Here is a 56,225-nt window from a genome sequence, read left to right as displayed (position 1 = left end):
TAGAGGAAGAAGTCGTACCACTCGATGGTGGTGCCGATGAGGCTCGCGACGACGATGCGGGCGATGCCGGGAGAACCGCCGGTGGCGCCGGGACCGGTGGCCGGTGAGTCGGTCATGTGTCACCAGTTTCGTAGGTGTGGGCAGGGCCGTGCGAGGCGAGGAAAGGGAGGGCCGAGGGCTCAATTCGCTCCCCAGCCGCCGTCCAGGGGAAGGGAGGCGCCGGTGATGTAACTGGTGTGCGGTCCGCACAGCCACAGGACGGCGGCGGCGACCTCCTCGGCTTCGAGGAGCCGTTTGACCGGGGCGCGGGAGAGCAGGACGTGGGAGAGGACGTCGTCGGCGCTGATGCCGTGCGCCGCGGCCTGATCATGGATCTGGCTCTCGACCAGAGGGGTACGGACATAGCCGGGATTCACGCAGTTGCTGGTCACCCCGTGCGGAGCGCCCTCGATGGCGGTGACCTTGCTCAAGCCCTCCAGGGCGTGCTTGGCCGTGACGTAGGCGGACTTGTACGCGCTGGCGCGCAGTCCGTGGACGCTGGACATATTGATCACCCGGCCCCACCCGCCGGTATACATGTGCGGCAACACCCGGCGGATCAGCAGGAACGGGGCGGTGACCATCACCCGCTGCATGAGGGCGAAGCGCTCCGGCGGGAACTCGGGGAGCGGAGCGATGTGCTGCAGACCGGCGTTGTTGACGAGGATGTCGACGGCCTCGGGCAGTGTGTCGATCACGGCAGGGTCGGCCAAGTCGGCGGCGTACGCCCTTCCCCCGATGGCGGCGGCGACCGATGCGGCCTTCTCGGCGTCCAGGTCGACCACGTGGACCTCGGCACCGGCCGCCGCGAGGGCGGCGGCGCATGCCAGGCCGATGCCGCTGCCGCCGCCGGTCACCAGTGCGGCGCGGCCCGACAGGTCCGCGCCGTGCGCGGCCGAGAGCGACGAGGCGGCCGCGCACGGCGCGTGCGGGACGGTGAATTCGCTGGTCATGGCCGGAAACGGTAGGGGCACCGGGCCGGCTCTCCTATGGGGGCGACCACCACAATGACCTGTATGAGGGTGGCGGAACCCCCTACGGAGGTGCCCGGGGTGGTGCGTTCGCCGCTCGCGCCACCGACGGTCCGGGGAGTCCGGGCGGTCACGGCAGCCCGACCGGTCTGTCCGGCCGGCTCGCCGCGCGGTCGCCCGCCCGAGCCCCTAGCATCCACCAGGCGACTGACACAACCCCGCGGCGTCCACCAGGAGTTGTGCCGACTGTGGCGATCCCCGCCATGTCGCGGACCCCTCACCGCCACCTACGGTTCCGGGACCCCAAGACACCGAGGGAGCCGCCATGTCGTCCCATCCCATCGCCTCCGCGGCGGGGCCCGCGAACGGGCCCGCCCGCCGAGCCGTCGGCCCGTCGCGGCCCGGAGCCCGACGCCGACCGGCCGCGGCACGCGCCGCGGGAGTGGCCGCCGCGCTGCTCGCCGCGCTGTTCGTCACCGCCGTGCCCGCACCGGCCCGCGCGGCGGCAACACCCCAAGAAGTGACGGGATTCGGCTCCAACCTGGGCAACCTGCGCATGTTCCGTTACGTGCCTCCGGGACTGGCCGATGGACGCCCCGTCGTCGTGGCCCTGCACGGCTGCACCCAGAACGCCGCCACCTATGCGGCCGGCACCGGCTGGACGCGGCTGGCCGACACGTACGGGTTCACCCTCGTCCTCCCGCAGCAGCAGACGACGAACAACATGAAGTCGTGCTTCAACTGGTTCGAAGCCGGTGACACCCGGCGGGACTCCGGAGAGGCACTGTCGATCAAGCAGATGGTCGACCGCGCGCGACGGGACAACGGCTCGACGGGCGCCTACGTCAGCGGCCTGTCGGCCGGGGGAGGGATGACCTCCGTCATGCTGGCGGCCTACCCCGACGTCTTCTCGGGCGGGGGAATCATCGCCGGGCTGCCCTACGGCTGCGCCACCTCGGTGGCCTCCGCCTTCACCTGCATGAGCCCCGGCGTCGGGAAGAGCCCCCAGGAGTGGGGAGACAAGGTCAGGGCGGCCTTCCCGGCGTACTCCGGGCCGCGCCCGAAGGTCTCGATCTGGCACGGCACCACGGACTCGACCGTGAAGCCCCTGAACGGCACCGAACTCATGGAGCAGTTCACCAACGCCAACGGCACCGATCAGACACCGGACACCACGGACACGGTCGGAGGTTACCCCCACCGGGTCTACGGCGGCACCGTGGAGACCTACCAGATCACCGGCATGGGGCACGGCCAGCCCGTCGACCCCGGCACCGGCCCGGCCCAGTGCGGGACCGCGGCCGCCTACATCCTGGACGTGAACATCTGCTCCGCGTACCACCTCGTCCACTTCTGGGGCATCGACGACACCGCCTCGCCCACGCCGGACCCGAACTAACCGGAAGCGCTGCCCGACCGTGCCGCCCGCCCGGCACGGCGGGCGCGCCACTCGGGCACGCGCGCGTACGTCCAGGCCGAAGCGGCCACCAGGGCCGTGCCCAGCAGTACCCCGCCCACCACGTCCGACAGCCAGTGCACCCCGAGATAGACACGAGTGAAGCCCACGCCGAGCACCGACAGCACGCTCACCGCCAGCGCGGCACGCACCTGGCGCCATGCCGCGCCGTGCAGCCACAGCAGCCACACCAGCAGCCCGCAGGTCACCGTCGCGGTCAGCGCGTGGCCGGACGGAAAGGCCTGGAAGTGGGCGGTGGCCACCGGGTCCGGCCAGTGCGGGCGGTCCCGTCCCACCGCCGCCTTGAGGCTCTGCTGCAGAGCCGTTCCCAGCGCCGAGGTGGCGACGATCCAGAGCGCGAGCAGCCGTCGGCGCCGCCACAGGAGCCAGAGCGTGGTCACGGCGAGCGCCGTGCGCATCGTCCACGGGTCCCACAGCCAGTCCGACAGCAGCCGGACGACGTGCGTCCACCCGTCGTGCGTCACCGCCACCGGATGCAGGGACTGCGCGACCCGCCGGTCCAGCGAGTCCAAGGGCTGCCACCCACTGCCGACCAGCACCAGGAGGACGACGAACAGGGCACAGAGCACGGCCGCGGAGCGGAGCCACACGGAGCGCGTGGGCCGGGCCGGGGCGGCGCGCGGAGCGGAGGGGCGCGTGGGAACCTGCATGATCAGATCGTCGCCCGTCCCGGCGTCACCAAACCAGAACCGGAACACCGGACACCCCGACGGTGGGACGCCCCACGGGAACGCGACCTCAGCCCGGTGTGCCGAGCCCCAGCGCCCTGAGCCCCGGCGCGAAGGTCACCAGCAGCGGCACGGCCGGCACCAGCGCCGCCGCGGCCGTGAGCCGCAGCCGCCGCGCCGCCGTCAGCCGGGGGGCGGGCTCCAGCAGCCGGTGGACCCGGCCGGGCACCTGCGAGAGGGGGGACGGGCAGGGGCCGAACACACCGCTTTCCTCATTGAGTTCGACGAGTGCCAGAGCGGTCGTCAGCCGTCCGAACCGGCGCGAGGCGGCGTCGTCCGCGGCCAGCTCGACCAGGTGATGGACCTGGTCGCGGAAGGCCGCGAACACCGGCACCTGCGGAAAGCCGTTCGCCAGCGCCGACGAGCAGTGCAGCAGCCAGTCGTGCCGGGCGCGCGCGTGTCCCTGCTCATGGGCCAGGACCGCGTCCAGCCGTGATCCCTTGAGCCGCCGCAGTGCCCCTGTCGTGATCACCAGATGCGGTGCGGCACGGCCTCGTAGCCACCAGGCGTCGGGCCGGTCGCCCTCCAGCACCGTCAACCGTCCCGCGCCGGGCTCCTCGCCGGGCAGCAGGGGCGAGCGCACGAGCAGCTCCGCCTGGCGCCGCCGGTGCCGCAGACGCGCCCAGTGGACCTCGCGGGTGAGCATCGCCGCCGTCCAGACCGCGCCGCACGCCAGCGTCACGGCCATGGGTGCCGCCCACGACCCGTAGGCGGTCAGGGCGTAGGCCTCGATGACACCGCGCGGGGCCAGGGCGAAGACGTGGCCGCGTACGGCCTGCCAGGCCGCGGCGGCGCTCAGCGCCATGGCGAGCACACAACAGAGCAGTACGGCCGCGACGACGCATTGCCACACCCACAGCGCCACGACGGGTTCACGGTCGGGCCAGCCGGCGCGGGTCAGCAGGCGCGGCGCCATGACCGCGGTCAGAGCGGCGAGGACCAGCAGCGCGAGCGGGACCATCATGGCGGTCAGCCTATGAGCGCGCGACCGCCCCGGGTACGCTCCCGCGAACGAAGTGACGCACGCCACGCGCACGACGACGACGCGGACCGCCGCCGTGCCACCGGCACCCCGCCGACCCGGCCGCCAACCCGGCCGCCGACCCGTCCGGCGGCCCCCGGCGGCCCGTCACAGGGTGAGCAGCATCGCCAGCATGCCCATGCCCATGGTCAGCCGGCAGGCGTTGGTCACCTCGGGCCGCCACTGCCAGCCCGGCCGCAGCCGGCCATCGGCCCACGCGGCCTCACCGGACGGCTCGGCCATCACCGGAACCAGCCCGGCCACCGTCCGCACGACGTACACGGCGAAATACACGAGCAGCAACCCGGTCAGCAGGGGAGTCCCCGCCGGTTCGTGCGAGGTCCCCGCGTGCCCGTCGATGGGGGCGCCCGTCATCGCGAGCGCCATATAGACCATCGCGAACGCGCCGACGGCGTGGTGCAGATGGTGGGCCTCCGCACGCTCCCGGGCCAGCAGCAGCGCGCGCAACCCGCCGGTCGCGAACACCACGGCGAACAGCGGCGCCCCCCACGGCCTGGTGTCCAGCGCCGCGGCCGGCACCGCCATCGCCGCCATGCCCAGACCCATCAGCGCGTCCCCGTGTGCGGCCCGGCGCTCCCCCGCCGCGCCGGCCCGCACACTCAGGAGGCAGTACGCGCCCGTCGCGGCGCACAGCGCCACCAACAACCACCCGACCAGCGGCGGTCCGTGCACGGCACACCTCCATGGACGCGCACACTTACCTCCGGAGGATGCCCACCGGAGCAGCGTCACACGGGAGCGCACAGGCGCAAAAAGGGGAGCACGGACCGATACGGCCATGCGCCCGCGCTGCGCCGGAGCGCCCGCGCACAGCCGGCGCACGGATCCCGGCCCCGCGGACGCCCCCCGACCTCCCCCGCCGCCCTAGATCCCCGGGCGATACCGCATGGGGTGGTCCTCCGGGACCTCCACCACGGCGATGCGCACCCCGTCCGGATCGGCGATCCACATCTCCACCAGCCCCCACGGCTTGCGCTCCGGGGGCTCCAGCACCACGACCCCCTGCCGCCGGAACTCCTCGTGCGCCGCCTTCGCGTCCGCGACCTGCAACCACAGCTCCAGGCCGGGGGCGGGCGGATCGGTGGCGCGGCCCGAGACCTCCAGGAATCCGCCGCCCAGGAAGTAGACGATGCCGCGCTCGGGGCCGGTGCCGAACTCGCGGTAGACCGCGAGCCCCAGCGTCCGCCCGTAGAAGTCCCGCGAACGCTCCGGGTCGGTCGGCCTCAGTAGCACCCTGCTGCTCAGTACGTGCACCATGCTCGCGACTGTACGCACACCTCACCGGGTTAGGGTCATAAGGGCAGACAACCGTACGGAGAGGACCCCGGGAACATGATGGAAACCGCCGGCAGCCGCACCGCCGAGCCCACCTTCCGGGCGGCCACCGTCGCGGACGTGCCCGCCCTGGTCGAGCTGGTCGAGTCGGCCTACCGCGGTGACGACAGCCGGGCGGGCTGGACGACCGAGGCCGATCTGCTGGACGGCCGGCGGACCGACCCCGACGGGGTCCTGGCCGTGGTGACCGACGAATCCAGCATCCTGCTCGCGGTGGAGCGGGACGGCGAGATCGTCGCCTGCTGCCAGCTCGAACACCGTGGTACCCACGCCTACTTCGGGATGTTCGCGGTCCGCCCCTCGCTGCAGGGCTCCGGGCTCGGCAAGGTGATCATGGCGGAGGCCGAGCGGACCGTCCGGGCCGAGTGGGGCGCCCGGGAGATGCACATGACGGTCATCCGGCAGCGCGACGAACTCATCGCCTGGTACGAGCGCCGCGGCTACCGGCGCACCGGCCGGATGTCCCCCTTCCCCTACGGCGACGAGCGCTTCGGCATCCCCCGGCGCGACGACCTCGAGTTCGAGCTGCTGGTCAAGGAACTGCCGTAAGGGTCCTGCCGTGTATGGGGCCCGCATGAGGCCCGTATAAAGCCGTAGGACGGCGGGCGGCCGGCCCGAGGGGGGACACCCACCCGGGCCGGCCGCCGTCTCCTCACAGCCGGCCGGCCTCCACGAGCCGCCGCAGGAAGCGCCGGGTGCGCTCCTCGCGCGGCTCGCCGAAGACCTCCGCGGGGGTCCCGCGCTCCAGCACCACCCCGCCGTCCAGGAAGCACACCTGATCGGCGACGTCCCGCGCGAACCCCATCTCGTGGGTGGCCAGGACCATGGTCATGCCCTCCTCCTTGAGGTCGCGCACGACGCTCAGCACCTCGCCCACCAGCTCCGGGTCGAGCGCCGCGGTGATCTCGTCGAGCAGCAGCAGCCGGGGCCGGCCGGCCAGGGCCCGCACGATCGCCACGCGCTGCTGCTGACCGCCGCTGAGCCGGTCCGGGTACTCGCCCGCCTTGCCGTCGAGCCCCAGCCTCCCCAGCAGCTCCCGCGCCCGCTCCTGGGCCTCGGCGCGCGGCACGCCGTGCACCCGGCGCGGGGCGAGGGTGACGTTCTCCAGCACGGTCATGTGCGGGAAGAGGTTGTAGGCCTGGAAGACGACACCGATCCGGCGGCGTACCGTGTCGGGGTCCACCCGGGGATCCGTGATGTCCTCGCCGTCGAGGAAGATCGCGCCGTCGTCGATCTCCTCCAGGAGGTTCGCGCACCGCAGCAGGGTCGACTTGCCCGAGCCGGACGCCCCGATGAGCGCGGTCACGGTATGCGGGGGCACCTCCAGGTCCACGTCCCGCAGCACGACGGACCGGCCGAACGTCTTGCGGACGGACTCCAGCCGCAGCACGGCGTCCGTGCCCGGGCCGGTGCCGGCGGTGGCATCCGCGGTGGTCATACGATCCCTCCCTGCGCCCGGCGGCGGTCCATCCGCGCGGTGATCCAGTCGGTGAAGCGGGTCATGGGAATGGTGAGGGCCACGAAGATCAGGCCGGCGAGCACGTACGGCGTGTAGTTGAAGCTCTTGCTGGAAATGATCTGCGCCGCGTAGACCGCGTCGACGGCACCGGCGATCGAGACGAGCCCGGTGTCCTTCTGGAGCGAGACCAGGTCGTTGAGGAGCGGCGGTACGACCCGGCGTACGGCCTGCGGGAAGATGACGAACCGCAGGGTCTGGCGCCCCGTCAGGCCCAGCGAGCGGGCCGCGGCACGCTGGCTGGGGTGCACGGACTCGATACCGGCACGGAAGACTTCGGCGACGTACGCGGAGTAGGTCAGCACCAGCGCCGTGCCGCCCAGGAGGACGGGGTCGGTCGTCACCCCGCGCAGTCGCAGCGCCGGCACGCCGAAGACGACCAGCAGCAGGCAGATGATGAGCGGCAGCCCGCGGAAGAAGTCCGTATAGGCGGTGGCGAGCGCGCGGAGCGGGAAGAACACCGGGCCGCGCAGGGTGCGGGCGACGGCGATCAGCAGACCGAGGACGAGGACCGCCGCGCCGCAGACGAGCAGCAGCCGGAGGTTGAGCAGCAGCCCGTCGAGGATCTTCGGCAGCGCCTCGCGGGCGTAATGGGCGCTGAAGAACGTCTGGCGGGTGCGGGGCCAGCCGGGGGAGTTGACGACGAGGAGGACGAGCGCGATGCCCGTGACCAGGGTGCTCCCGGCCGCGATGGCCGTGGCCCGGCGGGCCCGGGCCCGTTTGAACCGCTCCCGCTCGACGCGCCGCGCCGACGGCACGTATCCCTCGCCCCCGCCCGCGTCGGAGGCACCGGCGCCCGCTCGCTCGACGAGCGACGGGGACGTGCCGGGGGACTCGTCGCACGCCTTGCCCGCCGGATCCTCCGGCGCCGTGTTCTCGACCGTCACTTGAGCACCGGGGCGTCCGCGGCCTCGGAGAGCCACTTCTTCTCCAGACGGTTCAGGGTGCCGTCCTTGCGCAGCGAGTCGACGGCGTCGCCGACGCAGGGCGTGAGCGCACTGCCCTTGTCGAGGACGAGGCCGAACCGCTCTCCCTCGCCGCCCTTGGCCGCCTTGGCGTCGAACTGGCCGACGATCTTCGCTTCCCGCACCTCCGCGGAGGTGATGTAGAAGGCCGTGGGCAGGTCGACGACGATCGCGTCGACCTGGCCGTTCTTGAGCGCGGTCTTGGCGAAGTCGTTCTTCTGGAAGACGGCGGCCGGCCGGTCGGGCTTGATGACGTCGTTGAGGACGTCCAGGCTCGTGCTGCCCACCTGGGCGCCGAGTTTGGCGCCTTTGAGGCCGGCGACGGTCGTGGCCTTCGCCGCGGGGGAGTCCTTGAGCGCGATGACGGCCTGGCGCACGTCGTAGTAGCCGGGGGAGAAGTCCACGGCCCGGCGGCGTTCGTCGCTGATGGAGATCTGGTTGAGGTCGAAGTCGAACTTCTTCTTCCCCGGGGCGAAGGAGTTCTGGAAGGGAACGGTCTGCCAGATCACCTCGGACCGGTCGTAGCCGAGCCGCTCGGCGACGGCGTACGCGACGGCCGACTCGAAGCCCTTGCCGGACGAGGGGTCGTCGTCCTGGAACCAGGGGGCGTACGCGGGCTTGTCCGTGCCCACGGTCAGCTTCCCCGCGGTCTCGGTGGCCAGCTTCCCCTTCACACAGGAACCTTTGGCGGGTGCGGCGCCGGACGCCGCCTCGGAGGTCTTCGCGTCGGAGTCGTCCTGAGGGGCGCAGCCGGCGGCCGCCGCGCACAGCAGGGCGGCGGTGACGGCCAGGAGCCGGGGGCTGCGGACATATCGGTGCTGAGGGGCGACGGGCATGGCGGGAGACTGGCAGCGCGCCGGGTGATCTGTCCAGGTCATGCCACGAACGGTCCGAATAGCGGAAGACTGTTGCCGGTTCATGAACACTCATGAACACGCCCCGGCCGGGGTAGACATCCGGGAGACGGGGTGACCATGGCCGAAAATGACCGCTCAACCACCGGGGCTGATGTGCCAGAAGTGACAGGATCCCGCGTCTGAGACATGCCGGTCGCGGGGCGGCAGGAAAAATAGCGGCTCAACCGGGGGGTTCGCAGGATAATTTATCGCCACTCCCCTTGAGGCGAAGAACCTGGCACGGATACGGTGTCTTAACACCAGGTTCTCCTGAGGAGGGGTAGCCATGACGGAAATCCTTGCGCCGATAGCGGCAGAGGCCAACATTTTGTCCGCGGAGCGGGTGGTGGGCCACCCGGCCTGGGCCACGCTCAAGGACGCCGTGGAGGCTATTCGGCCTTGGCAGTCCGCGGACGGTTCCATCGACCTCACGGCCGAGGGCGCACCACCGGGCGAGATCGTCCGGGCCGAGGTCGACCGCGTCATAGCGGCCGTCGGGGAGCTCTCCCCCCTCGTGCCCCACGACGCCGAGTACCACGCCGCTCTCGCCGCGGACCTGCGCCGCTGGGCCGACACGGGCTTCGGCGTGCCGGACTTCCTCGACTCCCTGCTGGCCTTCCGGCCCGCCGCGCACCGCGCCGACGGCCTCCAGCACCTCGTGGTCTTCCCCATGTACACGCAGAACGGCAACCCCGACCGGAACCTGGAGGCCGTCGCGCTGCGCGTCGTATGGCCGGAGTGGCTCTCCGAGCTGGAGCGCACCCGCTACGACAATCCGCTCTTCCTCGGCATCACCTTCGAGGACTTCACCTCCGGCTACGACACCCACTCCGCGGTCCTCTTCCCGGAGACCATCGCCGTCCGCGAGGCCCCCGAGCGCTTCACCTGGGGCGGGATCTTCTGTGACCGCGAGGCGGCCCGCTTCCGCGCCGTCACCGAGGCGGCCGTCGACACCCTCGGCCTGGAGCTGCCCGCCGACATCCGGGACATGGTCGGCGACCAGCACCGCTGCGAAGAGGCGTTCGTCCTGTGGGACATGGTCCACGACCGCACCCACAGCCACGGCGACCTGCCCTTCGACCCCTTCATGATCAAGCAGCGGCAGCCGTTCTGGATGTACGGGCTGGAGGAGCTGCGCTGCGACCTCACCGCCTTCAAGGAGGCCGTGAAGCTGGAGGCCGACGGCTACTCCCAGGGCCGCGACGTGCAGTACGCCGTGCTCTTCGACCGGATGTTCCGTTTCCCCCTCTCCGGTGACCGCGTCCGCAACTACGACGGTCTCGGGGGCCAGCTGCTCTTCGCCTACCTGCACAAGCACGACGTCGTACGCTGGACGGACAACACCCTCCACATCGACTGGCAGCGTGCCCCGCAGGTCACCAACCAGCTGTGCGCCGAGATCGAGAAGCTCTACCGCGACGGGATCGACCGCCCCAAGCTCGTCCACTGGTTCGCCGCCTACGACCTGGTCTCGACCTACCTCTCCCCGCACCCCGGCTCCGTGTGGGCCAAGGGCCCCGACGCCCTGGACCTCTCCCAGCCGCCGCGCAAGCTCGTGGACGACGTGCTTCCCGACGAGTTCCCGCTCAGCATGTTCTATGAGGCCCTTGCCAAGAAGCTGCGCGGCGTGATCGCCTCGACCAAGGGGATCACCGCGACGCGCGAGCAGGTGGCCGCGTGAGCACGTCCGAGAGTGAGGCGACGACCATGAGCACTGCGACGAACGGCAATGGCCGGCTGGACGGGGCCGTCGTGGCGGTGGCGGGAGCCGCCGGTCCGGCGGGCCGCGCCGCCCTGCTGCGCCTGGCCGAGGCCGGGGCGACCGTCGTCGCCTCCGACGCGGACGCCGCACGTCTGGCGGAGGCCGTCGACGCCGCCCGTTACGCCCATGGCGGCGCCACCGTCACCGGCGACACCGTGGATCTGCTCGACCTCGAGGCGACCCGCGCCTGGGCGGACCGCACGGAGAAGGAGTTCGGCCGCATCGACGGGCTCGTGCACCTGGTGGGCGGCTGGCGCGGCTCCGCCACCTTCGCCGAGACCGACATCGCCGACTGGGACCTCCTGGAGAAGCTGCTCATCCGCACGGTGCAGCACACCTCCCTGGCCTTCGAAGGCCCCTTGGCACGCAGTGGCAACGGCCGCTACCTGCTCATCAGCGCCGCGGGCGCCAGCCGGCCCACCGCGGGCAACGCCGCCTACTCCGCCTCCAAGGCCGCCGCCGAGGCCTGGACGCTCGCCCTCGGCGACGCCTTCCGCAAGGCGGGGGGCGAAGAGGGCCCGTCGGCCGCGGCTGCCATCCTGGTGGTCAAGGCACTGGTGCACGACGCGATGCGCGCCGAGCGCCCCAACGCGAAGTTCGCGGGCTTCACGGACGTCACCGACCTGGCCGAGGCCATCGTCGACGTCTGGTCCAAGCCCGCCCAGGAAGTGAACGGAACCCGTCTGTGGCTGACTCCGCAATCGTGACCCCGGCGACCGACGCCATACGCCGGCACGACCCCGAACTGCGCGGCTTCGCCAGTGACAACTACGCGGGCGCGCACCCCGAGGTCCTGGCGGCGCTCGCCCTCGCCAACGGCGGCCACCAGGTCGCCTACGGCGAGGACGACTACACCACCCACCTCCAGGACGTGATGCGCGCCCACTTCGGGCCGACCGCCGAGACCTTCCCGGTCTTCAACGGAACGGGTGCCAACGTCGTCGCCCTCCAGGCGGCCACCGAGCGGTGGGGCGCGGTCATCTGTGCCCAGAGCGCGCACATCAACGTCGACGAGTGCGGCGCCCCCGAGCGGGTGGGCGGCCTCAAGCTGCTCACTGTGCCCACCGAGGACGGCAAGCTCACCCCCGCGCTGATCGACCGCGAGGCGTTCGGCTGGGACGACGAGCACCGGGCCCAGCCCCAGATCGTCGCGATCACCCAGACCACCGAGCTGGGCACCTGCTACACCCCCGAAGAGATCCGGGAGATCTGCGACCACGCCCACGAGCGCGGCATGAAGGTCTTCCTCGACGGCTCGCGGATATCCCACGCGGCGGCCACGCTGGGCCTTCCGCTGCGGGCCTTCACCACCGACGCCGGAGTGGACCTCTTCTCCTTCGGCGGCACCAAGAACGGCCTGCTCTTCGGCGAGTGCGTCGTCGTCCTCAACCCGGACGCGGTGCGGGCGATGAAGCACCTGCGCAAGATGTCGATGCAGCTCGCCTCCAAGATGCGCTTCGTCTCGGCCCAGTTCGAGGCCCTGCTCACGGGCGACCTGTGGCTGCGCAGCGCCTCGCACGCCAACGCCATGGCCACGCGCCTGGCCGAGGGCGTACGGGACGTCGACGGCGTCGAAATCCTGTATCCGGTGCAGGCCAACGGCGTCTTCGCCCGGCTGCCGCACGATGTGGCCGTGCGCCTGCAGAAGCGTTACCGCTTCTACTTCTGGGACGAGCCGGCCGGCGTCGTCCGCTGGATGTGCGCCTTCGACACCACCGAGGCCGACGTGGACGCCTTCACCGCGGCGGTCGCGGAGGAGATGGCCAAGTAGCCCCTCGCGTCCCGCGTGCCCGGACCAAGGCCCCCGGCCGTCGCACAGACGGCCGGAGGCCCTTCGTGGGCCTGTTGTCCGCACCACCGCTGCGCGGCGGTTGTCCTCAATCGCCGGACGGGCTTGATATGGCTGACCTCAGCCAAAACCAGCCCGTCCGGCGATTGAGGACGCGCCCGCAGGGCGCCCGCCGCCGCGCGCGGCAGGATGGCCCGCCGTCAACGCGCCCCGGACGCGACTAGCGCTGACGGTCGAGCGCCGCGGCCTCCGCCGGGGTCGGGGCCGTGCCGCCGAGGTGGGACGGTATCCACCAGGTGTCGTCCGGCCCCTTGGGGCGTACGGGATAGGCGCGCTGGGCCGCCTCCAGCAGGTCCTGGACCCGGGCCCGGACGCGCTCGGTGACGGTGTCCGCGTGCTCGGCGGGGTCGGCCGGGATCGGCTCGCCCACCCGCATCGTGATCGGGATGTGATGGCGCCCCAGATCACGCTTGTGACCCTTGGTCCACAGCCGCTGCGTGCCCCACAGGGCCATCGGCAGCACCGGAACCCCGGCCTCCTGGGCCAGCCGGGCCGCCCCCGACTTGAAGTTCTTCAGCGTGAACGACTGGGAGATCGTCGCCTCCGGGAAGACTCCGATGATCTCACCCGAACGCAGCGCCTTCAGAGCGTGCTTGTACGCGTCCATGCCCGCCGCGCGGTCCACGGGGATGTGCTTCATCGCCCGCATCAGCGGGCCCGACACCTTGTGCCGGAAGACGGACTCCTTGGCCATGAAGCGCACCAGACGCTTGGCCGGGCGGGCGGCCAGCCCGCAGAAGACGAAGTCGAGGTATCCGATGTGGTTGCTCACCAAGACCGCCCCACCGCGCTGCGGAATGTGTTCGCTGCCCTGGATGTCGAAGCGCAGATCGAGCGCCTTGAACATGGTGCGGGCGGCGCCGATCACCGGGGGGTAGACGAGTTCTGCCATATCGGGGAATCCTTCTGGGCCTGGGGAGGGGTGTCCCGGCTGAAGTTACGCGGCCGTAGGTTTCTCGGCTTCCGGCAGATCGTGCCTGAATGCCCGGCCTGTCGGCCAGCGAGGACGCCCCGCAGAACGGGAGATTCTCATCACGTCGGCCGGAATCCGGTATAGCCGAAGGTACACCGGGGATCCGGCGCGGACACCGCCCGTACCGAACCGGGCTGCCCGTGCCCCGGCGCCGGGGCGCCCGGCCCCGGGGCACGGGCGGCCCGGGCGGGAAATTTCTCCGGGCCCCGCGGCGCTGCACACGGGAGATCGGACACAGGTCCGGACGGTGAGCCGACGATGAGCTGACGGCGACGACGGAGGGACGCGGGTGCGCGGGCGGGGCCTTGAGAACGGGCGGGAGCGGCTGAGCGCCGCCGACATCGGCGCGCGGGAGCTGGGGGAGCGGGCCACGCTCGTGCAGTTCTCCAGCGCCTTCTGCCAGCCGTGCCGGGCGACCCGGCGCACCCTGGCCGAGGTCGCCGCCATGGTCGACGGGGTGGCGCACGTGGAGATCGACGCGGAGGCGCGGCTGGAACTCGTACGCGCCCTGGGGATCACCGGTACGCCGACCGTCCTCGTCCTCGACGCGGACGGCGTCGTCGTGCGCCGCGCCGCCGGTCAGCCGCGCCGGGCCGATGTCATCGCGGCCCTCGGCGAAGCCGTGTGACCCGTGATCCGCCTCCCATCTGCCCGGCCGCCCTTGACGCTCCGTCCCCCGAATCGTCACTGTGACGCTATGTGGCCCGGAACCCGCCTTCACCGACGAGCGCACGTGGATCCCTCGCGGACTCCGAGCGCGTGCTGTCCGAGCCCGTGAGCGGCATCGACCGCACGCTCCCGGCTCGCACCCCCAGCAAGAAGGACAGCTCCATGACGGCCTCATCCCCACCGGGCACCACCCACCTCGCCACCCCCGAACTGCTGCGCTCCGTCTTCCGGCGGCACGCGGCCGGTGTCGCCGTGATCACCGCGCCCGGCCCCCGCCCGGTCGGCTTCACCGCCACCTCCCTGACGTCCGTGGCCGCCGAACCCCCGCTCGTCTCCTTCGGGATCGGCACGGGCTCCTCCAGCTGGCCCGTGGTCGCCGAGGCCGATCATGTCGGGGTGCACATACTCGGCGAGCACCAGCGCGAGCTGGCCGGCACCTTCGCCCGCAGCGGCGCCGACCGCTTCGCCCCGCCCACCCGGTGGCGCACCGGCCCCGAGGGCGTGCCGCTGCTCGACGGCGTACTGGCCTGGCTGGTCTGCCGCGTCGTGGCCAGGGTGCCCGCCGGTGACCACCGGATCGTGCTCGCCGAGGCGGTCGCCGGCGACCCCGCCGGGGCGGGCCGCCCGCTCCTCTACCACCAGGGACGCTTCAACGGTCTGCGGGACTGAGACGTCCCGTATTTCCCGCGTTGGACAGATCACAGTTCACCGGCCTTGCGCTCGGGGAACACGCTGGATGTACTGGCGAGTAACATTCTGGTCGGAGCGGAGTCCGATCCAACCGGAATCCGCCCCACAAGGCGCCTATGCTGCCTGCACAAGGCAGCTACGAAGAGACGATGCAGTAGGAGAGCCGGCGTGAGCTTGAGGATCGTTGTCTGTGTGAAGTACGTGCCCGACGCCACCGGCGACCGGCACTTCGCCGAGGACCTGACCGTCGACCGCGACGACGTGGACGGCCTGCTCTCGGAGCTCGACGAGTACGCGGTCGAGCAGGCGCTGCAGATCGCCGACGAGGCGGACGACGCGGAGATCACCGTGCTGACCGTGGGCCCCGAGGACGCCAAGGACGCGCTGCGCAAGGCGCTGTCGATGGGCGCCGACAAGGCCGTCCACGTCGAGGACGACGATCTGCACGGCACCGACGCGCTCGGCACCTCGCTGGTGCTCGCCAAGGCCATCGAGCACGTCGGCTACGACCTGGTCATCTCCGGCATGGCCTCCACCGACGGCGGCATGGGCGTCGTCCCGGCGATGCTCGCCGAGCGCCTCGGCGTCCCGCAGGTGACCCTGCTCTCCGAGGTCGCCGTCGCCGACGGCAAGGTGACCGGCCGCCGTGACGGCGACGCCGCCAGCGAGCAGCTGGAGGCCTCCCTCCCGGCCGTCGTCTCCGTGACCGACCAGTCCGGCGAGGCCCGTTACCCGTCCTTCAAGGGCATCATGGCCGCCAAGAAGAAGCCGGTGGAGTCGCTGGACCTCTCCGACCTCGGCCTCGAGGCGGACCAGGTCGGTCTCGACGGCGCCTGGAGCAAGGTCGACGAGGCCACGGAGCGCCCGGCCCGCACGGCCGGCACGATCGTCAAGGACGAGGGCGAGGGCGGCAAGCAGCTCGCCGAGTTCCTCGCGGGCCAGAAGTTCATCTGACCGCCTTCGGGCCCGGGGCCGCGGTGTCGCCTTTCGACGCCACCACCCCCGGGGCCGCGGCGGATCCGAGCTTCCCCCGGTCCGTACGAACCGTCACCCGCCCCTCTTTTTCTCGCAGGAGAACACCCCATGGCTGAAGTCCTCGTTTACGTCGACCACGTGGACGGTGCCGTCCGCAAGCCCACCCTCGAGCTGCTGACCCTCGCCCGCCGCATCGGCGAGCCCGTCGCCGTGCACCTCGGTGCCGGTGCCGACGCCGCCGCGCAGGTGCTCGGCGAGTACGGCGCGGTCAAGGTCCTCACCGCCGACGCCCCCGAGTTCGCCGACTACCTCGTCGTCCCGAAGGTCGACGCGCTGGCCGCCGCCTACGAGGCCGTCTCCCCGGCCGCCGTGCTCGTGCCGTCCTCCGCGGAGGGCAAGGAGATCGCGGCCCGCCTCGCGGTCCGTATCGGCTCCGGCATCATCACCGACGCCGTCGACCTGGAGGCCGGCGACGAGGGCCCGGTGGCCACGCAGTCCGTCTTCGCGGCCTCGTACTCCACCAAGTCCCGCGTCACCACGGGCACCCCGGTCATCACCGTCAAGCCCAACTCCGCCGCCCCCGAGGCCGCCCCGGCCGCGGGCACCGTCGAGCAGCTGTCCGTCTCCTTCGGCGAGCTGTCGACCGGCACCAAGGTCGTCTCCCGCACGCCGCGCGAGTCGACGGGCCGCCCCGAGCTGACCGAGGCCGCGATCGTGGTCTCCGGTGGCCGTGGCGTCAACGGTGCCGAGAACTTCCCCGTCATCGAGGCGCTGGCCGACTCGCTCGGCGCGGCCGTCGGCGCCTCGCGTGCCGCCGTCGACGCCGGCTGGTACCCGCACACCAACCAGGTCGGCCAGACCGGCAAGTCGGTCTCCCCGCAGCTGTACGTCGCGGCGGGCATCTCCGGTGCGATCCAGCACCGGGCCGGCATGCAGACCTCGAAGACGATCGTCGCCATCAACAAGGACGCCGAGGCCCCGATCTTCGAACTGGTCGACTACGGCGTGGTCGGCGACCTCTTCGAGGTCGTCCCGCAGCTGACGGACGAGGTCAAGGCCCGCAAGGGCTGACCCTCTCCCGGTCACGCTCCTGTCCGCCGCCGAGGTCCCCGTACGCGTCCCGCGTACGGGGACCTCGCGCGTACCGCGCCGGGCACCGGGGGCGTCCCGGGGGTGTTGACCCCCGGCCGGGGGCGCCGATAGCTTCCCGCTACGGATAGTTGATTCCGTAAAGCGGAAACTGACGGGCCGGAGGGTGTGCGATGAGGCAGCACGAGACGGTGGCCACGACGTTCGCGTCCTCGGTGCGCGAGGCCGTCGGCGCGTCACTCGCGGACGTCGACGCGGAACTCGCCCGCCGCTACCCGGGAGATCCGGGCACCCGGCAGCCCGTCCACACCGTCTACGTCCCCGCCGACGCCTTCGCCGCCGGCACCGTCCGCTCCTGGGGCGACCAGGCGCTCGCGGCCCTCGACGAACACGCGCCCGACGCCGCCGCGTTCGCCGCCGTCCTCGGGCTGCGCGGCGAGCTGGCCGACGAGGTGTACGCGCGTGTTCGCGACAAACTGTCACATGAGCCCGTCGAAGACCTGCGCGTCGACTTCGAGGACGGTTACGGCCCGCGCCCCGACGCCGAGGAGGACGCCGACGCCGCCCGCGCGGCACGGCTCCTGACCGCCGCCCGCGCGGACGGTACGGCGACCCCCTACGCGGGTATCCGGATGAAGTGCCTGGAGGCGGCCGTCCGCGACCGGGGCATCCGCACCCTCGACGTCTTCCTCACCGCGCTGATGGAGGCGGGCGGCCTGCCCGAGGGGCTCGTCCTCACCCTTCCCAAGGTCGGCTTCCCCGAGCAGGTCGCCGCGATGGCCGATCTGGCCGAGGAGTTCGAGAAGGCACACGGCCTCGACGCGGGACGGATCGGTTTCGAGATCCAGATCGAGACCACCCAGGCGATCCTGGGCGCCGACGGCCGCGCCACCGTCGCCCGTCTGATCGATGCCGCCCGGGGCCGCGCCACCTCCCTGCACTACGGCACCTTCGACTACAGCGCCGCCTGCCAGGTCGCCGCCGCCCACCAGGCCCCCGACCACCCGGCGGCCGACCACGCGAAGGCCGTCATGCAGGTCGCGGCGGCGGGCACCGGGGTGCGTCTCTCCGACGGTTCGACCAACGTCCTGCCCGTCGGCCCGACGGAGCGGGTGCACGACGCCTGGCGGCTCCACCACCGTCTCGTACGCCGGTCCCTGGCCCGCGCGTACTACCAGGGCTGGGACATGCACCCCGCACAGCTGCCGACCCGCTACGCCGCCGTCTACGCCTTCTACCGCGAGGGCCTGGAGCGGGCCGCCGCCCGGCTGGTCGCCTACGTCGGCCGCTCCGGCGGCGAGGTGATGGACGAGCCCGCCACGGCCCGGGCGCTCAGCGGCTATCTGCTGCGCGGCGTGGACTGCGGTGCCCTGGACACGGCGGAGGTGGCCCGGCTGACCGGGCTGACGCTTGCCGACCTCGACCGGCTCGCGGGGCGCGCGGCGCGGACGTGACCGAGCGGGGGGTCCGCTGGGAAGCGCGGATCAGTCGTCGGCGGGCGGGAGTTCGCCCGAGCCGCGCACGATGAGGCGGGTCGGCAGCTCCACGCGCCGCGGTGGCTCCTCGACCCCGTCCAGCCGTCGGAACAGCCGCTCGGCGGCCGCACGGCCCAGGCGCACGGCGTCCTGGGCGATCACGGTGAGTCCGGGGGAGAGCAGGTCGGCCAGTTCGAGGTCGTCGAAGCCGACGAGGGCGACGGGGCGGGGCCGGCCGGCTATGACGCGGACGACGGTGGCCGTCACCCGGTTGTTCCCCGCGAACAGGGCGGTGACCGGCCGGGGCCCGGTGAGCATCCGGACTGCTTCGCTCCGTACCCGCTCGGGGGCGGTGGGGCCCAGCGACACCCAGGTGTCGTCGACGGGCAGCCCGGCGGCCGTCATCGCGGCCCGGTAGCCGCGCAGTCGCTCGGTGGCGGTGTGGATGCCCGGCTGGTCGCCGAGGAAGCCGATGCGGCGATGACCGTGGGCGATGAGGTGGGCGACGCCGTCGCGGGCACCGCCGAAGCTGTCCGAGAGCACCACGTCGGCGTCTATCAGCCCGGCGGGACGGTCGACGAACACGGTCGCGACGCCCGCCGCGATCTCCGGTTCGAGATAGCGGTGGTCGTGCCCGGCCGGGATGACGATCAGGCCGTCGACCCGGCGGGCGCACAGGGCGAGGGCCAGCTCGCGCTCGCGCTCCGGGTCCTCGGCGCTGGAGCCGTTGATCAGCAGCGTCCCATGGGCGCGCGCGACCTCTTCGACGGCCCGGTTGAGGGGCGCGTAGAAGGGGTCGGCGAGGTCCTCGAGGACCAGGCCGATGGAGGCGGTGCGGCCCTTGCGCAGGATCCGGGCGCTGTCGTTGCGGCGGAAACCGAGGGCGGTGATCGCGTCCTGGACCCGCCGCTCGGTGTCGGGGGTGACGCCGGGCTCGCCGTTCACGACCCGCGAGACGGTCTTCAGCCCCACCCCGGCCCGGGCCGCCACGTCCTTCATGGTCGGACGGGCGCCGTAGCGGGGCGGCGGGCGGTGGGCGGTGTCGGCCACGGTGGCATGTCCTCCGTCGGGGTTCCGCGGTGCGGCGGGTGACGTCGAGCATAGAGCCTGGACAACGTTGTCAACACCGGCGAGACTGAACCTCCCGCCACCCCCCCACACCACGTTCACCAGGAGAGACACCCCCATGCGCACCGCACCCGACGACCTCGTCGCCGCTCTCGACATCGGCGGCACCAAGATCGCCGGGGCGCTGGTGGACGGCCGGGGGCGGCTGCGCACGCGCGCGCGACGGCCGACGCCAGCCGGGGAGGACGGCGCGACGGTGATGGGCGCGGTCGCGGCCGTGCTCGACGAACTCCGGCAGAGCGCGCACTGGCCGGGCGTCCGGGCCGTGGGCATCGGCAGCGCGGGGCCCGTCGACGCCTCGCGCGGGACGGTGAGCCCGGTCAATGTGCCCGGTTGGCGGGACTTCCCCCTCGTCGCCGAGGTGGCGGGGCGGGCCGACGGGAGGCCGGTGGTGCTGGTCGGCGACGGGGTCGCGATGACCGCCGCCGAGCACTGGCAGGGCGCGGCCCGAGGGCGGGCCAACGCGCTCTGCATGGTCGTCTCCACCGGCGTCGGCGGAGGTCTGGTCCTGGGCGGCCGTCTCCACACCGGCCCGACCGGCAATGCGGGACACATCGGTCACATCAGTGTCGACTTCGACGGTGACCCGTGCCCGTGCGGGGCCCGCGGCTGCGTCGAACGCCTCGCGAGCGGCCCCAACATCGCCCGCCGGGCGCTGGAGGCGGGCTGGCGTCCGGGCCCGGACGGCGACCGGAGCGCCGCTGCCGTCGCCGTGGCCGCCGCAGCGGGTGATCCCGTCGCACGCGCCTCCTTCGCCCGGGCGGCGCAGGCGCTGGCCGCCGGCATCGCCGCGACCGCGACGCTCGTCGAGATCGAGGTCGCCGTGGTGGGCGGCGGGGTCGCCGGAGCGGGCGAGGTGCTCTTCGCCCCGCTGCGGGAAAGTCTGCGCGACTACGCCACGTTGTCCTTCGCCTCCCCGGTGCGGGTGCTCCCCGCCCGGCTCGGCCCGGACGCGGGCCTCGTCGGGGCGGCAGCGGCGGCGGCCCAGCACGTGGGGCTGTGGGAAGGGGCGGTCGGGAGCCGGCCCGCCGCGGGCTCCGCCACCTAGGGCGTGTCCGGCGGGTCTTCGGCTGCGGGCCGTCGTTGCCGCCTCTCGCCTGGCCGGCGGGTCTTCGACTGCGGGTCGTCGTTGCCGCCTCTCGCCTGGCCGGCGGGTCTTCGACTGCGGGTCGTCGTTGCCGCCTGCGGCGGCGGGCGCCCTGCGGGCGCGTCCTCAATCGCCGGACGGGCTGGGTGTGGCGCTGAATCCAGCCGCGAAGGGCCGGGCGCGCGCCATGCCGCTCGCACGCGTTTTCGTGGCAGGGTGTTCCGGGCAACGTCACAGTCCGGGAACTTCGCAGGGGGCTACGGAGAAGGGGGAACCGTGATCGTCTGGCTGAACGGCGCGTTCAGTGGGGGAAAGACCAGCACGGCCAGGGAGCTGACCGAACTGATCCCGGACAGCACCCTCTTCGACCCCGAGGTGATCGGCGGGGCACTGCACCACCTGCTCCCGCCGAAGCGGCTGGGCGAGGTCGGTGACGTCCGGGACCTGCCGATCTGGCGGCGGCTGGTCGCGGACACGGCGGCGGCCCTGCTCGCGGAGGTCGGCGGGGTGCTCGTGGTGCCCATGACGCTGCTGCGACAGGACCACCGGGACGAGATCTTCGGGGCGCTCGCCTCCCGGCGGATCCGGGTCCGCCATGTCCTGCTCACCGCTGACGAAACGATACTTCGGGCCCGTATCGCGGGCCGTGCGGAGGACGCGGACGACCCGGGGAGCAGCGAGTCGGTCCGCCGGTGGGCACGGGAGCAGATCGCCCCCTACCGCGAGGCGCTGACCTGGCTGGAAGCCGACGCGTTCGCCGTCGACACGGGCGGGCTGACACCGCGTGAGGTGGCCGAGAAGGTCGCGGAGGCCGTCCGTACCGGCGCCGCGGACGCCTGCCCGATCGTCCAGACCCCCGAGCCGAGGGCCGAGACGCTGGCCGCGGGGGTGCTGCTCTTCGACGAGGAGGACCGGGTGCTGCTCGTCGACCCCACGTACAAGCCCGGCTGGGAGTTCCCCGGCGGGGTCGTCGAACCGGGGGAGGCGCCCGCCCGCGCCGGCATGCGCGAGGTCGCCGAGGAGATCGGTATCGAACTCGCCGCCGTGCCACGACTGCTGGTCGTCGACTGGGAGCCGCCGAAACCGCCCGGCTACGGGGGGCTGCGGTTCCTCTTCGACGGTGGCCGGCTGACCGGGGCCGACGCCCGCCGGCTGCTGCTGCCCGGGTCCGAACTGCGCGGCTGGCGCTTCGTCACCGAGGACGAGGCGGCGTCGCTGCTGCCGCCGGTCCGGCTGAGCAGGTTGCGCTGGGCGCTGCGCGCCCGCGAGCAGGGACGCCCGCTCAACCTCGAAGCGGGTGTTCCCGTCGGGTGACGGTCAGGTCTCGTCCGGCGGATCTTCGGCCGCGGGCCTCTTCGCCGTCAGGGGCTCGACGTGGCCGAGCACAGCCGGTCAGCCCGTCCGGTGCTCGCGGGCACCGCCGCGCGGCGGTGGTGCGGGCGACACGGCCCGCACCACCCGCGCACGTACCGCGACCGGGTGTCAGCGCTTGCTGTCGGCGTAGTTGATCAGGAACAGGGCCTCGGCCAGGGAGAGCCGCTCCAGCTCCTGCGGCGAGACGCTCTCGTTCACCGCGTGGATCTGCGCCTCCGGCTCGCTCAGGCCGATCAGCAGGATCTCGGTGTCCGGGTACAGCGCGTCCAGGGTGTTGCACAGCGGAATGGAGCCGCCCATGCCGGCCGTCTGCATCTCCTGGCCCGGGTAGGCGACCCGCATCGCGTCGGCCATCGACGCGTACGCCGGGCTGTCGGTGTCGGCGCGGAACGGCTGGCCCTGGCCCACCTGCTCGACGGCGACCCGGGCGTTCCAGGGGGTGGCCTTCTCCAGGTGCGCGCCCAGCAGCTTCGTCGCCTCGGCGGCGTCCATGCCCGGCGGGACCCGCAGGCTGATCAGCGCCCGCGCGCTCGCGTGCACGGACGGGGTGGCGCCGACGACCGGCGGGCAGTCGATACCGAGCACGGTGACGGCCGGGCGGGCCCACAGCCGGTCGGCCACCGTGCCGGAGCCGATCAGGGAGACTCCGTCGAGGACCCTCGCGTCCTGGCGGAAGTTCTCGACGGGGTACTGCAGTCCGTCCCAGACGCCCTGGTCCTCCAGGCCGTCCACGGTGGTCGAGCCGTCCTCGGCGCGCAGCGAGTCCAGGACGCGGATCAGCGCTGCCAGCGCGTCCGGCGCGGCGCCGCCGAACATGCCCGAGTGCAGATTGCCCTCCAGGGTGTCCACCTGGACGCGCACCAGGGTCATGCCGCGCAGCGTCGCCGTCACGGTCGGCAGGCCCAGGCGGAAGTTGCCGGCGTCACCGATGACGATCGCGTCGGCGGCCAGCAGCTCGGGGTGGGCCTCGGCGTAGCGCTCCAGGCCACCGGTGCCCTGCTCCTCGGAACCCTCGACGATGACCTTCACCCGGACCGGTACGCCGCCGTTCGCCTTGAGCGCCCGCAGCGCGGTCAGGTGCATGATCAGACCGCCCTTGCAGTCGGCGGCGCCGCGCCCGTACCAGCGCCCGTCCCGCTCGGTCAGCTCGAACGGCGGCGAGACCCAGGCGGCCTCGTCCAGCGGCGGCTGCACGTCGTAGTGGGCGTAGAGCAGCACGGTCGGCGCGCCGGCCGGGCCGGGGAGGCAGCCGTAGACGGACTGGGTGCCGTCGGGGGTGTCGAGCAAAGCCACATCCTCGAAGCCCTCGGTCCGCAGCGCCTCGGCCACCCAGTTCGCGGCGGCCTCGCACTCGCTCCTGGGAAACTGTGCCTCGTCCGCGACGGACTTGAAGGCCACCAGCTCGGCCAGCTCGGTCCGGGCGCGGGGCTGCAGCGAGGCGACGGTCGCCGCGAGCGCGGCCTGGGCCTGCTGACGGGTCGAGGTCGATTCCATGGAACGCTCCTTGTGGGCGCGGCGTTAAGTCCGTACATACGGGCGATGGTGATCCTGATCCTCCCATGTCCTACCGGGCGGTCACCCGGCCCCTTCCCGCAGCGGGAGGGGCGGGCGGCTGGCCGTAGGATGCGGGCGGTAGCGGTAGCCGGTGATCGAGCGGGAGTAGAACCACAGGTGAGCAGCGACAACGCGGCCCAGGAAGCGGGCCGGGACGTACCCGGGGACGGGGAGCCGGTATGGGACGTCGTGGTGGTGGGAGCGGGCCCCGCCGGAGCCTCGGCCGCCTACGCCGCGGCATCGACGGGCCGCAGGGTCCTGCTTCTGGAGAAGGCCGAACTCCCGCGCTACAAGACGTGCGGCGGTGGCATCATCGGCCCCTCGCGCGACGCGCTTCCTCCCGGTTTCGACCTTCCCTTGCGTGACCGGGTGCACGCCGTCACCTTCTCCCTCAACGGGAAGCTGACGCGCACCCGTCGCTCCAAGCGGATGCTCTTCGGGCTCATCAACCGTCCCGAGTTCGACGCCGGTCTCGTCGAGGTCGCCAAGAAGGCGGGCGCCGAACTCCGCACCGGGGTGACCGTTTCGCGGGTCGAGCAGCACGGATCGGCCGTGCCCGACCGGCGGACCGTCGCCGTGGTGCTCGGCGACGGTCAGACCCTTCTCGCCCGCGCGGTCGTCGGAGCCGACGGCAGCGCCGGCCGGATAGGAGCACACGTCGGGGTGAAGCTCGACCAGGTGGACCTGGGCCTGGAGGCCGAGATCCCGGTGCCCGCGACGGTCGCCGAGGACTGGGCGGGCCGGGTGCTCATCGACTGGGGCCCGATCCCGGGCAGTTACGGCTGGGTCTTCCCCAAGGGGGACACCCTGACCGTCGGGGTGATCTCGGCGCGCGGCGAGGGCGCCGGCACCAAGCGCTATCTGGAGGACTTCATCGCACGGCTCGGCCTGGCGGGATTCGAGCCGAGCGTCTCCTCCGGTCATCTGACCCGCTGCCGGTCCGACGACTCCCCGCTCTCCCGGGGCCGGGTGCTCGTCTGCGGCGACGCGGCGGGACTGCTGGAGCCCTGGACCCGGGAGGGCATCTCCTTCGCCCTGCGGTCGGGGCGCCTCGCGGGGGAGTGGGCCGTCCGCATCGCCGAGGCCCAGGACGCGGTGGACGCCCGCCGCCAGGCGTTGAACTACGCCTTCGCCATCAAGGCCGGGCTCGGCGTGGAGATGGGCGTCGGACGCCGCATGCTCACGCTCTTCGAACGCCGCCCCGGACTGATCCACGCCGCGGTCACGGGCTTCCGCCCGGCGTGGCACGCGTTTGCCAGGATCACTCGCGGTACGACGACCCTGGCCGAGATCGTACGGACGCACCCGGTGGCACGGCGGGTGCTCTCGGCGATGGACCGGCCTTAGGGCCTGTCCGGCGGTGTCCTCAATCGCCTGACGGGCTGCTGTGCTGTGTCCTCAAGCGCCGGACGGGCTGCTGTGCTGTGTCCTCAATCGCCGGACGGGCTCAATCAAGCCCGTCCGGCGATTGAGGACGCGCCCGCAGGGCGCTCGCCGCCGCAGGCGGCGAAGACGGCCGGTGGCCGGCGAACCGCCGGGCACGGCCCGGGCTTGGGGGCAATGCCCCCGTCCGCGGCGCGGCATCCGTCAGCCGCGAGACACGATCACGGCTTGGTGGCGACACAGATGTTGTACCGCCACGTGTCCTGGTGCCGGTACATTTCCACCCCACTCATCGCGTTGACGAGACGGTCACCTCGGCCCACGCCGCGCGCGAGCGCGTAGGGCAGGCGGCCGAGCAGCGAAAAGCACCGCAGCATGGGCAAGACCTTCTCCGTCGCGTCATAGACCGATTCGACGAGGAAACCGGTCTGCCGCAGAAGCCGCTCCAGGTGCCCGTGGGTCATGGTGAGCATGCCCGGCATACCGGAGAGTTCACAGACCTTGAGCAGCGCGGACCGCGCCCGTGGCAACAGATGGGCCTGCGGAGCGCTCGAGTACTCGGACATCACCAGCTTTCCGCCGGGACGCAGGACACGGAAGAATTCGGCGAGCCCCTGTTCCGGGTCGGGCGAGTGGACGAAGGACTCCATCGTGTAGACGCCTTCGAAGGCAGCATCGGCGAACGGCAGCGCGTGATAGTCGGCCAGGAGGAATCGCGTGCGCCTGCCCGGCCCGTCGGCACGGGCCGAGCGCTGCCGCGCGATGGCGACGTCCGGCTCGATCCCGTCGATCCCGGTGACGTGCACCCCGCTCACCCGCGCGATCGTGCGCGCCGTGTCGCCGACCCCGCACCCGGCGTCGAGCACCGACGCCCCCGGAGGCAGGGCCAGCTTCCCGGCCACGACGAACTCCATGCGCCGCATGGCCGCCGTGAACGCCCAGGGGGAGTGGCCCGGCTCGTACCATCCGAAGTGACGCGTGCGGCCGAGCAGCGCCGCATACCCGAAGCGTGACCCGAAGGCGCGGTAGTACGGCATCACGTGTTGCCGGTAATGGACATTGGTCATGTGGGTCATCACTCCCGCCCGGTTGCTCGGCCTGTCCCGCCGAGGTCTTCACGGAGACCAACGACCGGATGCGCCCGGAGGGTGCTTGACCGCCGAGGTCGGCACAGCCGGGCCTGCCCGTGGCGCGCCCCCGTACCACCGCTGGCCGGCGCTTGAGGACGCGCCCGTACGGCGCTCGCCGCCGTAGGCGGCGAAGACGGCCGGTGGCCGACGATCCGCCGGCCAGGCGGGAGGCGCCTACGCGTCCAGGCCCGTACGGCTCCCCTGCGGCTTCGCCGCGGGGCGGCGCGAGCCGGCCGGCTCGTCGCGCAGGGGGGAGACCGGCAGGTCACGGGTTGCGCGGAGTGGGGAGAAGAGCAGGATCAGCCCGGCCAGCGGGACTCCCGCAGTGGTGATCCACATCGCTGCGCGGAGTCCGAGGGCGGAGCCGAGCGCGCCGCCGAGCAGTGCTCCGACGGGAAGAGTGCCGTAGTTCAGGAACGCCGCGCTGGCGTTGAGACGGCCCAGCAGCCGGGGCGGACAGTAGCTCTGCTGGAAACTCGCCTTGATGACGTTGCCGGCGACCACCCCGGCGGACACGCTGAAGCCGCCGGCCACGTACAGGAGCGTTCCCGCTCCGCCGGTGGTGAGCGGGATGAGCAGGGCCGGAAGGGCCAGGCCGACTTCGCACAGCAGCGTCGCCCGCGCGGTGCCGACGCGCGCGGCGACCCGGCGGGCGAGGAAGGCTCCGACGACACCGCCCGCCCCGGCGACGGCGATCAGCACGCCGACGGTCCCGGGGTTCAGACCGACCTCCCGTACCAGGAAGACCACCAGGATCGACTGGTAACCCATCAGCCCCAGGTTGGAGACCGCACCGAACAAGGTCAGCGTCCGCAGCCACCGGTCGCCGGTGACCAGCCGCAGACCCGCCGCGACCTCACTCACCATCGAACCGGTCCGGCGCCCGGACCCGCTGACGCGCGGTTCACGGTGCCGGACGGCCGCCAGACAGACGAGGGAGACGAGGAAGGTCGCGGCGTTGGCGAACATGGCGTTCACCGCACCGGCCACCTGGGCTATGAGGCCCCCGGATCCCCGGCCGGCGATCTGTGCGGCGGACGCGCTTCCCTGCAACTTGGCGTTGCCCTCGGTCTGGTCGACGGGGTCGAGCAGGCTGGGCAGGTACGCGCTGTAGGCCGTCTGGAAGAACACCGCCGCCGTACCGGTCAGCACGGTGACCACCAGCAGGAACCCCGTGCTCAGCCCGCCGAACCGGGTGACGACCGGGACGCAGGCGAACAGCAGGAAGGACGCCGCCGCGGCGGCCAGCATGATCGGCCTGCGCCGGTACCGGTCCACCCAGACCCCGACCGGCAGGCCCACGATCAGCCAGGGCAGCCAGGCGCAGGCACTCAGCAGCCCGACCGTGAAGGTCCCGGCATCGAGGGTGGTGACAGCGATGAGCGGCATGGCCACGCCGGTGACGGACGCCCCGAACTTGCCCGTGGTCTCGCCGCACCACAGCAGCCGGAAGTCCCGGTGGCGCCGCAGCAGACCACCGCGGGGCGACCCGCTCACGCGTCCTCCCGGTTCTTGCGCGGGAAGGACTGGATCTGCACGATGACGGGCAGCGCGTCGGGTGCCGGTTCCGCACCGGGGCCCGGCGCGTGGCGGGCGACCACGGCCATCAAGTCCTGGTTGAGCCGCCCGAGCTGGTCGGGCGTCAGCCGCAGGTCGCGCCAGTCGGAGAAGGTGGCGGCTTGCTGCCACGCGCCGTCCCAGTCCTCACCCAGATACGTCACCGTCCGGCTGAAGAACTGCCGCGCCAGCTGGTGCAGATACACCGCCAGAGCGTCCCGGGTTTCGGGGTCGTCCCGGAACTCGGCGGGGTTGAGCAGTTTCGCGTCCTCGACGGCCCGCCACCAGCGCTCGCGCTTGGTGCCGCGCCCGGTCTCCTCCTCGATGTAACCGTGCTCGGCCAGGTGGCGCAGATGCCAGCTGACGGTCCCGGTGCTCTCGCCCAGCCGCCGGGAGAGGCCGGTGGCGGTGGCGGGGCCGTCCAGGCTCAGTGCTTCCAGGATGCTCATCCGCAGGGGGTGAGCCAGCCCCCGCAGGCTGCGTGCGTCGATGCGCCGCGTGGCTTTGGCCGGGGCGTGCCCGGGTTCCTTGGTCATCGGGCCAACCTATGGTGCAGAGAGTCCTTTGCATAGAGTTCTCTGCATCTTGTTCGTTCGCCGACCCGATGGGTGCCACCGGTGCCGGGATCAGAACAGTGCCTCGGGCCCCGCCGCTTCCGGCGGGGGTACCGTCACCGCCACCGTCGTCTCCGTGCCCGGCTCGGCCGCCGAGAGGGGCCAGCCGGCCAACTGCCGGGTGTCGACCAGCAGCAGCCGCCCGTCCGTCACGTCGAGGTACAGATCCGGCCCGGCCACGGCCGTCACCCGGCCCGACAGCGAGCGGCCGGGGGAGAGTCCCACGAGCCCGGCGCCCGAGCGGAGCCGGTCGAGGTGAAAGGCCTCGTCGTGGTGGACCGGCGCGAAGTCCCGCACGGTCAGGGAATCGGGCAACCCGGCCAATCCACGGGCCCGTTCGTGCAAGGCGGCGAGTTCGGCGGTCCGCAGGGCCGGGGGCGGCAACGGGTGCCGGGCGGCGCGCTTGGCCGCGTACGGGAAGCGGTCCGGGACGTCGAGGGCCGCGCCCAGCACGGCCTCCGCGCGGCGTGCCGCCATGAGCGGGCCGCGCCCGAGCAGCGCGTAGGACAGCGCGGCCTGCTCCAGCAGCCGGACGCCCTCACGCTCCGCGGCTGTGATGCCGACCTTGATCACACCAGGCCCGAACCAGGCCAGATAGACGTCGTAGGGGCGGGGGTCCTCCAGGGCGGTGTCGGCGGCCACGGAATGCGAGCGGTCCAGCCGCGCGCACTCCGGGCACTGGGCGGAGACCGCCGTGCCCGGCACCTCCGCGTCCAGCGGGCACGGGGTGTGCCGACCGCCTCTGCGCACCCCGACGCAGGTCCGCCGGGGGCCGGTGGTGAAGGCCAGAGCCCGCCCCGGGGGCAGGGGCGAGATGCGGGCGCCACGAACCGGATGCAGCCAGGCCAGTGCCGGCCCCGAGAGACTCCACCGCAGCCCGGCGCACCGCCAGCTCTCATCCGTCACGGTCACCACCCCTTCACCATCGCTGGGAGTCATCTTTCCCCGGTCACTGCCGTCACCCGGAGGACCGCCCCGCCTCATCCGATGGCGGAGCGTTCCCGCCACAGCCGTGCGAGCGAGGCATCGCCCGTGCTGTCCAACGCGTCGAAGGGCAGCCTGTTCCACAGGGCCAGATACAGATCGGACACCGGCCCCGACAGCTCCCAGTCCGCCGGGCCCTCCGCCGTGCGCTCCGTGCGCGGCGGCCCCTCCGACAGGTGGACCGTCCACACTGCGGCGCGGTCCGTGGCCCGCACCCGCAGCGTACGAGGCGTGTCCGTGCGCACCCGGCTCCGCTCTCCGCCGTGGAACGACATGAGCAGTTCCTCGACACCGTCCGTGGCGAAGGCGGGATCGACGGGGGAGAAGGCGGCGGAGCCGATGCCGCCCTCACCGAGCGCGGCCTCGGCGTCGACCCGGTGCACCGCGGTCTCGTGGGCCTGGCGCCGGATCCAGAAGGCGCGGGGGGAGGGGGCGGGCATGAACGTCCAGCACCGGAGGTCGGGCTGCGCGGTGGTCAGCGTCTCGACCAGCAGGCGGTGGCCCTCCCGGAACCATGCGATGAGCTCCGCCCCCTCCGTTTCGGGGGCGGCCGGTATCCCGACCGGCTCGGTTCGGGATTCCCCGACTATCCGCGCCGCCCACCGGTGCACGGCCCCGGTGTGGGCGACCAACTCGCGCATCCGCCACTGTGGGCAGGTCGGCACGGGGGCGTCGAGCCCGGCTCGCGTGGCGGCCTCCGCCAGCAGCCGTCCGTCGCGGTCGAGAGCGGCGATGAGATCAGTAGTGTCCATGCCCCGAAGTGTGGCAGCGACCACTGACAACGCGCCTGAACGGACGACGACTTCGCCCCTCACGCGCCGGGCCCGCACCGGACGACCGGCGCGACCGGTGCGACGGACCCGGCTCGGTGTTCCCCCGGGGAGCGGACCACCGAGCCGCTCGGACGCCGACGCGGAGCGACCGTGGCCGAGGAGGCTCCACGGACCCGCCGGAGACGGGTACTGTTCGCGGAATTGACCGATCCCGTTTTGTTCGGCGTCGGTACAAAGTCAGAATGGTCAGGTGACCCAGACTCGGACTACACGCCTGGAGCGGGGCCGGAGCGCCCTCGGCCCGGCCCTGGCGCTCGTACACACCGGCCGCGCCCCCACCCGTGCCGTGCTCACCGCCGAACTCGGCGTGACCCGCGCGACCGCCGGCGCGGTGGCCGCCGAACTCGAGGCGCTCGGGCTGATCCAGGTCGACGCCCGCCCCGCGGCGGCCGCCGGCTCGCAGGGGCGCCCCTCGCACCGGCTCGCCATCGCACCGGACGGCCCCGTCGTCCTCGCCGCGCAGATCCACGCCGACGGGTTCCGGGCCGCCCTCGTCGGGCTCGGCGGCCGGATGGTCGCCACCGCGCCCGGCTGCATGACGGTGTCCGCCGACCCCGCCCACATCATCGACGCCGTCGTGGAGGCCGGGGCCGGGCTGCTGCGGGAGACCGGTCGCCGCTGCCTCGGCGCGGGTCTCGCCGTTCCCTCGGCGGTGGCCGAGCCGGACGGTACGGCCCTGAACCCGCTGCACCTGTCCTGGCCCGCGGGCGCGCCCGTCCGCGCGCTGTTCGCCGAGGCGCTTGCCAAGGCGGCCGTCCACGGCCCGGACGGCAACCCCGTCGCCGGTGTCGCCGGCAACGACGTCAACCTGGTCGCCCTCGCCGAACACCGCCACGGTGCCGGCCGTGGTGCCCGGCACCTGCTGTGCGTGGCCACCGGTCATCGCGGCGTCGGTGGCGCGCTCGTCCTCGACGGCCGGCTGCACACCGGCAGCTCCGGTCTCGCCCTGGAGGTCGGTCACCTCACCGTCAACCCCGCGGGCCTGCCCTGCCACTGCGGCAGCCGCGGCTGCCTGGACGTCGAGACCGACCCGCTCGCCTTCCTCACGGCCGCCGGCCGGGAACCGGGCCCGGAGGTCTCCCTCCTGCAGCAGTCCCGTGAGCTGCTCCGTTCGGAGTACGCGGACCCGACCGTCCGCGCCGCCGCCGATCTGATCGTCGACCGGCTCGGCCTCGGCCTCGCCGGTCTGGTCAACATCCTCAACCCGGACCGGGTCGTGCTCGGCGGCCTCCACCGCGAGCTGCTGGACGCCGATCCGGAGCGGCTGCGGGCCGTCGTCGCCGACCGCAGTCTCTGGGGCCGCAGCGGGAGCGTGCCGATCCTGGCCGCGAGCCTCGACCACAGCAGCCTCATCGGGGCGGCCGAAGCGGCCTGGCAGCCGGTCCTCGACGACCCCTTGGCCACCCTCGGCTGACCCCCGCGTCCCCGTCGCGGCCCGGTGGTGACGGTAACCAACCGTCACCACCGAGAAGCCGGCGCCCTGATGAGCGCCCGCGCGCACCGCGACCGACGGCGGCCCCGGCCGGTCCCGCTCAGCCGAGGGCGGCGGACCGGGCCGGGGCGGCCTCGCGCAGCGCGGCCCGGCGGCGGGCCACCTGGGGCCCGCCGAAGAACGGTCGCTTCTCCAGCGCCGACAGCTCCAGCACGGGCTGCTCGAAGACGGGGGCCGTCCCGGAGGCCCTTACAAGCCGACGAGGAGCAGTGGGGGCGCACTGGGGCACGGGGAGCGTAAACCAGACGACTTTCCCGCCGTCGTGACGCTCCTCGACGCCCCAGCTCGTGCTGACGGCGGCGACGAGGGCGAGACCACGCCCATGGGTACTGCCGATGTCGGGATCGGGAACGCGCGGAAGGCGCGGATCGTGGTCCCGGACCGAGACCGTGAGCCGGTCCGCCATGAGGTCGATCTCCACGGTGCAGCGTTTGTCGGGCTCCGCGTGTTGGTGCACGTTGGTCAGCAGCTCGGTGACGCCGAGCGCCGCGGGATCGATGAGAGGGTCGAGATGCCAGTAGCGCAATTGCGCGGATACGATTCTTCGTACCTGTCCTATGCGCGGTGGCAGAGCTTGGAGTTCCACGGTGCAGTGCTTGTTCATTCGGCTGATCACGGCTGCGACTCCCTGAAGAAGTAGGGCTAGCCTGATGCAGATACGCGTCTCGCTACGCGTCTGTTCCGGTCCAGCGACGGTGGCTGCTCGAGCCGGCCGGCGGATACAGGATCAGTGCGTAACCGCCGATGAACCCTCAGTGAAGCTGATACGAGTCCAGGGTCGACTCCTGCGACCGATCGCGCAACTCCTGTACCTTCAGCCCCTCGCATCGCCGCCGCGCGCGGAACGTACCGCGTCCAGAAAGCGACGGACGGCGGCCGCGCCCGACTCCCGGGCGCCGGAGTCGCGCTGGCCCAGGGTGAGCACGTAGCGGGTGCCGTTCACCGTCGCCAGGGCGCGGTCCCGGGCGGCGAACCACGGCTTGCTCGCCTGGACCGCGTCGACGGGGGCACTGTCGATCTCCCGGCCGACGCTGGTCAGCAGCTCGAACCTGCCATCCTTGATCTTCACCTGGCCGGCCCGGGTGAGCGAGCGCAGAAAACGCTCGATGCGCACCCCTGTCGCGTTGAACTCCGGTTCCGCCACGACGCACCGCCTTCCCGGGCCGAATCGTCTGTCTGCTGCGCAGTCTGCCCGTGAGGCGGCTCCGGCACCAGTGCCCATTTATGATCGAAACGTCCGAGTGCTCCGCATCGGCCCGACGGACATCGTGAGGAGCGGCGTGAACAGCACACCGAATACGGGGGCGGCGAACGCGGGGGCGATGAACTCGGGGAGACCCGAGGGGACGGCACGGAAAGGCGCCGCCGTCCCCACCGTCGACGTGGACCGCGGCGACCCGCGCTACCGCGCCTGGCTCAAGGAAGCTGTCCGCAAGGTCCAGGCCGACGCGAACCGCTCCGCGGACACCCATCTGCTCCGGTTCCCGCTGCCGGAGGAGTGGGGCATCGATCTCTACCTCAAGGACGAATCCACCCATCCGACGGGGAGCCTCAAGCACCGTCTCGCCCGCTCACTGTTCCTCTACGGGCTGTGCAACGGCTGGGTCCGTCCCGAAGCCCCCGTCGTCGAGGCGTCCAGCGGCTCCACGGCCGTATCCGAGGCGTACTTCGCGCAGCTCGTCGGCGTACCGTTCATCGCCGTCATGCCGCGCACGACCAGCCGCGAGAAGTGCCGGCTCATCGAGTTCCACGGCGGGCGGTGCCACTTCGTGGACGACCCGCGGAAGATGTACGAGGAGGCGGCCGCCCTCGCCGCCCGGACCGGGGGCCACTACATGGACCAGTTCACCTACGCCGAGCGGGCCACGGACTGGCGGGGCAACAACAACATCGCCGAATCGATCCACCATCAGCTCCGCCTCGAACGCCACCCGGAGCCCGCGTGGATCGTGGCCACCGCCGGTACCGGCGGTACCTCGGCGACCATCGCCCGCTACGCGCGCTACATGCAGCACGACACCCAGGTCTGTGTCGCCGACCCCGAGAACTCCTGCTTCTTCGACGGCTGGAAGGACCACGACCCGGCCGCGAGCAGCGAACGGGGATCCCGCATCGAGGGCATCGGGCGGCCGCGGATGGAACCGAGCTTCGTGACCGGCGCGATCGACCGCATGATGAAGGTGCCGGACGCGGCGAGCGTCGCGGCCGTGCGCGCCCTGGAGGCGGCGATCGGCCGCAAGGCGGGCGGCTCCACCGGCACCGGTCTGTGGGCCGCGCTCAAGATCGTCGCGGAGATGGCGGACCGGGGGCGCGCGGGCAGCGTCGTCACCCTCATCTGCGACTCGGGCGACCGCTACCTGGACAAGTACTACTCCGACGCGTGGCTCGCCGAGCAGGGGCTCGACATCACGCCCTACGCGATGGGGATCAGCCGTTTCCTGGCGACCGGCCGGTGGGGTTTCGCCTGACGTCTCGTCTGGCCGACGGTTCTTCGGCTGACGGCCTGTAGTGCCGCCTCTCGCCTGGTCGGCGGCCCGCAGTGCCGCCTGCGGCGGCGAGCGCCCTGCGGGCGCGTCCTCAAGCGCCGGACGGGCTTGATGTGGCTGAGCCCGGCCCAACCAGCGCGTCCGCGCTGGTGTTCAAACGCCGCCGGACCGGTGTGCCACCACCAGTTCCGGCAGGCGTTCGGAGATCTCCGCGCGTGCCTTGGGCGGGAGGCCCGCGTCCGTCACCAGGGCGTCGACCTCCTCGAGGGCGGCGAACGAACTCAGACCCACCGTGCCCCACTTGGTGTGGTCCGCGAGGACCACGACCCGTCGGGCGGACCGTACGAAGTGCCGGTTGGTCTCCGACTCCGCGAGATTGGGTGTCGACAGACCCGCCTCGGCGGATATGCCGTGCACCCCGATGAACAGCACGTCGAAGTGCAGCGAACGGATGGCCGCGTCCGCCACCGGCCCCACCAGGGTGTCCGACGGCGTCCGCACCCCGCCGGTCAGCACCACCGTCGCCGCGCCCGGGCGGGCCGCGGGGCCGACGGCCGTCATCGACCGCTGGGCGCTGTGGAAGACGTCGGCGACCCGCACCGAGTTGGTCACCACCGTCAGATCCGGGATCTCCACCAGCTGCCGGGCCAGCGCGAACACCGTCGTCCCACCGGCCAGGGCGATCGCACTGCCCGGCGTGGCCATCCGTGCCGCCGCCCGCGCGATGTCCTCCTTGGCGCTCAGCTCCAGGGCCGACTTCGCCTCGAAACCGGGTTCGTGCGTGGTCGCCTCCGCGACCGGCACCGCGCCGCCGTGCACCTTCTCCACGGCACCCTGCCGGGCCAGCGCGTCCAGATCGCGACGGACGGTCATGTCCGAGACGTTGAGCCTGCGCGTCAGCTCGTTGACCCGCACACCGCCGCGCCGTCTGACCTCGTCGAGGATCAGGGCGCGCCGCTGTTCCGCCAGAAGATTCTGGTTGTCGCCCACCCCGCCCGTCCTTTCGGCCAGCCGCCGCCGGCTGTGCGCACATCCTCCCACGCGGCCACGGCGTCGCCATGTCCGCTGCGCTCGATCACGATTGCGCTTCGCTCCCCGCGGACACGGTGTCTTCCGCGCCTCCGAGGACGATCCTTGGAGCGTGACACCACACCGGGATCGGGGGACACGGTGGCATCGACCGAACAACCGGACGCGAGAGAACGGACGGACGGCCCACGCGGCCGGACCGCCGGGGCGGACCGCCCCCACGCGGAGGCCACGGGCACTCCCGCCACGGAGCCCGCGCACGCGGACGCCGAGGCCGACCCCTGCGCCGACGCGCGGCTCGCGCTGGAGCTGCTCGTGCACGGCGTCGGCGGCGCCACCGCGCAGGGCATGCTGACCGATCCCCGCACCGACCGCGTCGCGGGCGACGGCATCGCCGGCATCCACCGCCGCGTCGAGGACCGCGACGCGGAGGACCGGCCGCACGACTACCGCGACCAGCCGGTCCGCGAGGCCTACGTCTGGTCCAACCTCACCTCCGGGAACGGCACGCGCGCCCTGTGGCTGCTGCTCCTGCCCTTCATGGTCGTCAACCTCGCGCACTGGATGCGGCCCACGACCCGGGACCGCGGCAGAACCGTGCGGGTGTACGGCGTGCTGGTGCGCCTGATCGCGCTCAGTCTCACCGTGTTGCTCACCGCCGCCGTCTGCGAGGTCGCCCTCGACCTGACGGCGTGGCAGTGCGCGGGCACACGCGCGTGCGCCGCGCAGAAGTCGTGGCTCGGCTTCATGGCGGCCGGGCGCGGCGGCTGGTGGAGCGGGCCGGGCCGCCGGCTCGCGCTCGCCGCCGTCGTTCCCGCCGTCCTGATCGCGGCGCTGTGGCTGCTCTCCCACCGCACCTGGAGCGCCTACGAGTCCCAGCAGCCCATCGGCCGCACCCTCGGCGAGGGCGACCGGCGGACGGCCGGCCGTCCCGCCCTGTGCCTGCCGGGCTTCTGGTACGGGCGGCGGATCGTGGCCCGGCTGCGCGCCGCCCACACCGCCACCGGGTTCCTGACCATCGCCGCCCTCCTCTGCCAGGCTTCCAGCCGCCACGACCGCGGGCCGGGCGGCAGTCCCACCTTGGATACCGCGGGCTGGGCACTGGAGGCGGCGCTGGCGGCCACCGCCGGGTGGGTGGTCCTCGTCGTCTGCCGCCGGGGCCGCAGCGAGAAGAAAGCCGACGGCACCCTCGACCGCTTCACCACCCGGCTCCTGCCGGGTACCGCCCTCGCGCTCCTTTTGCTCGCCGCCCTGCACTCGGCCTGGAGCCGGCCCGGCTGGACCTCCGAGGGCATGCTGCCCGGAAACCGGACCTTCGGCCTGATCGCCCTCGCCCAAGGCGCCCTCGTCGTCCTGCTGTCGGCCGTGGCCCTGCGCCTGCACCGCGCCGCCCCCGTCGAGCGGACCCCGCTGCGCGGCCTCGCCGGACCCGCCGTGGCGATGCTCGCCTGCGCGCTCGGCGGCGTCATGACCGGCGGTGCGGCCCAGCGCATCGCCGACTGGCTCGACGGCGACGCCACCCCCGGCATGGGGGAGGGGCCGATGCCCGGGCCGCCTGCGGTGCTCTCCTGGCAGGCGTCCGTCATCCCGGTGCTGCTCGCCGCGCTGCTCGTGCTGCTGCTCTACTTCGCGGTACAGACCCTGGTGGTGCGCCGCCGGCTGCTGCGCACCGTGCCCGACGGCTACCCCGGCGAACGCCCCGACAACGCCCGTACGCGCACCATCGCCGGCGTCATCGCCCGCGCTGGACTCACCGACTCCGCCCCCTGGGTGATCGGCGCGGTGTCCGCGCTGACCCTGCTGCTCGGCTGCTGCGCCGTGGCCGGTGCCTGGCTCACCGGCGATGTGCCCGGCCGGGCCGCCGAGGGCGGCCCCGCCGCCGTCGAGGACGGTGCGCAGGCGGTGCAGGCCCTGGGTTCGTGGTTCGTGGGGGTGGGCTTCGTCCTGCTGCTCACCTGGGGCCGGCGCGCCTACCGCGACCCGGCGGCCCGGCGCACCATCGGCATCCTCTGGGACGTCGGCACGTTCTGGCCGCGCGCCGCCCACCCCTTCGCGCCCCCGTGCTACGCCGAGCGTGCCGTCCCCGACCTCACCTGGCGCATGCAGAGCTGGACCGAGCGCACCCACGGCCGGCTCGTCATCTCCGGGCACTCCCAGGGCAGCGTCCTCGCGGCCGCCGCCGTCTGGCAGCTCGACCCCGACACCCGCCGATGCGTCGCCCTGCTCACCTACGGCTCACCCATCGAGCGGCTGTACGGACGCTGGTTCCCCGCGTATTTCGGTCCCGCCCAACTCACCGCGCTGCACGGCGAAATACACTGCTGGCGCAATCTGTGGCGGCTCACCGACCCCATCGGCGGCCCGATCCGCCTCCCGGAGGGCACGGGCACCGAGGTCGACTGCGGCCCTCTCAAGGACCCCCTGGCCTACGGACGCACGATCGAACACCCGCTGCCCGCACCGATCCTCGGGCACTCCGACTATCAGACGGACCCCGCCTTCGCCCACGAGCGCGCCATGCTGCTGGCCCGGCTGTCGATGTGGATGCCGACGCAGTCTCAGGACAGCTCGGGCAGATCCTCCGGGTAGAGCAGGGTGAGGTCGTCGGTGCTCGGGTCGCGCAACTGCGCGACCCGGCCCGCGTGCCGTTCGACCATCGCCTCGAAGGTCTGCCGGGCGGTGCGGCCGTTGCCGAACGCCGGCCCCTTCGGGACGGCCGTGAAGTACGAGAGCAGCGCCTCGGCGGCACCCTCGCCGAGGCGGTACTCGTGCTCGTCCGCCTGCTGCTCCACGATCCGCAGCAGTTCCTCCGGGGTGTAGTCGCCGAAGGTGATGGTGCGGGAGAACCGCGAGGCCACCCCGGGATTGACCGTCAGGAAGCGCCGCATCTCGGCGGTGTACCCGGCGACGATCACCACGACCGCCTCCCGGTGGTCCTCCATCAGCTTCACCAGGGTGTCGATGGCCTCCCGGCCGAAGTCCCGGCCGGAGTCCTCCGGCGACAGGGCGTACGCCTCGTCGATGAACAGCACCCCGCCGCGCGCCCGGTCGAAGGCCTCCTGGGTGCGGATGGCGGTGGAGCCGATGTGCTCGCCGACCAGGTCCACCCGCGAGACCTCCACCAGATGGCCGCGCTCCAGCACGCCCAGGGAGGCGAGGATCTCGCCGTAGAGCCGGGCCACCGTGGTCTTGCCGGTGCCGGGCGAGCCGGTGAAGACCAGGTGCCGGCGGACGGAGGCGGCCTTGAGCCCCGCCTCCTGACGGCGGCGCCCGACCTCGATCATGTCGGTGAGCGCACGGACCTCGCGCTTGACGCTCTCCAGACCCACCAGCGCGTCGAGTTCGCCGAGCACGGTCGTGGAACCGCGGACCGGCTCGGCGGCGGCACCGGGCGGCCCGGACGCCTCGCCGGAGCGCTGGACCGGCACCGCGACCCGGGGAGCCGGCGGCAGGACGGCCGGGGCGGTGCGGGCCGGGCCCGCCGCCGTGGCGGCGCCCGCCAGCAAGACCGCGCTCTCGTCGCTCGTGCAGCCCGCACTGACCGGACCGTCCTCGGCGAACTCGTACCCACCGCGCGCGCACCGCTCCGTACGGCACCGGGTCAGGGTCGTCCGGCACCCGTCGATGACATGGAAGCCGTAGCCGGCACTGCCCGTCACCCGGCAGTCGTCGAACGTGCCCCGCCCGCCCGCCGACACGTAGAACCCGGCCTCCACCGGTGAACTCACCGTGCAGCCGACGGCGGTGGGGTCCGCGCCCTTGGTGACGATGACACCGGTCGCCGTCGCCTCGAAGGCACAGTCCGTGAGCGAGCCGCCACTGTCGTGGTCACGGAACCAGGCCCCCGTCGCCGCCTCGCGGATCCGGCAGTCCTCCAGCCGCGCCGTCGCCCCGTCCCGCACCGAGACGGCGGTATTGCGGACCTGGGAGAGGTCGCTGTCGACGACGTCGACCCGCGAGCCGCGGTCCAGGACGAACAGCGCGTCCGGCACCTCACGCACCCGGCAGGAGCCCAGGGCGGCGGTCGCGCCGTCACTCACCCACACGGCCGGGTAATCGCCCGTGCTGTCGCGGATCTCGCAGCCCTCCGCCTCCACCCGGGTGCCCGGATCCCACACCGACAGGCCGTTGCGCCCGAACCGGCGCACCGTCGAGCGCGTCAGCGTCAGTACGGACCGCGAGCGCAGATCGACCCCGTTCTCCGGGACGTCGTGGATGTCGCAGCCGTCGAGGGCGAGCACCGCGTCGGTGTCGAGGACCACGCCGTCCCCGGTCGTACGGTGCACCTGGCAGCCGGTGAGCCGGCCCGCCGCGCGGGACGCCACCCGCACCCCGGCGCCCCTGATCTCGTACACCTCGCAGTCGACCGCGTCCAGCGTGCTGCCCTCGCCGGTCAGGGTCAGGCCCGCGCCCGAGGCGTGGTGGATCCGGCAGCGCTCCAGCCGAGGACGGCCACCACCGTGCACGGTGACCCCCGACTGGCCCGCGGCCACCACCTCGCACTCCTCGAACACACCGCCCGCGCCGTCCAGCACACTGATGCCGACCCCGCCCGGGTTGTCGACCGCGCAGCGGCGCAACGTCGGCCGGGAGGCTCCGCCGCGCACCTCGATGCCCACCGCGGAACGGGTCGTGATCCGCAGGTCGGCCAGATCCGGCGCCCCGTCCTCGACGACGAGGGCGGGCGCGGCCGCGTCCTGGCCCTCGATCTGCAGATCGAGCACCGTGGCGGAGGCCCGGACGGTGAGGGCGACGCCCTCGGCCGGGGCGATCCGCACCGGCCCGACAGCTCCCTCGGCGCCGCGCAGGGTCACGTCCCGCGCGACGACCACGTTCTCCCGGTAGGTGCCCGGCGCGATGAACAGCACGTCCCCGTCGGCCGCGGCCTCCAGCGCCGAGGCGAGACAGTCGTACTCTCCCGCACGCCGCCGCCAGCGCGCCGTGCCGGTGTGCGTGACCTGGACCGACCCCTGTGCCATGGCGCTGCCGTGCCCCCACCTCGTGCGTCGCGTGCGTTCCCCCGGGACGGATGCGTACCGGCCACACCCACCGTAGCGTGCGAGGGGCAAGGGAGTTGACCTCTCGCCCCGGCCGTCCTCCCTCCGCCGCCGGGCGGTGTCCACGGCGTCCACCGTGTCCTCGCAGCGGCCGGACGGGCCCGATTTCCCGCGGCCACCCCCTCGTCAGCTTCCGGCGTCCGCCCGCCCCCACGTGTGCCCGGCCCGCTCCCACGCGCGGTCCCACTGGGCGTACCTGTGCCGCATGAGCCGCCAGACGGCCAGCCGCCGGGCGAACTCCACCAGACCCGCGGTGCCGAGGGCGGCGCCGAAGCCGGCGAGCACCGCGTGGGCGGCGGCCTTGCGGGGGGCCAGGGGCGGGGCCGCGACCCGCCCCCGGTCGTCGGTCCACAGCGGGAAGCGGTCGCCGGGGCCGGTGGCCCGGGGCACGGAGACGGTACCGGAGCGCGCCGTGCCGTCCGGGGCCCGCCAGTGGGCGACGATCCGGTGGTACCCCTCACGGTCGGCGATCCCGTCGAAGCCGGTCTCCGCGGACCCGCCGACCGGCACGGACCGCAGAGCGGTCGCGCCCACCGGATGCCGGTGCCGGTGCTGTTCGCGGACGGTCTGCCGCAGCGCCTCGTGGGCGAGCGAGCCCGCGCCCCAGCCGACGACCGGGGCCGCGAGCAGCGCCACCAGCACCGCGACGACCCCCACCCAGGCCTCCAGGACATCGCTCCGGCGGCACAGCGGGCCGCGCCGCCAGTGCCATGGACGGATCGTCGCGCGCGTCATGCTCACCCCCTCACCCGTCCGTAGATACCTCACACGGGGCATCGCATGCGGAGGATGGCGGAGCGGGGCGTGAAATCACCCCCGGTGGACCACGATCGGGGCGGCGCGTTGACGTGCGGCGGGCGCGCAGGAGGGCTCACGGGCGGCAAGACCTCCGCGCGACGGGACCCGGGGCCGGCGAAAGCTCAGTCGAGGACCTCGACGCTGTCGCCTACCCGCAGCACCCCGGTGTGCTCCGGGACGAGGTTCTGCCCGAACACGAGCTTGTCGCCTATCCGGTGGTGCCGGGCGAGCGTGCGCAGCGGTTCCTTGCCGCGCTCGGCGGTGTGCTGGTCGGTCGTCGTCACGACGCACCGGCCGCAGGGCTTGGCTACCCGGAAGGTCACGTCCCCGATCCGCACCCGCCGCCAGTCGTCCTCGGCCCAGGGCGCGGTGTGGTCGACCACGACATTGGGCCGGAAACGGTTCATGGGCAGCGGGGCCTCGTCCGGGTGGCCGCCCTGGGCGATCAGGGCATTGAGGGCGTCGAGCGAGGCGCTGGTGGTGAGCAGCAGCGGATAGCCGTCGGCGAAGCTCACGGTCTCGCCCGGCCGGGCGTAGCGGGGATCGATCGGGCGGCGGGCCGCCGGCTCGTCCATGTACACGAGCCGGGCCTCGCTCCCCAGGTACGCGCTGACCCAGGCGTCGGCGGCGGCCCCCGCGGGCGCCGCCTCGACCTTGTCCCCGAACAGCTCGATGGTGATCAGCTCGCCGGGAGCGGCCGCGGCGGGCACCTCGACGTCGAGCGGCTCGGATCCGGCGGCGGTGAGCCGGACCCCGCCGCCCGGCAACGGGCGCGCGGCGGCCAGCGCGAGCCGTGGCTGCTGCCGCTGGGTGATCATCCGGCCGTCGGGGCCGGCGAGCATCCACCTCCGGTCCCCGGCGAGCCCCCACGGCTCCACGGCCGCCTCACCGGGGCTGTACCCCGCCATCGACTTGACCGGATAGCAATGAACCGCAATCAGTGCAGGATTGGACATACGGTCATCTTGCCAGCCGGGCCGGACAGTTGGGCGGCCGGGCCGACAGCCGGGCCACCGGTGCGGGCCGGTGCGGGCCGGTCAGTATCCGCCCTGGTTCGGGTACGGACGGTTGTACGGGTCCTCGTACGGCGCGGGCGCCGGACGGGGCGTGACCGGGCGCATCGCCTCGTACCCCGCGGGACCCGCGGCGCCCCCCGGGCGCTGCTGCTGCGCCTGCGGACCCGGGTAGCCGCGCGGCGCCGAGGCCTGCTGCGGGATGTACGGCGCGGGAGCCTGCTGGAGCCCCGCCGGCTGCGGCGCGGACATCTGCTGGCCGTACTGCGGGGCCTGCGCGGCGTAGCCGCCCTGCTGACCCTGCGGCGCGGAGGGCCCGGAGGGCAGGGCCGGCAAGGCCGGCAGCGCCGGCTGCTGGCTGCCCATGTCGTACGGGGAGGACACCCGGATCGGCGCGATCTGCGGGGTGCCCCGCTCGGCGACGAGGCTGTCGTAGATGGGGGTGTCCGGGAACGACGACGAGGCGTAGTAGCCGCCGCCGTAGGTGCTGCGGGGGGAGGTCATAGCCCATAAGTTAAGCCCACGACCTGACCCCGGTCTACGGCAAGGTCCCCCTGGTGCGCCGCTGACCTGCAAAGACGCAGATCGGGGCACAAGCGACAGGGTGGGGCACACGTGAACGATTGGTCACCTGCGGCCGGTCGTGTCCGCGCCCATATCGTGGCGATACGGACGCTGCTGACGAGATGTCAGCCGGTGTCGGGGCAAAAGGACCGCAGGGTACGTTGGAACGATCCGAGGAGTCAGCTCGTTCAGAGGGGTGGAGCATGGGGATGCTCAAAGGCACCAACGTCCGGATTCCGGCACCCGCGGTGCGGGTCGAGCTCGGCTGGCGGCCGGGCCCCGGCGTGCCGGACGTCGATGCGTCCGCCCTGCTGCTGTCGGCCGGCAAGGTCCGCTCGGACGCGGACTTCGTCTTCTACAACCAGGCGACGCACTCCTCCGGCGCGGTCCGGCACGAAGGCAAGCGCACCGCCGGTGACGCGGTGACCGACACCCTCGCCGTCGACCTCTCGGCGGTCGAGCCCGCGATCGAGACGGTGGTCCTCGCGGCCTCCGCCGACGGCGGCTCGTTCGGACAGGTGCCGGGGCTGCACATCCGGGTGTCGGACGCCACGAGCGGCGCGGAACTGGCCCGCTTCGACAGCACGGACGCCACGGTCGAGACCGCTTTCGTGCTGGGCGAGCTGTACCGCCGGCAGGGCGAGTGGAAGTTCCGGGCCGTGGGCCAGGGCTACGACAGCGGCCTCGCGGGCCTGGCCACCGACTTCGGCATCAGCGTCGACGACCCCCGGCCCGTGGCCGAACGGCCCGCGCCCGTACCGCCGGCCCCGCCCGCGCCCCCCGCCGGGCAGCGGCCCGCCCCCGCCCCGCGTGCCGCCGCCCAGCCCGCCCCCCAGCCCGTGCGGCTGACCAAGGTGACGCTCACCAAGGACGCCCCGGCCGTCTCCCTCACCAAGCAGGGCGGCACCTCCGGCGCGCTGCGCGTCAACCTCAACTGGCAGGTGCACAAGCAGTTCAAGAGCTGGGGCCAGAAGTTCGGCAAGGCCATGGCCCTCCACTCCGACCTGGACCTCGACCTCGGCGCGCTGTTCGAGCTGAGAGACGGCAGCAAGGGCGTCGTGCAGGCGCTCGGCAACTCCTTCGGCTCCCTCCACCAGCCGCCCTTCATCCACCTCGACGGGGACGACCGGACCGGTGCGTCGGCGTCCGGCGAGAACCTGACCGTCAACCTCGACCACATCGCCGACTTCCGGCGCATCCTGGTCTTCGTGACGATCTACGAGGGGGCGCGCAGCTTCGCCAACCTCAACGCCACCGTCACCCTCCAGCCCCAGCACGGCGCGCCCATCGACTTCTCCCTCGACGAGTGCACGGTGCCCTCCCCCGTCTGCGCCCTCGCCCTGATCACCAACAACGGTGGTGACCTCGTCGTCCAGCGGGAGGCCCGCTATCTGGTGCCCGACCGCGGCGTCAGCCCCCAGCGCACCCTCGACCGCGCGTACGGCTGGGGCATGAACTGGACGCCCGGCCGCAAGTGACCCCCCAAGGGCTCAGGGCGCGGTCTCGGGGCGGGTGTACGTCCGCCCCTTCCAGGCCGCTCCCCGGCCCCGGTAGTGCCGCACCGCCGAGTCCACGGTCATCAGCGTGTACAGCGCCGCGGTGAACGGCAGCAGCGGCGCCGACCACAACGGCCGGCGGTAATAGCGCAGCATCGGTACGTACGTACCCGTCATCACCGCCCACGCCGCCGCACCCGCCACCAGCGGCACCACCTCGCCGGTCAGCGCGCCCGCCACCAGTGCCACCGGCGGCGCGAGGTAGACCACTGCCAGCCCGGCGACCGTGCCCGCCAGCACCAGGGGGCGGTGCCGCAGCTGCGCGTACGCGCTGCGCGCGACCATCCGCCACAGCCCGCCGAGGCCCGGGTAAGGACGGACGCTGTCCACCCGGTCCGCGAGCCCCAGCCAGATCCGGCCGCCCGACCGCTGGACCGCCCGCGCCAGGGCCACATCGTCGATCACCGACTGCCGGATGCTGTCCGGTACGCCCGCACGCCGTGCGGCCTCGGTCCGCAGGAGCACACAGCCGCCCGCGGCCGCCGCCGTCCCCGCCCCCGGACGGTTGACCCAGCGGAACGGGAACAGCTGAGCGAAGAAGTACACGAACGCCGGCACGATCAACCGCTCCCAGAAGGCCGCCACCCGCAGTCGCGCCATCTGCGACACCAGATCGAACCCGCCCGAGTGCGCCGCCGCGACCAACTCCCGCAGACTGTCCGGCGCGTGCGCGATGTCCGCGTCCGTCAGCAGCAGATACTCGGCGTCGGTGCGGGCGCGGGCGAGCGCCATGCCGTGCCGCACCGCCCACAGCTTGCCGGTCCAGCCGGGCCCGGGCTCCCCCGGACCGTCCACCGTCAGCGGCAGCCCGCCGCGCGCGGCCGCCAGGGTACGGGCCAGCTCGCCCGTACCGTCCGTACTGCCGTCGTCGACGAGGAAGACCTCGGCCCGTCCCGGATAGTCCTGCGCGAGCAGCGACGGCAGGCTGGCCGGCAGCACCTCGGCCTCGTCCCGGGCCGGCACCACGATCGCGACCGACGGCCACCGCGCGGGCGGCGTGCGCTCCGGCAGCCTGACGTCCGTGCGCCAGAAGAAGCCCTGCCCCAGCAGCAGCCACACCCACGCGGCCAGGGAACCGACGGAGATCCAAGTCAGCGCGCTCATCCGCCGCAGTCTGCCGCACCGAGCGCCCCCGCGCGGGCACGCCGGCGAATCCCGGGCGGGCCGTGTCACGGATCCCGGGCGGCTTGGCCCGTACGGCCCCGCGAGGGCGCTCGACCGCATCGATTAAAGTGACCGGGTGAAGATCGCGCTCATGGACTCCGGCAACGGCCTACTCGCCGCGGCGGCCGCCGTGCACCGGCTGCGGCCCGACGCCGATCTCGTCCTGTCCTCCGACCCCGACGGCATGCCGTGGGGACCGCGGACCGCCGAGGACGTCATCGAGCACGCCCTGGCCTGTGCCCGTGCCGCCGCCGCGCACCGCCCCGACGCGCTCATCGTCGCCTGCAACACCGCCTCCGTGCACGCCCTCGTCGCGATACGGGCCGAGCTGGAGCCCGAGCTGCCGGTCATCGGGACCGTGCCCGCGATCAAGCCCGCCGCGGCGGGCGGCGGCCCGGTCGCCATCTGGGCCACCCCGGCCACCACGGGCAGCCCGTACCAGCGCGACCTGATCCGCGATTTCGCGTCCGGCGTCGCCGTGACCGAGGTGCCCTGCCCCGGGCTCGCGGACGCCGTGCAGCGGGCCGACGCGCCCGCCATCGACGCCGCGATCGCCGCGGCCGCCGCCCGTACGCCCCACGACGTGCGGGCCGTCGTCCTGGGCTGCACCCACTACGAACTCGTCGCCGAGCGTATTCGCGCCGCCCTCCGGCCCCCGACGGCGACCGACGCGCCTCCCCTCACCCTGTACGGCTCCGCCCTGGCCGTCGCCACCCAGGCGCTGCGCCGCGTCGGCGCCGCGCCCGCCCCCGACGCCGAGCCGACGGGTGAGCTGACGGTGCTGCTCAGCGGCCGTGAGGGGACGATGGAGCCCGCGTCGCTGACCTATCCGGAAGGGCGCTCGCTGACCACGGTCGGTGCCGCCCGTCGTCCCGTGGGCCCCTGAACGGCCGACCGGATCCCGTCCGCGCACGACCCCTGCCGGGGTGGCGGAACGTGAGTAGGCTGCCCCCTATGAGGGACCACTCCGAGGGCCCACAGGGTCATGGGTGCTCATCGAGCCCCGAGGACGACGCACAGCCGGGCGGGATCCCGCCCCTCATCCCGGCGGCCGACGGCGCCACCGTTGCCGCCACCGACGTGGCGATCTGGACCGGCCGGGCGACCAACCGCGTCCAATGGCTGATGGCCGGCGCCGGCGCCGCCTGCCTCGCCCTGGGCATCGAGCTGGCCGTCGACAGCGCGTGGACCTCCGGTCTCGCCCCCTTGGCCATGGCGGTGGTCGGCTGCGTCGCCGCCGGGCTGCTGATGCTCTACGGCACCCTCGCCTTCGTCCATGTGGCCGTACGCGTCGACACGGAATCCCTGGAAGTGCGCTGCGGCCACATCGGTGTCCCGCGCACCCGCATCCTCCTCTCCCATGTCGTCGACGCGGACTTCGCGCCCCGCGTCACCCCACGCCAGTGGGGCGGCTGGGGATACCGCTGGCGCCCGGAGAAGGGCACCGCCGTCGTCGTCCGCAGAGGGGAGGGCTTCGTGCTCCGCCTCGGCGACGGCCGTACCTTCACCGTCACGGTGGACGACGCCGAGTCCGCCGTGCGGGTGATCCGCGCCCGGCTGGGCGTCGCCGCCGGCCGCAAGGCCTCGGCCTGAGGCACTCCGCCGGGCGCGGGTGCCCCGGCGCTCGCCGCGCCCACTACCCTCGACGCATGGCGACCCCCGACTTCATCCGAGAGATCCGTGCCACGGCAGGCCACCAGCTGCTCTGGATGCCCGGTGTGAGCACCATCGTCCTCGACGACGAGGGCCGCGTCCTGCTCGGCCGGCGTTCCGACTCGGGTGAATGGTCGATCATCGGCGGCATCCCCGAGCCCGGCGAGCAGCCCGCCGCCGCGGTGGTCCGCGAGGTGTACGAGGAGACGGCGGTGCGCGTCGTACCGGAGCGGGTCCTGCTCGTGGAGGCACTGGAGCGGATCACCTACCCGAACGGCGACGTCTGCCAGTTCATGGACATCTGCTTCCTCTGCCGTTACGTGAGCGGCGAAGCGCGGGTCAACGACGACGAGTCGCTGGAGGTGGGGTGGTTCGAGGTGGACGCCCTGCCGCCGATGGAGGACTTCGCGGTGACCCGTATCAAGCGGGCCGCGGAGGGCGGCCCCACCTGGTTCGACGGCATCGGGCAGGGATGACCCCGCCCGCCCGGCGGGACTTCGGCCGGGGCCCCTGCCGCCCGCGGGGCGCCCCGGCGATCGACCCCACGGCCTAGCCGACCCGCTCGGCCAGGAAGTCCTCCCAGGTGCGCCGGCCCACCGTGGCGCCCTCGAACGACAGGTTCTCACCGGCCCGGTACGCGCGGCCGACCTTTCCGGGCATCCGCACCGGCATCATCGGCCGGCGCTTGCCGCACGCCCGCAGGTAGCCGCGGGCCAGCTCGGCCATCCCGTACACCGTCGGCCCGGCCAGGTCGGGCACCAGACCGGACGGCTCGCCGAGCGTCAGCTCCACGAGCCGCTCCGCCACTTCCCGCGAGTCGACCGGCTGGAAGCGCAGCCCGCCCGGGCAGGGCACCACCGGCATCTTTCCCATCTTCCGCACCACGGTCAGCACGAGGTCGTGGAACTGCGCGGCTCGCAGCGTCGTCCAGGGGATACCGGAGCCGGCAACGGCCTGTTCGGCGCCCAGCTTGGCCCTGAAGTAGCCGATCGGCATCGTGTTCGCGCCGATCACGGAGATGTACACCAGGTGCTTCACACCGGCCCGTGACGCGGCCCGCACCAGGTTCGAGGTCGCCTCGTCGTCCCCCTTGGGGCCACCCGCGAGGTGCAGGACGGTCCCCACCCCCTCCACCGCGGCCTCGATGCCTTCGCCCTTCAGCAGATCACCGGTCACGTACTCGATGCCGTCGCCCGGCTCCCGGCCGTGCCGGCTGAGCACCCGCACCGGGTGGCCCGCGTCGCGCAGGAGGGGGACGACGTGCTTGCCCAGCGTGCCCGTACCACCGGTGACCAGGATCGATGCCGTCATGACTGCTCCCAAACTCGTTCGGCCCGGGGTGGGTTTCCCGGTACCTTCAGCGGTGTTTTGTGTATCTGCTGCTATGACCCCCGGCGACGAAGGAATGTGACACGGTGGACGAACGCGATGGGCTGACCGACCGTTTCGAGGAGCACCGGCCTCGTCTGAGAGCGGTGGCCTACCGCATGCTCGGCTCGCTCAGCGAGGCCGATGACGCCGTCCAGGACGCCTGGCTGCGGGCCACGCGCGCCGACACCGGCGAGGTGGAGAACCTCGGTGGATGGCTGACCACGGTGGTGGCGCGCGTGTGTCTGAACATGCTGCGTTCGCGCGAGCACCGGCGCGAGGACCCCCTCGACATCCCGCTGTCGGGCCCGGTCACCGGCCTCGAGGACGGGAGCGACCCCGAGCGGGAAGCACTGATGGCCGACTCGGTCGGGCTGGCGCTGCTGGTGGTGCTCGACACGCTCACGCCGGCCGAGCGCCTCGCCTTCGTGCTGCACGACATGTTCGCCGTGCCCTTCGACGAGATCGCCCCGATGATCGAGAAGACCTCCGCGGCCACGCGGCAGCTCGCGAGCCGCGCACGCCGCCGGGTCAAGGGAAGCACCCCGGTGCCCGACGCCGACCTGGCCCGTCAGCGCCGCGTCGTCGACGCCTTCCTGGCCGCCACGCGCGGCGGGGACTTCGACGCCCTGGTCGGTCTGCTCCACCCCGGTGTGGTGTTCCGGGCCGACAAGGCCGTCGTCCCCAGCCCCGCACCCATCGTCATCGAGGGTGGCCGCACCGTGGCCAGGAGCGCGATGGCCGCCATGGGCCGCGCCCGGTTCACCGGCACGGCGCTGATCGACGGAGCGGTCGGACTCGCGATGGCCCCGCTCGGACGGCTGTCGCTGGTACTCCTCTTCACGATCACGGAGGGCCGGATCACCGCGATCGACGTGATCGCGGAACCGGAGCGTCTCGGCCGGCTCGAGATCGCCGTGCTGGACGCCTGACCGCACAGCGGGCCGTGGCGGTGGACGACGCGGGTCCACCGCCACGGCCGGCTCGTGCGGCCACGCCGAGGAAGGCCGCGGTGCCCGCCCGCGTCATCCGGCCGGAGGGCCGGAGGGCAGCGACTGCTCGGTCCAGACGGTCTTCCCCTCGCGTCCGTAGCGGGTGCCCCACCGCTCGGTGAGCTGGGCGACGAGGAACAGACCGCGGCCGCCCTCGTCGGTGCTCCGGGCACGGCGCAGATGAGGGGCGGTGCTGCTGGTGTCGGAGACCTCGCAGATGAGGGTGGGGCCGAGGATCAGCCGCAGGGTCACCGGGCCGCCGCCGTAACGGTAGGCGTTGGTGACCAGTTCACTGACGATCAGTTCGGTCGCGAAGACCATCTCGTCCAGCCGCCAGGTGCTCAACTGCCCGGTCATCAGGGCGCGGGCCTGCCCGGCGGCCTGTGCCTCGGCGGGCAGGGTCCAGGTGGCGACCCGGTCCGCCGGCAGGACCCGGGTACGGGCGAGGAGCAGGGCCACGTCGTCGGTGGGCTGGGCGGGCAGCAGCGCGTCCACGACGGCCTTGGACGTCTCCTCCAGGGGCCGGGCGGGCCCGGACAGTTCCTCCGACAGGCGGGCGAGCGCGGCGTCCATGTCGGAACCCCGGGTGTGGATCAGCCCGTTGGTGTAGAGGGCGAGGAGGGTGCCCTCCGGCAGATCGATCCGCGTGCCCTCGAAGGGCAGCCCGCCCAGCCCGAGCGGCGGACCGGTGGGCAGGTCGGGAAAGCTCACCCGCCCCTCGGGGCTGACGAGCGCGGGCGGCGGGTGACCGGCGCGGGCCAGGGAGCAGCACCCGGACACCGGGTCGTACACGGCGTACAGACAGCTGGCCCCGGTCACCTGGTCGTTGGGGAAGTCCCGGCTGTTGACCTCCTGTTCGGCGGCCAGCCGGTGCACGAGGTCGTCCAGGTGGGAGAGGACCTCCTCGGGATCGAGGTCGAGTTCGGCCAGGGTGTGGACGGCCGTGCGCAGCCGGCCCATGGTGGCCGCCGCGTCGATGCCGTGCCCGATGACGTCACCGACGACCAGGGCGACCCGCGCCCCGGAGAGGGGGATGACGTCGAACCAGTCCCCGCCGACGCCCTCCACCGCGCCGGCGGGGATGTACTGGTGCGCCACGTCGACGGCCGGCAGTTCCGGCAGGTCGCCCGGCAGCAGGCGGCACTGCAGGGACAGCGCGGCCTGGTGCTGCCGGGTGTAGCGGCGGGCGTTGTCGATACAGATCGCGGCGCGGGCGGCGAACTCGTCGGCGAGGGTGAGGTCGTCGCTCTCGAACGGCTCGGGGTTGTGGGCCCGCCACAGGGTCACGAAGCCCAGCAGCAGGCCCCGGGCGGCCAGCGGCACCATCATGACGGAGTGGACGCCGAGGGACGAGGCGCCCGCGGCGCGCTCCTGTGCGACGGCGGACATGCCGGCGGGGCCGTTCACCTGGGACACCAGGACGGGGCGCAGCTCGGCCAGGCACCTGCCCTGCGGGGTGTCCGGGGGAAAGCTGATGAGCGCGCCCACCGGGTTGAGGACGCCCTCCGTGCCGGGGACGACGGACTCGGCGGCCTCCCTGCGGACCGGCCCGTAGCCGTCCTGGGACGGCTCCTCGCCACGGCTGACGGGTTCGAGGAGATCGACGGTGGCGCAGTCGGCCAGCTCGGGGACGAGTACCTCGACCAGTTCGCGGGCGGTCGTCCCCACGTCCAAGGTGGTGCCGATACGGGCGCCGGCCTCGTTGATCAGGGCGAGCCGCAGCCGGGCGCGATGGCCCTCGGTGACGTCCTCCACGAGTTGGGTGACGCCCAGTACCTCTCCGGTGGAATCCTCCAGCCGGAACGCCGAGACCGACACGTACCGCTCCCGGCACGGGTCGGTGCGCAGCCGGCAGGACTGCTCGGTGAAGATCATCGGGCGGCCGGTCTCGAGGACCTGCCGCAGCCGGGCGTCGATCGTCGCCGCGTCCTCGTCCACCAGGAAGTCACCGATCCGGTGGCCCCGGATCAGTTCGGGCGGGATGCCGCCGATACCGGCTATGGCCCGGTTGACCCGCAGGATCCGCAGGTCCGGGGCGTGGACGGCGAGCCCGATGGGGGAGCGCCGGAAGAGCCCCTCCAGGACCGAGCGGTCGGTTTCCCACTGGACGACGCCGTCGGCGGGCGCGCCGACCAGGAACCACTCGGTGAGCGGTCCCTCCCGGTCGACACAGCGGGCCCGGATCCCCATCCGGACCGCACGGCCGTCGCGATGGGCCACGGGCACGACGCCGAACCAGCCGCGGGCCCGCACGCACGCCGCGGCCGCCTCCCTGACCCGGTCCCGGTCGCCGGGATCCACCAGGACCTCGACCGCGGGCCGGCCGAGCACCTCGTCGGCGCGGTGGCCCAGCAGCTCCTCGGCGCGCCGTCCCCAGCCCACGACGGTTCCCCGGCGGTCCAGTACCGCGGACGCCGCGTGGTCGATCGAGAACGGGTCCTCCGGGCTCTCGCTGAACAGCCTCATCGGTGCGCCCGTCACTCCGCCCTCCTTCCGTGGCCGTCGGCTCCAGCCGGGTGTGTCCTTCCACAGTGACGGGTGTCCGGGCTCGGCGCCCCTCACGTACCGCCCGGCGAGGACCCCGGCCCGCCCGAGGGCCCCGGTGGACAGGCGCCACCGGGGCCCTCGGGGCGGACCGGGGAGAGGGGTCAGGCGGCGTGCCGGCCCCGGCCCGCACCGGTGCCACGGGTGCTCCCCGTCCCCTCGGACGGTACCGAGGGCTCCCAGACGGGGAGGTCGGGCACGGCCCGCAGATGGCGCCCGGACGGGGCCTGGGGCGGCGGCGCGGGGCGGCGCAGCAGACGCTCCTCGTAATGCCCCAGGGCGAGGACCCCGCAGAGCAGGAGCGGGGGGAGGAGCAGGGCGACCGCGATCATGTGGGGCTCCTTCTGAGAGTTCTCCGAGGATGAGCCTTCTGTGCGCGTTACCGCGCACGTCCGGCGGAAACCCCCCAGGGCCCACCACCCTGTGCGCCGGAGGAGACCCGGAACGCCGTTCGAGACCGCCGCCGTCCGGGGTCAGGGCGCGCCGGGCGCGAGGACCGTCGCGAGGAGTGGTACGGGGGCGAGGCCGCCGATCGCGGCCGCGCCGTCCGCGTAGTGGCCGGGGGCGGCGGACGGCAGCGCCCGCAGCGGGAGGGTGCACACCAGGCCCCCGCGGTCGGCGTCGACGGTGTTGACGTGCGGGTTGGCGAGTACGACGAGCGTCCTGCCGTTGTTCTCCAGGCGGTACCCCACCCGCTTGGGGCGGACGCCGTGCGGGGCGTGGGGGTACCGGAAGAGCGGGCGGCCCTCGAAGACGAACCCGGTGGGCGCGGTGAACCGCTGGGATATCCGCCCGGGGTTCACCGGCCGGCCGGCGGGGGCGGTGTAGAGCACGTTGAGCGCGGCGGACCGGTCGGGCGCTGCCTGAGGCACGTTCTCCTGAAGGACCGTGAACGCGTGCTCGTCGGCGACGGGCAGGGGGGCGGCCACCACCACGGACAGCGCGTGGACGGTCTCGTAGGTCGCCGGGCCCCGGCCGTGACGGACGGTCAGGGCCGCCTCGTAGCGGCCGGGCGGGGTGTTCTCGGCCGCCCGGACCTGGAAGACGCCGTCGAGCGAGCCGCCCGCCGCCGAGGCCGGGTGCCCGCCCGGGTAGGTGCGCCTGACGGGGCCGCGGGTGGCGTCCGCCGCGGTGACGAGCCCGTCCGGCAGGACGAGTTCCACGGTGATGTCCGCCCCGTCGAGCGGCGCCGGGGCCTGTGCCTGGGCCTCGGTCCTGATCCTGGCGCCCAGCCCGAACTCGTGACCACGCTGGACCGTCGGCGGGGCGACCGGTTCCACCCGTACCCCGCCCCGGTCCGCGCGGGCCGGGGCCACCGCTGGCGCCCCGGCCACGGTGGTGATCCTGCGGAGCCGGTGGCTGTCGCATTCGGCGACGACGAGGTCGCCCCGCGCGTCGACGGCGAGGGCGCGCGGGAAGTACAGCTCGGCGCCCAGGGCCGGGGCCCCGTCCTCGTCGTGGTCGGGATCGGCACCGCCCGCCACCGTCGTGATGACACCGGTGGCGGCGAGGAGGCGGATGCGCTGGTTCAGCGAGTCGGCCACGTACAGATTCCCCGAGCCGTCGAGGTCGACGCCGCGCGGCTGGTGGAGACGGGCCTCGGTCGCGGGCCCGCCGTCGCCGTCGTAACCGGGCCGGCCGGTGCCGGCGACCGTGGTGATGATGCCGTCCGGGGCCACCGCGCGGACCCGGTGCGTCCAGCAATCGGCGATGTAGAGCCGGCCCGCGCCGTCGACCGCGACATCGATGGGGTTGCGCAGCGCGCCGGTCGTGGCCGGGACGCCGTCGGCACCGAACCCGGGCTCGCCGGTACCCGCCACGGTGCTGATGACGCCGTCGGGGCCGATGCGCCGGACCCGGTGGCCCTTCCACTCCGCGATGTACAGATTGCCCTGGCCGTCGAGGGCCAGCCCTCGGGGCTCGTTGAACAGCGCCCGGCCGGCCGGGCCGCCGTCACCGCCGTGACCGGGCTCGCCGGTACCGGCGACGGTCGTGATGATCCCGTCGGGGGAGACCTTACGGATCCGGTGGTTCCAGTAATCCGCGAGGTAGAGGTTCCCCTCCTCGTCGAGCACGAGGCCGCCGGGTTCGTTCAGCAGGGCTTCCACGGCCGGGCCGCCGTCGCCGCCGAAGCCGGGTTTGCCGGTGCCGGCGATCGTGGTGATCGTGCCGTCCGGGGAGATCCGGCGGATCCGGTGGCCCTTCCACTCCGCCACGTACACGGCGCCTGTGCGGTCCGTTGCCACGGCCCGGGGCTGGTCGAGTTCCGCGCGGGAGGCGGGCCCGCCGTCACCGCCGGAGCCGGCTTTTCCGGTGCCGGCGAGGGTGATGATGACGCGTTCCGCCGCGGCGTCCATCATGGTCGACTCTCCTCTTCCCTGGGGGCGGGTGCGCTTCTCCGCCCTGGGGGCGGGGCGGAGGTGGTCACTCTTGACGAGGCTGTCGTGAGGCGGCCGGATCCGGCCGCGGACTCACGGTAGGCATCGCCGCCGACCACCGACAGCCCTTCGCCCGGGCCCGGGCCGCATTCGGCCATTGCCGTGACCTTCGCCGTGGGCGGGCAGAAACGGGTTGGTTGTCGAAGAATCGCCGGAGGCTGTCGGCACCACCGCTGCGCGGCGGTGTCCTCAATCGCCGGACGGGCTGGTTTTGGCTGGCGTCAGCCCAATCCAGCTTGGCCGCCGTGGGCGGGCAGAGACGGGCCGGTTGTCGAAGAACCGCCGGAGGTTGTCGGCACCACCGCTGCGCGGCGGTGGTCCTCAATCGCCGGACGGGCTGAATTCAGCCCGTCCGGCGATTGAGGACGCGCCCGCAGGGCGCTAGCCGCCGCAGGCGGCAAACCCGGCAGGCAGCCGGGGAACCGCCGGCCAGGCGAGAGGCGCTCCGCCGCCGCAGGCGGCAAGAAAGGCCCGTCGTCGGGGAACCGCCGGCCAGGCGTAACGTGGCGCATTCGCGCTCGTGACCCGGACCTGACGCCCTGTCACCATGACGGCGGAAGCCCGGTGCCCGCGCACGCCCGACCGAACCGAACGGCACCGGCTCCCGTCGGCCCGGCGGGCCGTGGGTCACCGTCGACACCGCGGCCCGTCGGGCCCGGGCCTACCCCCGGCACCGAGCGGCCCGCGCCATTCCCCCGGCCCCGGCCGCCCAGGCCGCCCCGCACGGCCCCCCTTCGCACAGCGCACCACAGCGCACCACAGCGCAGCGCAAACGCACGCCCCATCGAGGACGAGGAGCCGACCATGGCCGCAGCCGCATCCGACAGGCTTCCCTGGCAGTGGGAGGAGCACGAGTGGCGGGGGCACGTCGAACGGGTTCGCGCGGGGCGGAGCCTGAAGCCCGCCGTCTGGCCGCGGGGTGCGAAGGCCGCCGTCGCCCTCTCCTTCGATCCCGACCACGAGTCGATACCGCTGCGGGACGGCCAGACCCAGCCCGGCAAGCTCTCGCAGGGCGAGTTCGGTGCCCGGGTGGGGGTGCCGCGGATTCTGGCGATGCTGGAGAGGCGTTCCATTCCGGCCACGTTCTTCATGCCCGCGGTGTGCGCCCTGCTCCGCCCCGACGAGGCGCGGGGGTACACCGACCGGGGCCACGAGGTCGGCATCCACGGCTGGATCCACGAACGCAATATGGAGCTGGACCCCAAGAACGAGCGCGACCTGATGTTCCGCTGCGCCGACACCCTGGAGCGGCTCAGCGGTCAGCGCCCGGTCGGGATCCGTACGCCCTCGTGGGACTTCAGCGACGCGACCCTGGCGATCAGCCGTGAACTCGGCCTGCTGTACGACTCCTCGCTGATGGCCGACGACGACCCGTACGAGATCGTCGCCGACGGAGAGCCCACGGGCATGGTGGAACTCCCGCCGGAGTGGATCCGCGACGACGCGATCTACTTCCCGATGGACCGGTACACCGCTCTTCGTCCGTACGCGATGCCGCGTCACGTGGTCGGTATCTGGCGGGACGAGTTCGACGCCGCGTACGCCGAGGGCGGGCTGTTCCAGATGACCATGCACCCGCATGTCATCGGTCACCGGTCCCGCATGGTGGTGCTGGAAGAGCTGCTGGAGCACATCGCCGGTCACGACGGCATCTGGTACGCCACGCACGCGGAAGTCGCCGCGTATGTGAAGGACCGGTCGGAGGCCAGTTCGTAGGTACGCGGGTTCCCGTGCTCGAAGGAAAATCCGGGAGTGAAATTCGATGACTCCCGTGAAAACAGATCGGTGGCGTCGGCGGTGAAGTACCACCGGAACGCGCCCTATCGAGCAAGCGATTGCTTTGCTAAAGTGTCCGACGGGTATTCTTCCAAGCATGGCGGGGAGCCGTTGAATGCACTGCAAAAGCATATGATCCACCGCCGACTCAGGCCACGAGTGCGACCGTTCTCCTGAACGGTAAAGCGAGCTGACGAGCC

At 73.1% G+C, this 56,225-nt stretch carries 51 protein-coding genes (1 of these 51 cut by a window edge); 22 read left to right on the top strand and 29 right to left on the bottom strand.

The window, feature by feature from the left end:
• A protein-coding gene (locus ACZ6MA_RS07875) for an MFS transporter (protein ID WP_469431925.1) crosses the window boundary here: on the bottom strand, positions 1-116 show its 5' end (the start). The gene continues 1,336 nt to the left of window position 1, outside the view; only the first 116 of its 1,452 coding nucleotides appear in the window; it begins with the start codon at positions 114-116; its stop codon lies beyond the left edge, outside the window.
• 63 nt (positions 117-179) lie between these two features.
• Positions 180-992, bottom strand: coding sequence for a 3-hydroxybutyrate dehydrogenase (locus ACZ6MA_RS07870; RefSeq protein WP_469431924.1), 813 nt, complete (start codon positions 990-992; stop codon positions 180-182).
• A 343-nt stretch (positions 993-1,335) separates the two neighbouring features.
• On the opposite strand from ACZ6MA_RS07870, the gene ACZ6MA_RS07865 reads away from it, so the two are divergent.
• Positions 1,336-2,409 (top strand): extracellular catalytic domain type 1 short-chain-length polyhydroxyalkanoate depolymerase, encoded by a 1,074-nt coding sequence (locus tag ACZ6MA_RS07865; RefSeq protein ID WP_469431922.1) that lies wholly within the window; start codon positions 1,336-1,338, stop codon positions 2,407-2,409.
• Here ACZ6MA_RS07865 and ACZ6MA_RS07860 read toward each other — a convergent pair.
• The 4 genes from ACZ6MA_RS07860 to ACZ6MA_RS07845 all read right to left on the bottom strand — a co-directional run bounded on the left by ACZ6MA_RS07860 (position 2,406) and on the right by ACZ6MA_RS07845 (position 5,514).
• Entirely contained in the window at positions 2,406-3,137 is a 732-nt protein-coding gene (locus ACZ6MA_RS07860) for a phosphatase PAP2 family protein (protein ID WP_469431920.1), read from the bottom strand. The two genes, ACZ6MA_RS07865 and ACZ6MA_RS07860, sit on opposite strands and share 4 nt — an antisense overlap.
• An 88-nt stretch (positions 3,138-3,225) precedes the next feature.
• Complete coding sequence (locus tag ACZ6MA_RS07855; protein WP_469431919.1) at positions 3,226-4,179, bottom strand: M56 family metallopeptidase; 954 nt, start codon at positions 4,177-4,179, stop codon at positions 3,226-3,228.
• 165 nt (positions 4,180-4,344) lie between these two features.
• Positions 4,345-4,929 carry a DUF5134 domain-containing protein gene (locus ACZ6MA_RS07850; RefSeq protein WP_469431918.1) on the bottom strand — a complete coding sequence of 195 codons (585 nt, stop codon included), beginning with the start codon at positions 4,927-4,929 and terminating at the stop codon, positions 4,345-4,347.
• 192 nt (positions 4,930-5,121) lie between these two features.
• Positions 5,122-5,514, bottom strand: a complete 393-nt coding sequence (locus ACZ6MA_RS07845) for a VOC family protein (protein ID WP_469431917.1) — start codon at positions 5,512-5,514, stop codon at positions 5,122-5,124.
• Positions 5,515-5,592: 78 nt separating this feature from the next.
• On the opposite strand from ACZ6MA_RS07845, the gene ACZ6MA_RS07840 reads away from it, so the two are divergent.
• Positions 5,593-6,141 (top strand): GNAT family N-acetyltransferase, encoded by a 549-nt coding sequence (locus ACZ6MA_RS07840; RefSeq protein ID WP_469432290.1) that lies wholly within the window; start codon positions 5,593-5,595, stop codon positions 6,139-6,141.
• A gap of 103 nt (positions 6,142-6,244) precedes the next feature.
• Here the strand turns inward: ACZ6MA_RS07840 and ACZ6MA_RS07835 are convergent, their stop codons facing one another.
• The 3 genes from ACZ6MA_RS07835 to ACZ6MA_RS07825 all read right to left on the bottom strand — a co-directional run bounded on the left by ACZ6MA_RS07835 (position 6,245) and on the right by ACZ6MA_RS07825 (position 8,909).
• A complete protein-coding gene (locus tag ACZ6MA_RS07835) occupies positions 6,245-7,030 on the bottom strand; it encodes an amino acid ABC transporter ATP-binding protein (protein ID WP_469431916.1) in 786 nt (261 codons plus the stop codon).
• Positions 7,027-7,866 carry an amino acid ABC transporter permease gene (locus ACZ6MA_RS07830; RefSeq protein WP_469432289.1) on the bottom strand — a complete coding sequence of 280 codons (840 nt, stop codon included), beginning with the start codon at positions 7,864-7,866 and terminating at the stop codon, positions 7,027-7,029. The genes ACZ6MA_RS07835 and ACZ6MA_RS07830 overlap by 4 nt, the downstream gene beginning before the upstream one ends.
• Positions 7,867-7,991: 125 nt before the next feature.
• The gene (locus ACZ6MA_RS07825) at positions 7,992-8,909 is read right to left on the bottom strand and encodes an ABC transporter substrate-binding protein (protein ID WP_469432287.1); all 918 of its coding nucleotides are present in this window, start codon (positions 8,907-8,909) and stop codon (positions 7,992-7,994) included.
• A gap of 346 nt (positions 8,910-9,255) precedes the next feature.
• Between ACZ6MA_RS07825 and ACZ6MA_RS07820 the strand changes: the two genes are divergently transcribed.
• From ACZ6MA_RS07820 to ACZ6MA_RS07810, 3 genes are read left to right on the top strand one after another with little or no spacing between them, the layout of a single operon-like run.
• Positions 9,256-10,650 (top strand): DUF6421 family protein, encoded by a 1,395-nt coding sequence (locus ACZ6MA_RS07820; RefSeq protein ID WP_469431914.1) that lies wholly within the window; start codon positions 9,256-9,258, stop codon positions 10,648-10,650.
• Positions 10,651-10,676: 26 nt separating this feature from the next.
• The gene (locus tag ACZ6MA_RS07815) at positions 10,677-11,438 is read left to right on the top strand and encodes an SDR family NAD(P)-dependent oxidoreductase (protein WP_469431913.1); all 762 of its coding nucleotides are present in this window, start codon (positions 10,677-10,679) and stop codon (positions 11,436-11,438) included.
• Positions 11,432-12,502: a threonine aldolase family protein gene (locus tag ACZ6MA_RS07810; RefSeq protein WP_469432286.1), complete on the top strand. Its 1,071-nt coding sequence runs from the start codon at positions 11,432-11,434 to the stop codon at positions 12,500-12,502. Before ACZ6MA_RS07815 ends, ACZ6MA_RS07810 begins: the two co-directional genes overlap by 7 nt.
• A 238-nt stretch (positions 12,503-12,740) precedes the next feature.
• On the opposite strand, the gene ACZ6MA_RS07805 is transcribed toward ACZ6MA_RS07810, so the two are convergent.
• Entirely contained in the window at positions 12,741-13,472 is a 732-nt protein-coding gene (locus ACZ6MA_RS07805) for a lysophospholipid acyltransferase family protein (protein WP_469431912.1), read from the bottom strand.
• Positions 13,473-13,842: 370 nt separating this feature from the next.
• Here ACZ6MA_RS07805 and ACZ6MA_RS07800 point away from each other — a divergent pair, with 370 nt between their 5' ends.
• From ACZ6MA_RS07800 to ACZ6MA_RS07780, 5 genes are all read left to right on the top strand, one after another.
• Positions 13,843-14,181 (top strand): TlpA family protein disulfide reductase, encoded by a 339-nt coding sequence (locus ACZ6MA_RS07800; RefSeq protein WP_469431910.1) that lies wholly within the window; start codon positions 13,843-13,845, stop codon positions 14,179-14,181.
• A gap of 203 nt (positions 14,182-14,384) precedes the next feature.
• Complete coding sequence (locus tag ACZ6MA_RS07795) at positions 14,385-14,891, top strand: flavin reductase family protein (protein WP_469431909.1); 507 nt, start codon at positions 14,385-14,387, stop codon at positions 14,889-14,891.
• A 189-nt stretch (positions 14,892-15,080) separates the two neighbouring features.
• Positions 15,081-15,866, top strand: coding sequence for an electron transfer flavoprotein subunit beta/FixA family protein (locus ACZ6MA_RS07790; RefSeq protein WP_469431908.1), 786 nt, complete (start codon positions 15,081-15,083; stop codon positions 15,864-15,866).
• A 129-nt stretch (positions 15,867-15,995) separates the two neighbouring features.
• Positions 15,996-16,958, top strand: coding sequence for an electron transfer flavoprotein subunit alpha/FixB family protein (locus ACZ6MA_RS07785; protein ID WP_469431906.1), 963 nt, complete (start codon positions 15,996-15,998; stop codon positions 16,956-16,958).
• Between the two features lie 191 nt (positions 16,959-17,149).
• A complete protein-coding gene (locus tag ACZ6MA_RS07780; RefSeq protein WP_469431904.1) occupies positions 17,150-18,430 on the top strand; it encodes a DUF6986 family protein in 1,281 nt (426 codons plus the stop codon).
• A gap of 30 nt (positions 18,431-18,460) precedes the next feature.
• On the opposite strand, the gene ACZ6MA_RS07775 is transcribed toward ACZ6MA_RS07780, so the two are convergent.
• A complete protein-coding gene (locus ACZ6MA_RS07775) occupies positions 18,461-19,450 on the bottom strand; it encodes a LacI family DNA-binding transcriptional regulator (protein WP_469432285.1) in 990 nt (329 codons plus the stop codon).
• Between the two features lie 187 nt (positions 19,451-19,637).
• On the opposite strand from ACZ6MA_RS07775, the gene ACZ6MA_RS07770 reads away from it, so the two are divergent.
• Together ACZ6MA_RS07770 and ACZ6MA_RS07765 are read left to right on the top strand one after the other, a co-directional pair.
• Entirely contained in the window at positions 19,638-20,627 is a 990-nt protein-coding gene (locus ACZ6MA_RS07770) for an ROK family protein (protein ID WP_469431903.1), read from the top strand.
• Positions 20,628-20,942: 315 nt separating this feature from the next.
• Positions 20,943-21,980 (top strand): NUDIX hydrolase, encoded by a 1,038-nt coding sequence (locus ACZ6MA_RS07765; RefSeq protein WP_469431901.1) that lies wholly within the window; start codon positions 20,943-20,945, stop codon positions 21,978-21,980.
• Between the two features lie 168 nt (positions 21,981-22,148).
• Here ACZ6MA_RS07765 and ACZ6MA_RS07760 read toward each other — a convergent pair whose 3' ends face one another.
• Entirely contained in the window at positions 22,149-23,534 is a 1,386-nt protein-coding gene (locus ACZ6MA_RS07760) for a M20/M25/M40 family metallo-hydrolase (protein ID WP_469431900.1), read from the bottom strand.
• 177 nt (positions 23,535-23,711) lie between these two features.
• On the opposite strand from ACZ6MA_RS07760, the gene ACZ6MA_RS07755 reads away from it, so the two are divergent.
• Positions 23,712-24,941, top strand: a complete 1,230-nt coding sequence (locus tag ACZ6MA_RS07755) for a geranylgeranyl reductase family protein (RefSeq protein WP_469431899.1) — start codon at positions 23,712-23,714, stop codon at positions 24,939-24,941.
• Positions 24,942-25,198: 257 nt separating this feature from the next.
• Here the strand turns inward: ACZ6MA_RS07755 and ACZ6MA_RS07750 are convergent, their stop codons facing one another.
• The 5 genes from ACZ6MA_RS07750 to ACZ6MA_RS07730 all read right to left on the bottom strand — a co-directional run bounded on the left by ACZ6MA_RS07750 (position 25,199) and on the right by ACZ6MA_RS07730 (position 30,014).
• Entirely contained in the window at positions 25,199-26,044 is an 846-nt protein-coding gene (locus tag ACZ6MA_RS07750) for a class I SAM-dependent methyltransferase (RefSeq protein ID WP_469431897.1), read from the bottom strand.
• 237 nt (positions 26,045-26,281) lie between these two features.
• Entirely contained in the window at positions 26,282-27,604 is a 1,323-nt protein-coding gene (locus ACZ6MA_RS07745) for an MFS transporter (RefSeq protein ID WP_469431895.1), read from the bottom strand.
• The gene (locus tag ACZ6MA_RS07740) at positions 27,601-28,200 is read right to left on the bottom strand and encodes a helix-turn-helix domain-containing protein (protein WP_469431893.1); all 600 of its coding nucleotides are present in this window, start codon (positions 28,198-28,200) and stop codon (positions 27,601-27,603) included. Before ACZ6MA_RS07740 ends, ACZ6MA_RS07745 begins: the two co-directional genes overlap by 4 nt.
• Before the next feature lie 90 nt (positions 28,201-28,290).
• Positions 28,291-29,217: a DUF2797 domain-containing protein gene (locus tag ACZ6MA_RS07735; RefSeq protein ID WP_469431891.1), complete on the bottom strand. Its 927-nt coding sequence runs from the start codon at positions 29,215-29,217 to the stop codon at positions 28,291-28,293.
• Positions 29,218-29,258: 41 nt separating this feature from the next.
• Positions 29,259-30,014, bottom strand: a complete 756-nt coding sequence (locus ACZ6MA_RS07730) for a maleylpyruvate isomerase family mycothiol-dependent enzyme (RefSeq protein WP_469431890.1) — start codon at positions 30,012-30,014, stop codon at positions 29,259-29,261.
• Positions 30,015-30,285: 271 nt separating this feature from the next.
• Between ACZ6MA_RS07730 and ACZ6MA_RS07725 the strand changes: the two genes are divergently transcribed.
• On the top strand, positions 30,286-31,509 hold the full coding sequence (locus tag ACZ6MA_RS07725; RefSeq protein WP_469431889.1) for an ROK family protein: 1,224 nt from the start codon (positions 30,286-30,288) through the stop codon (positions 31,507-31,509).
• Positions 31,510-31,627: 118 nt separating this feature from the next.
• Here ACZ6MA_RS07725 and ACZ6MA_RS07720 read toward each other — a convergent pair whose 3' ends face one another.
• Positions 31,628-32,203 (bottom strand): ATP-binding protein, encoded by a 576-nt coding sequence (locus ACZ6MA_RS07720; protein WP_469431887.1) that lies wholly within the window; start codon positions 32,201-32,203, stop codon positions 31,628-31,630.
• 198 nt (positions 32,204-32,401) lie between these two features.
• A complete protein-coding gene (locus ACZ6MA_RS07715; protein WP_469431885.1) occupies positions 32,402-32,731 on the bottom strand; it encodes a hypothetical protein in 330 nt (109 codons plus the stop codon).
• A gap of 178 nt (positions 32,732-32,909) precedes the next feature.
• Between ACZ6MA_RS07715 and cds1 the strand changes: the two genes are divergently transcribed.
• Positions 32,910-34,055, top strand: coding sequence for an L-cysteine desulfhydrase Cds1 (gene cds1, locus ACZ6MA_RS07710; protein WP_469432284.1), 1,146 nt, complete (start codon positions 32,910-32,912; stop codon positions 34,053-34,055).
• 171 nt (positions 34,056-34,226) lie between these two features.
• On the opposite strand, the gene ACZ6MA_RS07705 is transcribed toward cds1, so the two are convergent.
• Positions 34,227-35,063, bottom strand: a complete 837-nt coding sequence (locus tag ACZ6MA_RS07705; protein ID WP_469431884.1) for a DeoR/GlpR family DNA-binding transcription regulator — start codon at positions 35,061-35,063, stop codon at positions 34,227-34,229.
• 144 nt (positions 35,064-35,207) lie between these two features.
• On the opposite strand from ACZ6MA_RS07705, the gene ACZ6MA_RS07700 reads away from it, so the two are divergent.
• Complete coding sequence (locus ACZ6MA_RS07700) at positions 35,208-37,691, top strand: hypothetical protein (protein ID WP_469431882.1); 2,484 nt, start codon at positions 35,208-35,210, stop codon at positions 37,689-37,691.
• Here the strand turns inward: ACZ6MA_RS07700 and ACZ6MA_RS07695 are convergent.
• From ACZ6MA_RS07695 to ACZ6MA_RS07680, 4 genes are all read right to left on the bottom strand, one after another.
• On the bottom strand, positions 37,661-40,081 hold the full coding sequence (locus tag ACZ6MA_RS07695) for a right-handed parallel beta-helix repeat-containing protein (protein WP_469431879.1): 2,421 nt from the start codon (positions 40,079-40,081) through the stop codon (positions 37,661-37,663). The two genes, ACZ6MA_RS07700 and ACZ6MA_RS07695, sit on opposite strands and share 31 nt — an antisense overlap.
• A gap of 204 nt (positions 40,082-40,285) precedes the next feature.
• Positions 40,286-40,894 carry an Rv1733c family protein gene (locus tag ACZ6MA_RS07690; RefSeq protein WP_469431878.1) on the bottom strand — a complete coding sequence of 203 codons (609 nt, stop codon included), beginning with the start codon at positions 40,892-40,894 and terminating at the stop codon, positions 40,286-40,288.
• A gap of 185 nt (positions 40,895-41,079) precedes the next feature.
• Positions 41,080-41,913, bottom strand: coding sequence for an MOSC domain-containing protein (locus tag ACZ6MA_RS07685; RefSeq protein ID WP_469431876.1), 834 nt, complete (start codon positions 41,911-41,913; stop codon positions 41,080-41,082).
• Between the two features lie 81 nt (positions 41,914-41,994).
• Positions 41,995-42,474, bottom strand: a complete 480-nt coding sequence (locus ACZ6MA_RS07680; protein WP_469431875.1) for a DUF6643 family protein — start codon at positions 42,472-42,474, stop codon at positions 41,995-41,997.
• Positions 42,475-42,737: 263 nt separating this feature from the next.
• Between ACZ6MA_RS07680 and ACZ6MA_RS07675 the strand changes: the two genes are divergently transcribed.
• Positions 42,738-44,012: a TerD family protein gene (locus ACZ6MA_RS07675; protein ID WP_469431873.1), complete on the top strand. Its 1,275-nt coding sequence runs from the start codon at positions 42,738-42,740 to the stop codon at positions 44,010-44,012.
• A gap of 12 nt (positions 44,013-44,024) precedes the next feature.
• Here the strand turns inward: ACZ6MA_RS07675 and ACZ6MA_RS07670 are convergent, their stop codons facing one another.
• Positions 44,025-45,194 (bottom strand): glycosyltransferase, encoded by a 1,170-nt coding sequence (locus tag ACZ6MA_RS07670; RefSeq protein ID WP_469431871.1) that lies wholly within the window; start codon positions 45,192-45,194, stop codon positions 44,025-44,027.
• Positions 45,195-45,330: 136 nt separating this feature from the next.
• Here ACZ6MA_RS07670 and ACZ6MA_RS07665 point away from each other — a divergent pair, with 136 nt between their 5' ends.
• The 3 genes from ACZ6MA_RS07665 to ACZ6MA_RS07655 all read left to right on the top strand — a co-directional run bounded on the left by ACZ6MA_RS07665 (position 45,331) and on the right by ACZ6MA_RS07655 (position 47,383).
• Positions 45,331-46,140: a glutamate racemase gene (locus tag ACZ6MA_RS07665; protein WP_469431869.1), complete on the top strand. Its 810-nt coding sequence runs from the start codon at positions 45,331-45,333 to the stop codon at positions 46,138-46,140.
• A gap of 68 nt (positions 46,141-46,208) precedes the next feature.
• Entirely contained in the window at positions 46,209-46,847 is a 639-nt protein-coding gene (locus ACZ6MA_RS07660) for a hypothetical protein (protein WP_469431868.1), read from the top strand.
• Positions 46,848-46,903: 56 nt separating this feature from the next.
• A complete protein-coding gene (locus ACZ6MA_RS07655) occupies positions 46,904-47,383 on the top strand; it encodes an NUDIX hydrolase (protein WP_469431867.1) in 480 nt (159 codons plus the stop codon).
• A gap of 73 nt (positions 47,384-47,456) precedes the next feature.
• Here ACZ6MA_RS07655 and ACZ6MA_RS07650 read toward each other — a convergent pair whose 3' ends face one another.
• Positions 47,457-48,218 (bottom strand): SDR family oxidoreductase, encoded by a 762-nt coding sequence (locus tag ACZ6MA_RS07650; protein WP_469431865.1) that lies wholly within the window; start codon positions 48,216-48,218, stop codon positions 47,457-47,459.
• 104 nt (positions 48,219-48,322) lie between these two features.
• On the opposite strand from ACZ6MA_RS07650, the gene ACZ6MA_RS07645 reads away from it, so the two are divergent.
• Complete coding sequence (locus ACZ6MA_RS07645) at positions 48,323-49,207, top strand: sigma-70 family RNA polymerase sigma factor (protein ID WP_469431864.1); 885 nt, start codon at positions 48,323-48,325, stop codon at positions 49,205-49,207.
• A gap of 93 nt (positions 49,208-49,300) precedes the next feature.
• Here the strand turns inward: ACZ6MA_RS07645 and ACZ6MA_RS07640 are convergent, their stop codons facing one another.
• The 3 genes from ACZ6MA_RS07640 to ACZ6MA_RS07630 form a co-directional block, all read right to left on the bottom strand.
• Positions 49,301-51,733, bottom strand: a complete 2,433-nt coding sequence (locus ACZ6MA_RS07640; protein WP_469432283.1) for a SpoIIE family protein phosphatase — start codon at positions 51,731-51,733, stop codon at positions 49,301-49,303.
• Positions 51,734-51,915: 182 nt separating this feature from the next.
• Positions 51,916-52,143, bottom strand: a complete 228-nt coding sequence (locus tag ACZ6MA_RS07635; RefSeq protein WP_469431863.1) for a hypothetical protein — start codon at positions 52,141-52,143, stop codon at positions 51,916-51,918.
• Between the two features lie 141 nt (positions 52,144-52,284).
• Entirely contained in the window at positions 52,285-54,171 is a 1,887-nt protein-coding gene (locus ACZ6MA_RS07630; RefSeq protein ID WP_469431861.1) for an NHL repeat-containing protein, read from the bottom strand.
• 882 nt (positions 54,172-55,053) lie between these two features.
• Here ACZ6MA_RS07630 and ACZ6MA_RS07625 point away from each other — a divergent pair.
• Positions 55,054-55,965 carry a polysaccharide deacetylase family protein gene (locus ACZ6MA_RS07625; RefSeq protein ID WP_469431860.1) on the top strand — a complete coding sequence of 304 codons (912 nt, stop codon included), beginning with the start codon at positions 55,054-55,056 and terminating at the stop codon, positions 55,963-55,965.
• Positions 55,966-56,225: the final 260 nt, after the last annotated feature.

The organism is Streptomyces sp. NPDC042259 (genome assembly GCF_055582085.1).
This window is presented reverse-complemented; position numbering and strand designations above follow the sequence as displayed.

Bases quoted from the DNA above. Each gene is read 5' to 3' on its own strand.
- ACZ6MA_RS07870 (WP_469431924.1), bottom strand. From the start codon at position 992: ATGACCAGCGAATTCACCGTCCCGCACGCGCCGTGCGCGGCCGCCTCG.
- ACZ6MA_RS07865 (WP_469431922.1), top strand. From the start codon at position 1,336: ATGTCGTCCCATCCCATCGCCTCCGCGGCGGGGCCCGCGAACGGGCCC.
- ACZ6MA_RS07860 (WP_469431920.1), bottom strand. From the start codon at position 3,137: ATGCAGGTTCCCACGCGCCCCTCCGCTCCGCGCGCCGCCCCGGCCCGG.
- ACZ6MA_RS07855 (WP_469431919.1), bottom strand. From the start codon at position 4,179: ATGATGGTCCCGCTCGCGCTGCTGGTCCTCGCCGCTCTGACCGCGGTC.
- ACZ6MA_RS07845 (WP_469431917.1), bottom strand. From the start codon at position 5,514: ATGGTGCACGTACTGAGCAGCAGGGTGCTACTGAGGCCGACCGACCCG.
- ACZ6MA_RS07840 (WP_469432290.1), top strand. From the start codon at position 5,593: ATGGAAACCGCCGGCAGCCGCACCGCCGAGCCCACCTTCCGGGCGGCC.
- ACZ6MA_RS07835 (WP_469431916.1), bottom strand. From the start codon at position 7,030: ATGACCACCGCGGATGCCACCGCCGGCACCGGCCCGGGCACGGACGCC.
- ACZ6MA_RS07825 (WP_469432287.1), bottom strand. From the start codon at position 8,909: ATGCCCGTCGCCCCTCAGCACCGATATGTCCGCAGCCCCCGGCTCCTG.
- ACZ6MA_RS07820 (WP_469431914.1), top strand. From the start codon at position 9,256: ATGACGGAAATCCTTGCGCCGATAGCGGCAGAGGCCAACATTTTGTCC.
- ACZ6MA_RS07815 (WP_469431913.1), top strand. From the start codon at position 10,677: ATGAGCACTGCGACGAACGGCAATGGCCGGCTGGACGGGGCCGTCGTG.
- ACZ6MA_RS07805 (WP_469431912.1), bottom strand. From the start codon at position 13,472: ATGGCAGAACTCGTCTACCCCCCGGTGATCGGCGCCGCCCGCACCATG.
- ACZ6MA_RS07795 (WP_469431909.1), top strand. From the start codon at position 14,385: ATGACGGCCTCATCCCCACCGGGCACCACCCACCTCGCCACCCCCGAA.
- ACZ6MA_RS07785 (WP_469431906.1), top strand. From the start codon at position 15,996: ATGGCTGAAGTCCTCGTTTACGTCGACCACGTGGACGGTGCCGTCCGC.
- ACZ6MA_RS07780 (WP_469431904.1), top strand. From the start codon at position 17,150: ATGAGGCAGCACGAGACGGTGGCCACGACGTTCGCGTCCTCGGTGCGC.
- ACZ6MA_RS07775 (WP_469432285.1), bottom strand. From the start codon at position 19,450: ATGAAGGACGTGGCGGCCCGGGCCGGGGTGGGGCTGAAGACCGTCTCG.
- ACZ6MA_RS07770 (WP_469431903.1), top strand. From the start codon at position 19,638: ATGCGCACCGCACCCGACGACCTCGTCGCCGCTCTCGACATCGGCGGC.
- ACZ6MA_RS07760 (WP_469431900.1), bottom strand. From the start codon at position 23,534: ATGGAATCGACCTCGACCCGTCAGCAGGCCCAGGCCGCGCTCGCGGCG.
- ACZ6MA_RS07750 (WP_469431897.1), bottom strand. From the start codon at position 26,044: ATGACCAATGTCCATTACCGGCAACACGTGATGCCGTACTACCGCGCC.
- ACZ6MA_RS07740 (WP_469431893.1), bottom strand. From the start codon at position 28,200: ATGACCAAGGAACCCGGGCACGCCCCGGCCAAAGCCACGCGGCGCATC.
- ACZ6MA_RS07735 (WP_469431891.1), bottom strand. From the start codon at position 29,217: ATGACTCCCAGCGATGGTGAAGGGGTGGTGACCGTGACGGATGAGAGC.
- ACZ6MA_RS07730 (WP_469431890.1), bottom strand. From the start codon at position 30,014: ATGGACACTACTGATCTCATCGCCGCTCTCGACCGCGACGGACGGCTG.
- cds1 (WP_469432284.1), top strand. From the start codon at position 32,910: ATGAACTCGGGGAGACCCGAGGGGACGGCACGGAAAGGCGCCGCCGTC.
- ACZ6MA_RS07695 (WP_469431879.1), bottom strand. From the start codon at position 40,081: ATGGCACAGGGGTCGGTCCAGGTCACGCACACCGGCACGGCGCGCTGG.
- ACZ6MA_RS07690 (WP_469431878.1), bottom strand. From the start codon at position 40,894: ATGACGCGCGCGACGATCCGTCCATGGCACTGGCGGCGCGGCCCGCTG.
- ACZ6MA_RS07685 (WP_469431876.1), bottom strand. From the start codon at position 41,913: ATGTCCAATCCTGCACTGATTGCGGTTCATTGCTATCCGGTCAAGTCG.
- ACZ6MA_RS07680 (WP_469431875.1), bottom strand. From the start codon at position 42,474: ATGACCTCCCCCCGCAGCACCTACGGCGGCGGCTACTACGCCTCGTCG.
- ACZ6MA_RS07675 (WP_469431873.1), top strand. From the start codon at position 42,738: ATGGGGATGCTCAAAGGCACCAACGTCCGGATTCCGGCACCCGCGGTG.
- ACZ6MA_RS07670 (WP_469431871.1), bottom strand. From the start codon at position 45,194: ATGAGCGCGCTGACTTGGATCTCCGTCGGTTCCCTGGCCGCGTGGGTG.
- ACZ6MA_RS07660 (WP_469431868.1), top strand. From the start codon at position 46,209: ATGAGGGACCACTCCGAGGGCCCACAGGGTCATGGGTGCTCATCGAGC.
- ACZ6MA_RS07655 (WP_469431867.1), top strand. From the start codon at position 46,904: ATGGCGACCCCCGACTTCATCCGAGAGATCCGTGCCACGGCAGGCCAC.
- ACZ6MA_RS07650 (WP_469431865.1), bottom strand. From the start codon at position 48,218: ATGACGGCATCGATCCTGGTCACCGGTGGTACGGGCACGCTGGGCAAG.
- ACZ6MA_RS07640 (WP_469432283.1), bottom strand. From the start codon at position 51,733: ATGAGGCTGTTCAGCGAGAGCCCGGAGGACCCGTTCTCGATCGACCAC.
- ACZ6MA_RS07635 (WP_469431863.1), bottom strand. From the start codon at position 52,143: ATGATCGCGGTCGCCCTGCTCCTCCCCCCGCTCCTGCTCTGCGGGGTC.
- ACZ6MA_RS07630 (WP_469431861.1), bottom strand. From the start codon at position 54,171: ATGATGGACGCCGCGGCGGAACGCGTCATCATCACCCTCGCCGGCACC.
- ACZ6MA_RS07625 (WP_469431860.1), top strand. From the start codon at position 55,054: ATGGCCGCAGCCGCATCCGACAGGCTTCCCTGGCAGTGGGAGGAGCAC.